This window comes from Tumidithrix elongata BACA0141, assembly GCF_036349135.1.
Lineage (GTDB): Bacteria > Cyanobacteriota > Cyanobacteriia > Pseudanabaenales > Pseudanabaenaceae > Tumidithrix > Tumidithrix elongata.
In genome coordinates this window covers 1-54340 of sequence record NZ_JAZBJZ010000023.1, presented here as the reverse complement: position 1 = coordinate 54340, position 54340 = coordinate 1, and the positions used below count along the sequence as shown (strand labels likewise).

Below are 54340 nucleotides of genomic sequence, written 5' to 3'. Positions count from 1 at the left end.
TTCTTCTCTCTTTTTATTTTCGTTTTTCGTCTCTGACTGATTTTTAGAGGTGCCCCTATGTTACTAAAGCAAATCACTATGATAATTCCATTGAAGTTTGAGATAATGCTCTAGCATAGAAATTAGATTTTGGAACTGTAAAGGTTTGTCGAGAAAATCATTGCATCCCACTTCAAAACTTTTCTGGCGATCGCTTTCTAAGACACTTGCCGACCATGCAATCATTGGAAGTGTTTTGAAATCAGGGTGCTGTCGCAGTTGAGCAACCATCTCAAATCCATCCATTTCGGGCATCCAAAGGTCTACCAAGATTAGATCGGGCTGTCTTTCTATGGCTTTGCTTAAACCTTCTTGACCGCTACTTGCCTCAATAACCTCAAAGCCAATAGGTTCTAAAAGTTGGGTGATGATGGAACGATTGTGCAGTTTATCGTCGATCGCTAAAATTATCTGTTTTTTGCCCAGATAACCTGTAATTTGTTTTTCTTGAGAAAGGAGGAAACCTTCTGTCCCTTTTACAACAGGGATTTCCAGATCCACCCAAAATGTACTCCCTTTACCAAACGTACTCTTGACCTCGATCGCACTGCCCATCACCTTGACGATTTCTTGACTAATCGTTAAGCCTAAACCTGTTCCTCCCGTACGATGGGTTGGAGCGCTTACCTGCTCAAAGGGCTGAAAAATTTTCTCCATCTGTTCTAGCGTCATGCCGATACCCGTATCTTGGCATTGAAAGCGCATCTTCACTGAAGATTCCTTTTGACTTAGAACATCAACTTTCAAGCAGACTGAGCCGCGATCGGTAAATTTAAAGGCATTACCAACCAGATTGAGTAACACCTGTCGTAGCCGCCGTTCGTCAAATCTCACAACTTCAGGTAGGGAAGGATCGAGCTGATAGATAAACTCAATCTGTTTTTCTTGCGATCGCATAAGACAAAACTCTTTGACACTATCCAAAAATGTCAGTAACTGCACATTTGTCGGCAGAAGTTCCATTTTGCGGGATTCAATTTTGGCAAGATCGAGCACGTCATTAATCAAGTCCAAGAGGTGATTGCCAGATTCCTTGATAATCCTGACGCTTTTACGATCGCGATCGTTTAATTTATTAGAGAATTCCAATAATTGCACGTAGCCCAAAACACCATTCAGGGGGGTGCGTAACTCGTGGCTCATATTGGCAAGAAATTCGCTTTTAGCAAGATTCGCGGCATCAGCTAGCTGCCTAGCGGTATCTAATTCACTCGTGCGTTCCGCTACTTTCGCCTCTAAGGAATTAGAATACTCAGCCAACAGTTGATTAGCTCTCTCTAGATTTTGAATTGAGAGCGCCAAGGCAGCATTGGCTTCCTGTAGTTGTGACACATAGACACAGGCAGTCATCATGAATACTGAGCCAGCCAGCGTCAGCAGGGGCGGGATAACGGGTATCCACCAAGCATTCAGAAAGAGGATGTAGGTGATGCCGATCGCGATCGCGCTTCCGATCGCTAAAATCAAGATCGCTTTTAATGAGAAGATGACAAGCGATCGCTTTGACTGAACTTTCCAAACCATGCCTGCACCCAGCAATGCCCAGCCCACAATCCACAGCATTTCTACTGGTTCGCTCCATGTCTTGAACAGAGGGCGGTTGTCTAAAACGGCACTAAGAATTTGGCTGGCAAGATTTGCTTGGAACTCCACTCCCGAAAGTTGGATGGGTGAGGCGGAAAAGTTACTGCTGTAAGGCGTGTAAAAAACGTCATTTAAACTAGGGGTTTGAGCCCCAATCAGAACGAGGCGATCGCGCATCAGATCGGCAGGAATGCGATTCTCTAGGACATCTTCCAATGAAATGCTGCGAAATTTGAGCGTCGAGCCGCGATAATTTGCCAAAATTTGATAACCGCCCGCATCCGTACGAACATAGCCCCCATCGTTTGCTTCAAGGGGTACGAGAACTGTGTTGCTGAGTTGTAGAAATCCATCCTTGGATGTTTTCGACGAGATACCCCGATCTTTGAGATAGGTCAATGCCAATGCCAAACCCATACTCGGTAGTTCTTCCTCACCCTCAGCCATGGGGTAAAGGAACCCACGCCGCAACTTCCCATCGGCATCAACTATTACGTCATTGGCGGCGACCTGTCCCTGCTGCTTTAAAATAGGTGGCGGTAAAATTTTAGGACTGTAGCGATCGCCAATACTTTTTTCAATACCTAGGAGATTGGGGGTCGTCCTAAAAACTTCAGCGAGTTCGCTATAGCCAGAACCAACGGGTACATCTCGATACAAGTCTAAGCCGATCGCTTTCGGCTTTTGAGCGCGGATTTGGCGTAACAATTGTGCCAAGGTCGCATCCGATAGGGGCCATTTACCCAGATAGCGAATATCCGACTCTTGGACACCAACGATCACAATCCGTTCGTCTGGCACTTCGGCTGGGCGCAAACGCATGTACACATCAAAGGCTGTCCACTCGCTCGGTTGCAACCACCCCAACCAGCGTACACCTAAGACGATTAATGAAACACTCGATACAGAGAGCGCTAGACCACTCCACTTTTTTAGCTGCTGTGTCAGCGTTGCCCTAAAGAATTTCAATGGTTTAATGGCGATCGCTACATCGACTTGCTGGCAACTGTTTCGTTGAGCCCAACTTGGTGGAGTAATGACTGGAGTAGTGCGGCTCCTTTGGCGCGATCGGGACTACTTGCAGATGTATCTAACAAAGCAGCGAGGGCATCGTACCAGAGTCCACTGCCTGCGTAGTCGGAAGCTTTTTGAACGGTAGATGTTGCCATAGCTAGGCATTCCTTGAGTTCTGTGCTAGGCGTAACGCGATCGATCCAGCCACGGGCATAAACCGATTGGGAAGGGTGTTCGGGATTGCAAATCAAAGAAACTGTCCAGCGATATTCTTTGCCAACTTGTAGCTCCGCAGCCTCAGGGGGCAAGGTAAATTGCATAATTCCCGCCTGTTTAACAGGTAGCTCCTTGACGAAAATAGGCTGGGCTGCACCTGTTTCAGTCAGGGCAAATTGCAACGGCATCGAGGGTACTGCAGAGAGATACCAAGCAAAGGTGGGACGGGCGGCGATCGTGCGAGCAGTATGATCGTTAGGAATTAGCAACTGTAGGCTGACAGGCTGAGCGTTGGGGCATCCTCTAGCGCCCCCTCCTTGAGTGCGCTGTGGGCGAGAGCGACCAGCAGGAGGCACATATCCCTGCTCAGTATTTGCAAACAAAATCCCCGGCTCACACAAACCGACCAGCAGAGCTCCCGCTAGACCCATTGAAGCCTGAAGATGTAATTTTTTTAGTATAGGAGTCATTACCCACCTCATAATTTTTAGATGTCTTAGCCCTAAACACATCCGATTGTCTGTTACTTTGGATGTTTATTGACCGATCGAACTGAACTACTAAGAACCTACAAAATTTTAGAATTTGAACTCAAAGATAAATTTTATGACTAAATTCTCAATAGAAAAACGATGAAAACCTGATTGAAAACCATAAACTGTGTAGGTTACAATCCCAGTCTACAATATATTTATCTCGGATTGAACTCTAAAGCAATCAAATCTTCTGTAGCAATTAATTGTCTAAATTTATTGCTACAGATATCTATGAAGATCCCATTGAATTCAACGATCTACTTGCGACCATATCGTTCCAAATTTCGTTCCAAAAATCATCCTAGCTCTCTATTTTGGTTGGGACTAGCGATCGCTTCGCTAAATGTTATTTTCATTTATCCAACCCTGCCAAATGCAAAAGCTTGGGCAGAAACTGAAGGTACGAGCCAACAGGCGGAGTCTTTTTATCAGAAAGGACAGTTTCGCGAAGCGATCGCCCTGTGGTTGCAAATACTGGAACAGGTGACAAGTCCTCCAACCAAAGCGGCACTTCATAGCAATTTGGGGATTGCCTATCGTCAAGTCGGGCAGATGTCTGAGGCGATCGCGCAATGGCAACAGGCGATTAAAATCTATCAAACCATTTATCAAGCCTCTAACGACCCGAGCGATCGCGCGAAACTAACCCAGGTAACGATCGACCAAGCACAGGTCTATACTGCGATCGGTCAACATCGACAGGCAATCGACTTACTGCGATCGGTAACAACCCTGTTAGCACAATCAGCTAAGAGTCCAGAATACCAACAACTAGCGATCGCCACCCAAGGAGCTTTTGGGAATGCCTACTTGGCTGCGGGTGACTACGATCGAGCCCTGACCTTCTATCAGGAGGGGATGAACCTCGCATCTACACTTACAGAAAATTCCAAATCCTTAGCGTTGGGATGGCTAAATGTCGGTAATACCTTAGCCAAACGGGCAGAGCGTTACAATATCCAGATCCAATCAGCAACAGATGAGGGAGAACGGATAGAGGTAGCACGCCTCAAAGAACTACGCGATCGCGATTTAGCAGAAGCTCGCAGTGCCTACGATCGCGGTCTCAACCAAAAGCTCCAACATCCCGATCCGCTGTTTAGGGTAAAAGTTCTGCTCAATCTTGCCCACCTTCTCAGAGATACTAAAAACGAAGAGTTTGCTAGCTATCAACAGGAAGCCGCCGCGATGCTTGCAGCAATCCCTCCTTCCCGCGACAAAGTCCAAGCCCTGATCGATCTGGCTTCTCTCTCTCCACCACTGAACCCTAAAACTCCATCTACCCAAGAGATGGCTGCCCTCGAAAACGCGATCGCGACTGCCCAAATCATTGGCGATCGCCGATCGGAATCCTTTGCCCTAGGTTCGCTAGGTCGAATTTACGAACTGCGCGGCGAACTGGCGCAAGCACTGACCTTTACCGATCGCGCTCAATGGATCGCGCAACAAATTAATGCGGGAGATAGCCTCTATCGCTGGCAGTGGCAAGCAGGCAGGATTTATAAAGCTCAAGGAAAACATCAAGATGCAATGGTCGCTTATCGACAAGCGATCGCATCCTTACAAAGCATTCGCAGCGATCTGATCGACGCCGATCGTAGTTTTCAATTTGACGTGCGCGATGAAGTCGAGCCAGTCTATCGTGAGTTGATGGAATTGCTGTTGGCAACGCCCGAATCGCCCACTCGCAATCGTCAGATCGAAGAAGCTCTGCAAGTTTCCGAACTGTTGCGTTTATCGGAATTACAAAACTTTTTTGGAGATGAATGCTTAGAAATTCAGGCAGTGCGTCAAGTCGAGCAAATTTTTGGGCAACAAAAAGCCGCCTTCGTCTATTCCATTATCCTCGAGCGCCAAACTTACATGGTTCTACGCTTACCCGATGGCACGCTCAAGACCTATCAGATCGAGCGATCGCAGGAGCAGTTGGTTAAAAAAATAAAGTCCTTTCGTTTTGCCTTAGAAAATATCGCCACTGACGAATATCCTTTGCCTTCTCAAGAAATTTATAATTTACTGATCCGTCCGATGGAGGCAGATTTAGCGCGATCGCAGATCGATTTACTGGTATTTATTAATGATGGGGCTTTGCGAAGCATTCCAATGGCAGCGTTACATGACGGCAAGCAATTCTTAATTCAAAAATATCCCATTGTTTCTCTGTTAGGCACAAATCTTTCCAGCGCATCCACAGATTCACCTCAGCTACGACTGATTTCCTTTGGACTCAGCGAAGCGATTTCGCCCTTTACAGCCTTGCCAAGTGTGCCTGCGGAACTTCAAGAAATTAACAACTTAATCGGCGGCGAGAAATTTCTAAATCGCGATTTTACCTTTGAAACCTTAGAACGCAAAATCAAAGAAGGCTTTACGGTTGTCCATATTGCATCCCATGCTAAGTTTGGGACTACACAAAACGCAACATTCGTTCAGGCATTCGATCGCCAAATTTCCCTAGAGCAATTGGAAACGCTATTACGTTCTAGTGCTAGTTCCATCGAACTATTGGTTTTAAGCGCCTGTCAGACCGCAGAGGGGGATAACCGCGCAACCTTAGGATTAGCAGGCATGGCACTGCGATCGGGTGTAAAAAGCGTGCTTGCACCGCTTTGGGCAGTGAATGATGAGGATGTAGTCCCTTTGATGGCAGATTTTTATCGTGAATTGCGTAAACCGGGCGTAACGAAAGCCGTGGCATTGCAACGCGCCCAAATCAAGAGTATTACCAGCTATAGCGGCCATCCTGCGATCTGGTCGCCATTTATTTTGGTAGGAAATTAGACTTGACTCTGTGAGATGGAAGTCTTTACTAAAATGTAAAGCTGCATGAAGTTTAAATCGATAGGAGAATGTGGCACTATGATGGTGTAGGGGGGAAGACACGAACATCACAAGATGCCGTGAAACATGCAAGCATGATTTTTTTGCGAATCTATTACTGTAAAAATTCAAATCTGGTCTCACAGGCGATCGCAAGTGGGATATTTGTTTTGGGTTTAAGCTTTGTTGGGAATTTATTATGCAAACCATCGATCGCTCTGGCGCAGCCCATATCCGATGGCACAACTGGGACGTTGGTTACACCCAATCTCACCATTAATGGAATTCCTAGCGATCGCATTGATGGTGGAACTCAGAGAGCGAATAATCTCTTCCATAGCTTTAGCCGCTTTGATGTGGTAGGCGGACGGGGTGTATATTTCAGCAATCCGTCTAGCGTTACGAATATTTTTGCCCGCGTGACGGGTGGTACGGCTTCTACGATCCTCGGGCGACTGGGTGTGTTAGGAGATGCCAATCTGTTTTTGCTCAATCCTCAGGGCATTCTTTTTGGATCTAATTCAAGTTTAGATTTGAGCGGCTCTCTATTTGTGACTTCAGCCGATCGTATCCACTTTGCGGATGGTACGACCTTTAGCGCCATCAATCCCGAACTGTGTTCGTTATTGACTTCTAGCATTCCGATCGGTCTTGGTTTTGGCTCCCATCCCGGACAGATTAGAGTCCAAGGCTTAGGGAATCAATTTGTAGCACAGTCAATCTTTAGTCCAATTAATACGACAAATTCTCCTGATGGTCTAAAAGTTAAGCCTGGACAGACCATTGCTCTAATTGGTGGCGATATTCTTTTGGATGGAGGCATTTTAACCGCTCCTAACGGCAAGATCGAGCTAGGTAGCGTGCGAGGAGGAATTGTCGGATTAAACAAAGACACGACGCTAAACTACAGTAATATCACAAGTTTTGGCACCATCGAAGCCAGATCTACCGCAGGGCTAAACGCCAGTGGATTGATTCAGTTACAAGCAGAAAATATGTACTTGCGCGGTTCAGATATTTTATCTCAAAATTTTAGCAATCTGCCCGCAGGGAATATTATCCTTAATGCCACAGGCTCTATTGAAGCTGGAAATATTAGAAGTGAAATTTTAGGCTCGGGTGCAGGTAGCTCTATCTTGATTTCGGCGAAACAACTGGCGATCGCTAATGGTACAGGCATTGCTACGCGTTCCTATAGCAATGCCAACGGTGGAAATATCAGTTTCAACATATCAGATTCTTTTTCTATCGATGGTTTTAGTGCGAGTGCGCTTGGCAATAATATTGTTACAAGTACAGTGAATTCCTTATCCTTCGCGAATGGAAAGTCAGGGGATTTAAGTGTTTCCACAAAGCAATTTCAAATATTAAACGGGGGAATCTTCACGACGACCGCAGTGGGAACGGGTAATGGTGGGAATATTAACATTCAAGCTGATTCCATCAAACTTCAAGGGTTTGTCCCGACGCTCTTTATCCCCAGTGCAATTTCTGCTTCAACGCTCACACTGGGCAATGCTGGTAACGTAACTATCAACACGCGTCTATTGTCTGTTTTAGATGGTGGTAGACTCGATGCTTCCACTGCCGCTGTTGGTTCGGCTGGCAGTTTGACGGTCAATGCTTCTGAACAAATTTTAGTCAGCGGTACTGTACCGAATTCCCGCAATCCCAGTTTGATTATTTCTTCAGCAAATGCGCTCGATCCCTCTTTACAGCAACTTATTGGTGTGACATTGCCTTTAGTCGGTAATTCTGGCGAGTTAACTATCAATACGCCCAAACTAGAAGTAACCAATGGTGCAAGGGTTTCTGTTAGCAATGATGGTATGGGTGTGGCTGGGAATTTAAGCGTGAATGCCAATACCATCTTAGTCAGCGATCGCGGTAGCATCACAGCTGCAACTGCTTTGGGGCGAGGCGGCAATATTAACTTACAGGTGCGCGACCTGCTTTTGTTGCGAGGCGGTCAAATTTTAGCCACTGCGGGGGGAACGGGAAATGGCGGCAACATTACAATCGATGCAGGGCTAATCGTGGGTGTAGAAGGAAGCCAAATTAATGCGAACGCATTTATGGGGACTGGTGGCAATATTTTTATTAGGACACAAGGCTTGTTTTTTGCGCCTGATAGTTCGATTACAGCCAGTTCTACACTGGGTATTAGCGGGATTGTATCTGTCTCGAACCTCGATCTAACTTCTAAAAATGCTTTTGTCTCGCCATCGCTCGAATTCGTCAAGGTCGATACCCTAGTCTCAAACAGTTGTTTGGCAAAGCGCAATGCCACCCAGGGTAGCTTTGTCGTAACGGGGGCAGGCGGATTGCCCGACAATCCTTACAATCGTTTTGTGGGGGGATATCCTGTGACACCGATTCAGCCAATTCCCGACTTGGCAAGTTCCCTTTCACCCTCCACAAATCCTAACTCTTTAAATCCTAATTCTTTAAGCCCTAGCTCCTTACCCCCTAACTCTTTAAAGAATCCACAGGATAACCGACAATGGCAACCAGGCGATCCAATTGTGGAGGTGCGAGGTTTAGCGAAGACAAGTAGCGGAGAAATTTTACCCGTGGTTTCCTATGCCGAGGCGATCGCGTTGCTATGTCCTCCAAATCCTAAAAACCCGTCACCTGCAACAAAAAATTAAGGCTTTGGGTTTGGGTTCCACTTCCGAGGTTGTTGACAGAAGTTAGCGGTGTTGCCCACTCTAACTTTACCCGCACATTGGGGTGAGGATTCCAATGTAGACCGATGCCCGCACTGGATAGCGTACTAGGAGGAATATCGCTATTGCGGCTACTCCAAACCCGACCAATATCGAAAAACGGAGCGATTTGTACCAAGCCTAGCGCGCGATCGCGTAACAAGGGTATGCGAAATTCGACCGTACCGAGCACTCCACTATCGCCAACACCCAGATTTTGGCGGTAGCCACGCACGGTTTCACTGCCGCCAATGCCAAACTGTTCGAGCGGTAAAAGCGAATTGTCGGTGAGTTGTGTCCCCAATCGGACGATTGAGATAAAGTCCTTTCCTAGTGCTTGTACCCACTGAAATTGTCCTTGCCAGCTAAAAAATCTGCCATCTGTTCCCGAGTCATTCACCGTTGCGCCAAAAATGCCAAGCCCAAAATTAAACTGCGATCGCGCGTCTAACACTCGATTGGTCGTACGTTCTGACCAAGATTGACTAAAGCGTAAAACACTCACCGCCGAACGCCCATTTTCCGAACCGACCGAAAAGGAGAAGGGAATATCATCGAGTAAAAATGTTTGGCTTTCCCTTAGGTCAAGCGCCAGACCTAAAGAAAGTTCGCTGTTGGGATCGCGCCATAAGAAATGGCGATAACCGATGGAAGCAGTTTGCGATCGGCTATTAATTCCGAGCGATGAAAAAGGCGGTTCGATAATTCGGCTCGAATCCCAGTCATAACGCAGTAACAAATCGGATTGTGCAGTTATGGGCAATTCGTAGCGCACGCCATATCTGCGGGTGCCTTCCGTACCCCCTAGATCGATTCTCAATAGATCGCCCAAGCCACTGAGATTTCGCGTTGCCACAGTGCCATATAGACCCGTATCCCCAACGCTAGGGGACTCAATATTAGCTAGTGTCAGCGAACCGATCCAAGGATTTGCTTCCGACAACTGCACGGTCAAAATATTACGACCGACGCTACTTCCTGCTTTTAGTTCAGCTTTTACAGAACTAAACAAGGGATTGATTTGTAAGAGCTGCAAACTTGATTCGAGGCTGCGGATATTGACTGGGCGCGTACCCGCTTGTGTTAGACGCGATCGCGCGTAGTCCTCCTGTAAATGGGATAGTCCGATAATATCAATGCGTTCCAATTCGCCCTCTACGACCTGAACGCGAACGATGCCCTTTGTAAAATCTTGGTTTTGTGCGGGTAGAAATGCTCCCGACGTTAGATAGCCATTACGGGTATAGAGATCGGTAATGGCAGCACGAATCGCCAATAAATCCTGCGTGGTGGATGACTTGCCTAAAAAAGAAGCGACTTCTTGCTGTAATTCCTGTTGGGAAAAGACTGTACTGCCCAGCACTTCAATCTTGCGAACAGTTACAGCTACCTCTGGGGCGATCGCGGGAGGATTTGGAGGAATGTTCTGAGCGCTAACTACAGTTGCGAAGTTTATTTGAGCGGCAAAGAACAAGAGCCATAACTTATCCAACTTCATAGGTCAAAAAGGCATATTACCCAAATACATAACTGGGGCTGCAAAAAATACGTAAACTAAGTCAGTTCGTCACAGAATGAGGATTCTGCTCGATAGTTAACTCATGGTTGGCGAACTCGATCTGGCAGGCATCCCAAAGCAGTTGCATCGGCATATGTAATGACAGGCAAAATCTGCCCACTTGCGGTCTTGGTTAATCCCCGCATTTCGACAATTGGATCGCCTACTTGCCATTGCCAACTAGATGAAGGCGATCGCGGGTCAGCATCTGGTTTTGGCGAGGGTTTGACTTGGATATGCGGCAAGCCTTGGATTGATGTTACATGATACTCACCCACAAATCGGTTGTAAGGATTATAGGGTAAACCACCCACTCCAGTAACGACAAAACTGCCCTGCGTGGCATTGCGCTTTGCCAAACAACTATTTGTAATAAGAATATTATCTTTCTGATAATTGCCTAATAACAATGCAAATTTAAGATAGTCTGCTAAATCCAAATATTCTGCTTCTCGAAATACAAGGATATTGGGCACCTCTAAAAATTCAAAATAATTGAGAATACAGACGAAGCATCAAGGCTTTCAGGTTCTTTTTATTGAGAATAAGCCAATTAATAGAGGTGCCCTATTGCTAATCAGATTGGTAATGGTTGTGGCTCCGGATCCACCTCCAGCATTTGATGCACTAAAGAGCAATGCAAATTGACCGCTAAAGAAAAGACGCAAGCCACTTGCCCCTAGTCCATTCAAAAAGATCGAACTGTTGTTGCTTGCTGTACTAGGAGTTTGCAGGATAATACCCACTGAACTATTCCCATTACCTTGCTGGATTTTTCCGCTAGGTGCCGTCAACAAACCATTGCTAACTAGAAAATCACCGCCATTTTTGGGAATGATCGTTAGTGGAGCAGCAAATTGGCTTTCTAAGGCATTGGATTGAACGTTTCTAGCGTTATTACCAAAGCCCAAGCCGATCGGGATGCTAGAAGTCAATAAGGACGTAGGCTCAGGGCTGACCGCACTAAAGGTTGTCCCATCGGCAAAGTAGATGCGATCGGCTGATGTCAGAACAAGAGAGCCAGTAACATCCAAACTCGCATTCGGGGATAAAATAATACCTTTGGGGTTGAGCAGAAACAAATTAGCACTACCCAGAACTCCCAATCGACCCAGAATATTGGAATTTGTCCCGCCAGTCACGCGGGCAAAAATATTGGTGACCCCAGATGGATTACTAAAATATACACCGCGATTATTGGCAACATCAAACTTCGTAAAGCTATGGTAGAGGTTGCCCCCCCGTTGCGTGCCCGCATCAATGCGATCGCTAGGAATTCCATTAATGGTAAGATTTGGGGTAACTTGCGTTCCAGTGATGCCATCCGATACGGGCTGGGTAAAAGCACTCAAGGGAAACACTAAACTGCCAACCAATCCACATGTAATTGATGTAATTGTCCGAAGGCTGCGCTTGGACTTTTGTAAGCACCATAAAATTTGTAAGCACCATAAAAAAGGATTGGTATTCAAGGGTGTTTCATTCATTTCGTAGGGCTTGAGCCAAGCTTTAGGAAAGGAGCTAAAAGCATAACTTTAATGGAAAGTTGTGGATATTTGCCCAAAATTTGGATCAGATGATAGATGAATTTATACAAAAGTGAAAGCGATCGCACGTAAAGAAACCAGTAAGTAGTAAATTCAATAGTTAGATCTAAACAATTCTTAGGAATTACGTAGGAGCTGTGTGAGCGATGCTATTGAAACTATTCTTGCTTGCCTTATTGAACACCTCTTCATTGGATGGTGCGGTCAAGAGTCCATCAGATTTTACTGTAAAGTTATCGCAACCATCCCAAGGTGCGACAACTTTCAAGACTCGTTCCGACGCCAACGTAATTGCTGAGACGAAACCTGCAACGAAACCTACAAGCTTTGTCAAGCCATTAACACCTAAAGCGGCTATCGAACGACTCTTTACAACCCCTAAATTGCAAGACAATTGGTTTACCGCTGAGTTTTTGGCACAGGTCTCAACAGCTCAGATTGAGGCATTAATTGCCAATCTCAAGCCCCTCTTAGGCACGTACAAACAGGTCAAGGAATCAGGGAAAAACTATGTTGTAATCGGCGATCGCGCCACAATTCCCGCCACAATCGCTCTAAATGATAAGGGGCAAATTTCTGGCTTATATTTTGGCAATCCAACCATTAACGATGTCAATGATGTGGTGAAAGGCTTTAAGGGCTTACCTGGCAAAGTCGGACTCTTGGTCATCGAAGGAAATTCTGCTCGGATCTCGATAAATAGCGATATGCCCCTTGCGGTTGGCTCGGCGTTTAAACTAGCGGTGCTAAAAGCGCTTAAATCACAGATCGCATCAGGTAAGCACACTTGGGGTGATGCGATCGCGCTTAAAGCCAAGTACAAAGTACTCCCTACAGGAATTTTACAAACTTGGCCAGAGGGATCTCTATTAACGATTCAAAGTGCGGCAAGTTTGATGATTTCCCTGAGCGATAACACGGCCACCGATATGCTGATCGATCTGGTTGGTAGAGAGAAGATCGAAGCGATCGCCTCCAGAAATCGTCCGCTTTTAACTTTAAGAGAATTCTTTGTACTCAAGAGTTCCCAAAATTCAGAGCTGTTAAAACGCTATCATGCTGGCAATGAAGCTGAACGAAAGAGCATATTGACAGAGTTAGCAAAACTCCCATTACCAAAAGCTGAGGAACTCTCATTAATCCCTAGTATTGAGCTAGAGGCGGAGTGGTTTCTGACCAATGGAGAACTCTGCGCTCTGATCGGAGATGTTGCAGATTTGCCATTAATGTCGATTAACCCTGGTATCGCAAATCCGACGAGTTGGGAGAAGATCGCTTTTAAGGGGGGATCGGATGTGGGAGTTCTCAATCTAACCACATGGCTTAAAGCCAAAAATGGGAAAACCTATTGCGTCTCTGCAACATGGAATAACACCACAGCCCTTGAAGAGTCTAAGTTCTTTAGTCTATACTCAGCCCTGCTCGAAAGCCTGAAATAGCATCATCACCGATATGAAAACCCTTGCTTTAATTGCTCACGATCGCAAAAAAGATAATATCGTTCAGTTTGCCCAAAAACATCGAGAAATATTTTCGCAATTTCACCTAATTGCTACAGGAACAACGGGACAGCGCATTCATGAGGCGACAGACTTAGATGTGGAATGCATGTTATCGGGTCCATTGGGCGGAGATGCTCAAATTGCCGCGCAAGTTGTCACGGGTAATATCTCTGCTGTCTTCTTTTTTATCGATCCCCTTTACTCTCAGCCACACGAGCCAGACATTTTAGCGCTTCTACGCGTTTGCGAACTATACGACGTTGCGATCGCAGTTAATCTAGCAACCGCTGAAGCCGTGATTGCAATGCTGTCAAAGTAAATATCTTGATAATTTTTGACCTGAAGTCAAGACTGAAACAGGATACCAAGGATGAATCCTCCTACTTTACAAAACGTACTCGGACTCGGTTCTATGCAGGCAAACAAAAATCTGCAATAGTAGAGCGGTTAATTTCTAACATTTTTAAATTATAGAGATGAGTGAACCTGTAGTATGGTCGGCTGAAGTTGAAGCCAAGTTAAAAGAAATTCCTTTTTTTGTCCGTCCTGCGGCTCGAAAAAAGATTGAAAAATACTGCCAAGATTTAAACGCCCCAGAGATTACCCTCGAAATCTACGAGCAGGCAAAAAAGAAGTTCAACACGAAATGAGCGTAAAGCCCAAATTGATTAAACCTTGAAGCGGGTATTTGAGGCTTTACATAAAACTTTACATAAAATTTATTTTCACAACCCCCTCCGTACAAGCATTTTGAGGAATTTCTGCATTTAATTGGCAAAAAGACTAGCTTTTTTTTAAACAATGGGTTATATTTCATTTGTGTGAGGAAGATCGAATTAATAAAAAAGAAGCCGAAGCGAAACATGGCAAGCTCGCGGCTTCTTTTTTATTTTTCGTTTTGGGTCTAAGAGGGGTGTTTTCGCCATAGTCCTCAATAAAGCTATATTCCTAAAGAATTCTAAAATTGCAATAAGAAAAATAACTTTAGTGGAAGCCCCAATACCTCTGATAATGGAATTGGAGGAATTATCTCTTCTATTTTAAAAAATTAATTTCAAAAGGAGGATGATCGATCGTGGCTACAACTGCTATGAAATCTACACTTCGTTACTCCATTGACGCGATTAAATGCGATGTTTGTCAGCTTGTAAAAGAAGGTTATCTCGATCGCTTGCAGCCAATTTACGCACTCTGCAATTTCTATGCCAATCGTGACTGGACATGTGTCGAGTGCGAGTTGGAGCGCCATGATTTTTTACTGCGCGATCGAATTATCGATCTGTTAGGTTGTGAAGAATGGAGAGAAGATTAACGGTTCGCAGGCAAGATAGCGCTTCAAAAGTAGTTACTTCGGGAAAATGATTGTAAAAGCTACTTACGCTTCCAAATAGCCTAGGCTCAGCAAGCAGAATAATTCTGTCCGCTCTCGTTAAAAGGAGAGTGGACATACCTATGGGAGCCACAGGGGCTGCAATCCAAATCGCTTGATAGGGCAGCATACGCATTTCAGCCGCGATCGCGGCGATCGTCGCACCCGTAGCAATTCCGTCATCCACAAGAATTGCCGTAGCGCCATTAATTTTAAGTTTAGGGCGAATTGGCTGAAAAGCTTGCAGCAATTCGCAGGCTTTTTTGTGGGCTCTTTGAACGGCATCTGTCCATTCTTGGCAATTTGATACTTCAGATCGATCCTGACGCAGTATGTGTCGATCGGGAGTGATTGCTCCCAAGGCAAGTTCTGAATTATGCGGAAGCGTTATTTTTTTGGCGATCGCAACATCTAGGGGACAGGCAAGTCTCTGTGCCACAGGTGCTGCCACCAATAGCCCGCCCCTAGGAACCCCATACACAATGGGATGAACGGGTTGTTCTTTCGCAATTAGTTCTGCTAGTTGCGCTCCTGCGGTTTGTCGGTCTTGGAATAGTTGACTTAGTTCCATGGGAATTTAGCCCTCCTAAGAAGCTCTACCATTCCTTCTCAATCCTATAAGGATTTTATCATTTTCTTCAGGGTCGATGAAATCAGCCGAAGACGAGATAACCTCTATAGTGACGCGATCGCTTTGTGAATTTATGTTGCCAAAATAGCACTTGTTTCTTAATTTTCTCGAAAGAAAGCGATCGCCAATCGCGAACAGCGCGAAAATAAATACGCTGTATTTCATTGTTAAAGATTGATTACTTCAAATCGGGGATCGATTCTCGTGATCGGCTATGGAAATTCGCTCAGGAGCGATGATGGGGCAGGCTGTCGAGTCGCTGAGGTTGTGGCTAGCTGGCAGTTGCCCTATGTGCGATCGCTAACGGTTCATCAACTTGCACCTGAACTTGCCGAACCGCTTGCCGAAGCAGATCTGGCAATCTTTATAGATGCTTATATCCAGCCAAATAAAACCAAACGAAAGCCGACAATTCAAGTACAGAGAATCTCGTCGAAAGAATGCCAGCCCATCAATACTGCCTTGGAAATCGGGCATTTGGCCGATCCGCGATCGTTGCTTTGTTTGGCTCAACAGGTTTATGGTAAAGCTCCTGCCGCCTATAGTCTCTTGTTGCCCGGCGTTGAATGGGAGTTTGGCGAACAGGTGTCAGCCTTAACTCGAAAAAGTATCGATCAAGCCGTTGATTTCCTCAGAACGCTATGTACAAGATTAGTCTCGTCGAATCCGCGCTAGTCAATCATGCACGAACATCTAGCAAACAAACACCTAGCAAACAAAGCGTAACAAAATTTTTCCGTTCATCCTCCGTTCATTCTTGGTACAGAGCTACAAAACTGTCAGTTCGGTAGACTCAAAAACGATCTTGGATATTTTCTCCTAGACACTGAAACAATCCTAGCGAAATTTAAAAAACTGGTATACATATTGACTGATATAGGTTGGTATACTCGGTGCGTCTCATTTTTTTTGACATCTCGTCATGCCATCCTAAAAGCTGCTTGGATGTATAACAATTTGTAACCATTCGCTAAGTTTGTATGTCTGACACAGTACCGATCGCTCAGATTGATTCCAATCCCGACCCACTCAAGGCTTACCCCGGACTCAGTGAAACTGAAGTATTAGATCGAGTCAAACGGGGAGACGTTAATGTTGTAGTTTTGCGCTCCAGTCGTACTTATAAGGATATTTTCAAAGAAAACGTCCTAACGCTGTTTAACATTTCCTTTGGGGTGGTGCTGGTGGTGCTGGCGGCATTAGGACAGGTGACAGATGCCATATTTTCAGGTTTCACTGTATTTAGCAACATTATTGTGGGTGTCGTTCAAGAAATCCAAGCAAAATTAATGCTGGACAAATTGGCGTTGCTCTCCGTACAACAAGTAACAGTCAGACGAGATGGCGTTTCCCTGATCGTGCCCCTAAATGAAGTGGTGCGGGATGATTTGATCGAGCTGAAACCAGGCGATCGCGCTCCTGTCGATGGTGGTGTGGTGTTCTCCCAGACCGTAGAAATGGATGAATCACTGCTCACGGGTGAATCTGATCCAGTTCCTAAGCAAATTGACGATGTGGTTCTCTCTGGTTCGTTTTGTTTAGCAGGCAGTTGCATTTTTAAAGCCGAAAAGATTGGCAATGAAAGCTATGCAGTCAAACTATCCCAGTCTTCTCGTGTTTACAAACGCGTGTTTACACCTCTGCAAAAAAAGATTGATACCATTGTTGAGGTACTGGTCTTAGGACTCGTCGTTGCCAGCTTTCTCCATCTAGCTTCTAGCCTCAATGGCGGATTATCCATGGTAGATACGCTGCGCTACTATTCTGTGATTATCAATAGTTTTGTGCCCGCAGGTTTAGTCCTATCGATCAGTGTAGCCTTTGCTTTAGGGGCAGTCGCGATCAGCCGTCGCCGCACCCTAATTCAAAAAATCAATGCAGTGGACTCAATGAATAGCGTGCGAGTCCTTTGCACCGATAAAACTGGAACTCTTACTCAAAATAAACTGATCGTGCAGGAAATTATTCCTCTGGGCGATACCGAAGAGTCAAGTTTAAGAGAACTAATTGCGCTCTATACCACCTTGATGGCTACCCAAAACAGCAGTGCCAGAGCCATGGCAGCGTTTGTAGGGTTCCCGCGATCGCAAGAGCGCAAAGCTGACGAAGTTGCATTTAGCTCTAGTCGAAAATGGGGAGCGATTTCTTTAGAATTAGGAACGACAATCCTGGTCGGCTCTCCCGAAATGTTGCTTACCGATCCAGAAGCGCAAGAGAGAGCTAGACAAATCAGTAGTGAAGGATTGCGCGTAATTGCTGTAGTCACGACAGAAAAAACAGAGATAGATGGCATGTTTGGAGATAGCGGGGGCAAGTCTTCATCGCCTGCGTTACCCAAAAATCTTAAAGATCGAGGATTAGTCATTCTTGAAGATGCACTGCGTCATGATGTCATCGACACGATCGCTTCTCTACAGGCAAAAGATATTGTCATTAAAGTAATTTCGGGTGACAGTGTGGAAACTGTTGCCTCGATCGCCCGTCAAGCTGGCATCTTGGTAGGGGATGGTACCACCTATTCCCAGAAACAATTAGATACGTTTGACACCCAAGCTTTTACCCGTGCAGCCCTTACAGGCAGCGTATTTGGACGTATTACCCCCGACACAAAGCGTCGCTTAATCAGTGCGATGGTCAAACGGGGAGCCTATGTCGCCATGGTCGGAGATGGGGTGAATGATGTACCTGCCTTTAAAGAAGCCCAGTTGGCGATCGCCATGAATGATGGCGCTCAAATTAGTAAAGATGTGGCTGATATTGTGTTGTTAGATAACAATCTTTCAGCATTGCCACAGGCTTTTGCCGCAGGTGATGATATCAAGCAAAAGATTCTCTCCTCAGCGAAGCTATACCTCACCAAAAATATCATGGTGATTTTGACGATCTCTTTTGTTGGGTTTGTGCAACTTCCGTTTCCGATTGAGCCTCGTCAAATGACAATCCTAACCATGGCAGTTGTAGGTATTCCCACAATTTTGATTGCCTTGGGGACGATCAAACCCAAACGCATCAACGATTTTTTGGGTGACGTGCTTGGCTACAGTTTCCTTGCTGGGGTGATTGGTGCATTAGCCATGACAGCGGGCTATGTACTCAGCTATTTTTTGGGTTCGGGGTTGACTGAAAATGTGGATGGACCTCCCGTATTACCTTTTAGCATGTTTGCTGAAATTGGTCAGCGCCACGCTCAAGCGGTTTCTACATTGATTGGAATGTTTTTTGTTCTCTTTGTATTTTGGGATATCACCAATATCTCAATCTGGAAACCTAAGACTCTATTAAAATATAAATCAATATCGCTGTTGGGAATTGGCATGGTACTTATCTCGATTGTGTTAATGATCGCCCTGCCCGATCTATTCCAAATTGAACGTCCCGATCGCATCGGCTGGACGATGGCTTTATTTTTACCTACATCTGCTCACTATCTTCTACGCATGCTGCAATCAAGTAACCTCATGCGAAACCTGTCGCGATCGCTCACCCAACCATAAATTCCCCACTCTATTCATTAACCCAATTTATGTCGGCTAAATCTAAAAAAAGACCCCTCGTTATTACTATTCTGTCAGCCCTCATGATCGGTTTGAGTTTGTGGCTGATTGCATTTCGTTCCTATCTTCTGCGTACCAGTCCTGTAATTAGTGATTTACCTGACACGGGAGAAGGTGTAATTAATCTAAAGTTGATCTCTGGGATATCGATCGTTGTTGGGATAGGGTTTATTCCCTTGTTATTGGGAATAGGTCTATGGCGATTACTTCCATGGGCAAGAGCCATTAGTATTTGTCTGTTTTCTTCCTTTCTGTTTCCCTGTTTGGCAGCAGCGATTGGTTTAGTCCAAGATCCCGTATTTAATCGCACCAATGATTTAGCCATTGCCACAGGATGTGCGGTCGTGTTGGCAATTTTGCTCAATCCTAAAATCTCTAAGACATTTGCTAGCAATAAATACGCTAAATCTATCGCAGAAGAATGAGTAAATCTCAAGAAGATTTGCGATCGCGTAACACCATTTCCGATCGTGCATCAACGAGAAAGTTCGTCGGTGGCGATCGCGTGAATTCCATTACAGCTATTTTTGCGCGATCGCTGGGCATGGGCATAACATGAGTGATGTAGTCTTGGGTAGATCGCTATGGTCTTAGAAGAAATCGATCGGTTGTTGGCTGACTGGAAAAACAAGCTCGACCTTATCAGCCAAAATCTGATCGATCTATGCGGACTCCTGACATACCAGAGATTGTCGGGAGCGGCAGGATTTAGCCCTGTCAAACTTACTGGTATCTCCAAAACAAAAATAGAGCCCGTGCTAGAGGCGTTGAACGAACTGTTTCAGCACTTTGACTTGCTAACCCAAACTATCGACAAAGCCAGAAGTCTGCGAGCTTCTATCCCTCGATTTTTAGGTTCAGAGCCAAAAGCCCAAGAAATTCTCCAAATTTTGACCGCCACATCGATTCAGTTGCCAGCAATTAGAACGCCTCTAGCCCAAAGAGAGCTGCTCTCAGCCGCAGAAACCATTCATGCGATTACCCCAACACAATTGCTGGTGGCTATGGCAAAAACTTTTGAGGTGGTCAAAGAGTCCGTGGTAGCAGTCGATTTGATCTGGTCTGACTTAGAGCCGCAGCTAGATCGAGCAGAAGCTGAAATTGCAACTATCCAGAGACAGGGTGAATCCTTAGGGGCGATCGACCTTAGAGAATTAGAAGCATCTAGGCAAGCGATCGCTGCTTTACGCGATCGAATCGAGACCGATCCACTGGGGACTCGCACGAGTTTCGAGGACATCGAACGGTTAACAGCCAAGATGCGAAGCGATCTCGACCAATTAGTACGCGCCCAAGCAAAGCTAAATGACGGATTTACCCATGCCAAGGTACTACTCAAACGATTAATCGCATTAAACCAAGAAGCGATCGCCGCCTTTGCCGAAAGCCAAGAAAAAATTACCGATTGTGCTGATCTTTTCCCTCCTTTACCTTTGGAGTACATTGAGGCAGTGGGGCAATGGTTGCAAAGATTGGAAAGCAAGCTCAAAGAAGGGCTGAGTAGACCCGTGCGCGTGGGCTTAGAGAATTGCACCACCAAGATTAGCGAATATATCGCGATCGAGACCAAAAACATCGCGGCAAATCGCCGATCGCTCCAGACTCGCCAAGAGTTGCGCGGACGACTTGATGCGCTGAAGGCCAAAGCGATCGCCAAGGGATATGCTGAGGATATGCAGTTAGCCAAGCTCGCCGACCAAGCGAAGCAACTCCTCTATACACGCCCCACACCGTTAAATCAAGCAGAAGAAACGGTCAAGCAATATGAGATTATGCTAAATTCTAAATCAAAAGCTTTTGGCTGAGCCTTATGCTCAAACAGATTTTTAAACGGGTTTTTAAACGGATTGTCAATCTGAAGTGGAGTCATTCTAATGGACGGTGAATCTTGCAATCGCAGTGGATGTACGGGCATTATTGAGGATGGATATTGCAATGTCTGCGGATTAGCTGCGACAAAATCTGCGGGTGCGGGACAATATAGCGCTGCGAGAATGACTTCGGGAACGAATTCTACAACTTCGCCTCAAGCAAGTGGAAAAGGAACTGGAAGGACTTCGCCAATTACAACGGGAACTGGTTCTTCGCCGCTCACCAATCGCTCTAAGGGGTCGCGGCGCACGAGTCCAACATCGGGTCGCAGTAGTCGCAAACAGTTAGGGGCAGGGTTGGTTTCCATTCCAGAACTACCTTCTACCGAGCCTGAAAAGGCAATCATGCTGGAAGCAAAAGTACCTGAAAACAAGCGCTACTGCGCCAACTGTAATAATCCTCTCAAGCGGGAAAAGGGATTTTGCAGTCAGTGCGGACAGAAGTTTTCCTTCATTCCTTCGCTTCAGCCCCACGATTTAATTCTCGATCAATATGAGGTTAAGGGGGCGATCGCCTATGGTGGACTGGGCTGGATTTATCTTGGCTTCGATAAGACGCTCTCTCGCTATGTCGTGCTCAAAGGGCTATTAAATACGGAAGATGCCGCCAGTGCCGCCGTTGCCGTTGCCGAACGTCAATTCCTTGCCTCGGTAAAGCACGCGAATATCGTAGGGATTTACAACTTTGTCAAGTATGGCTCGGAAGGCTTCATCGTCATGGAATATGTGGGCGGTAAAACGCTCAAGGAAATTCGCAAGAGTCGCGGAGCCTTGCCTATAACAGAAGCGATCGCCTATGTCCATCGCATTCTATTTGCCTTCTCCTATCTGCACCAACAGGGTTTGGTCTACTGCGATTTCAAACCCGATAATGTCATGGTGGAAGGCAATGATGTCAAATTGATTGACATGGGAGGCGTCAGACGCATTGACGATTTAACGGGAGATATTTACGGAACGGTTGGTTACAGCGCCCCTGAGGCAGGCGAAGGCCCAACCGTTGTTTCCGACCTCTATACGATTGGCAGAACGTTGGCAGTTTTGCTGACCGACATTCGTGGCTTTAGTAAAGAGCATCTCTACACATTGCCCAGTCCCGAAGAGGAACCTCTATTTAGAGAACAGGAATCTCTGTACAGATTCCTCTTAAAATCTACCGCAGAGAATCCCGACGATCGCTTCCAATCTGCCGACGAAATGGCGGATCAGCTCTTAGGTGTGTTGCGCGAAATCGTGGCAGTGGAGACCAAAATGCCCCGACCTGCCTCTAGTAGCCTATTTGGGGGCGATATGCTGGCGATCGCGGCGAGCAATGATTTTACCCCGATTTTGGCTGACTACCATCAACTCCCGATTCCCACGCTAGATGCGAGCGACGCGGCGTTTAACGCGGTGCTGAATGCGGGTGCGATCGCCAACCCTACCAGAAGGGCAGAGAACCTAAGACAGGTCGCCGAAAAAACACCCAAATCTGCGGAGGCGCTGCTGAGACTAGCCAATGCCCTGATTGATACGGCAACCTATGCGGAAGTGGAATCTGTCTTAGCAAAGGTAGAAGCACTCGATGCCTGGGACTGGCGTATTCTTTGGTACAGGGGGCGATCGCTGATGGCGCAGGGTAAATATAAAGACGCTCAAGCTGCCTTCGATCAGGTCTATTTCGATCTCCCTGGGGAGCTAGCACCCAAGTTAGCGCTTGCACTTGCGGCAGAGAGGGCGCAGCGCTATCCCTTCGCAATTAAAATGTACGAACTCGTCTGTCGCACCGATCCTAGTTACGTTACGGCTGCTTTTGGTTTGGCGCGTTGCCTTTTGGCGACTGGCGATCGCAATGGTGCAGTGTCTGCGTTAGAGCAGGTTCCGCAAACTTCGAGTCTTTTTGCGCGATCGCGGGTAGAGATTACCCGAACGTTAATTAATACAAAGATCTCTGCGCCGAGTAGCCAAGAGTTAAAAAATGCGAGTACGGCGATCGAAACCATTGCTCTCGAAGGCATGGAACGCTATCGACTCACCAAGCAGGTGTTAGAAACAGCACTCGATTTGGTCACTTCGCGATCGCTTACCCCCACAACCAGCTTGACCATTTTAGGAAGCCCCCTAGAGGAAATTCATTTGCGAGAGGGCTTAGAACGGTCGCTTAGAGCCATGGCGCATTTGGCAACGGGTGATGAAAAGATTCGCTTGGTAGATGAAGCCAACCGCGTCAGACCGAGAACGCTGTTTTAATAGGTTTCTGCGTTCTTCTATGGGTTTTGCCAAGGGCAAGATCGCAGGATAAAGAAAATGGGTATTCTAAGCTATTAGGTGAAATACTTATCTCAATTTTTTCTCAGTTTTTTGGAATTGACTTCTAGAGAATAACTGCGATTCTCTATTCTTTTTTACAACAAAATGGATAGTTCGTCGATATGAATTGCCCCAATTGCCAAATTGTCGTTTTTCCCACCGATCGCTTTTGTGAGGAATGCGGTATCCCACTGGTAGCAGATGTTCCCCCAGATCCCCCAAAAGCTGTTCAAGTACATGGCTGTAGCAAGTGCGGAGCCTCATCCACGGCGATTGATGCCGAGGGGTATTGTTCTAGCTGCGGCTTTCGTAATCCTATAACCGATCGCGATCGCTTTGAAGTGTTGCTATCAAAGGATCTTGCAGGGGTATGCGATCGGGGGCTAAAGCATCGCAGCAATGAAGATTTTCTCGCCTTAGAGTCCTTAGAAAATCCCCAAGCCCTGATTCTCGCTGTCTGCGACGGTGTTTCTAGTTCGCAAACTCCCGAATTGGCATCCCAAACCGCCGCAAAGACCACCGCTGAAGTTCTTCGTACTAGACTGAATCAGGGTGAGACGCCTGAGTTGGCAATGCGTGCAGCGATCGCAGCAGCTTTGCAAGCAGTATCGGCAATTCCTTATAAACCCCATGTCAGTGCCGACCCACCCTCTACCACACTTGTAGCAGCAGGCATTCACAAAAATCAGGAGCAGGGGTCTATCGCCACAATTGGCTGGCTGGGCGACAGTCGCGCCTACTGGATCGATCCCAATTCTGAGGCAAATTCTAAACAACTAACGGTAGATGACTCGTGGTTGAACGATATGGTATCGTCTGGCAAAATGTCGGAAGCCGAAGCCCTGCGATCGCCACAAGCTCACGCAATCACCAGTTGGTTAGGAGCCGATGTCAAAGATAGTGCCGAGCCTTCTATTATCAATTTCTCGCTCCCAGAGGCGGGTTATCTGTTGCTATGTACAGATGGTTTATGGAACTACGTACCAGAGGCTTCACAAATCTTTGCGTTAATCCAGCAAATCCCAGCACAACAGGTATCTAGTGGGGATGTCACCGCAATTAGCCGTCACTTGGTTGATTTTGCCCGATCGCAGGGCGGACACGATAACATCACCGTTGCAGTTCTATACTTAACCTAAAGATCGAAATAGTATCTTCTATGTCTATGCAGTTTAAAGCTGAAGTTTTTCAAAATCAATTTTTGCCGCAGGGAGCGAGAGAAGTTCATGCCATCATGACCGTTTCAGCCGAAGGGAGTGCGGCGACCTCTGCCCCTATCGGTACGACCAACGGTGAGAAATTGTTTGGCATTATTTGTGATGTCTCGGGTTCCATGGAGGGGAACAAGATTCATGCTGCCAAAAGTGCCATGATTCAGTTGGTAAATTTGTTGCCAGAGAATGTCTTCTTTTTTGTGGTTACGGGTTGCGATCGCGCCAATCTAACTGTTTCCCTAGCCAAAGCAACCCCTGACAACAAACAACGTGCGATCTCTGCGATTAAAGGCATTCAAGCTGGCGGAACCACAGCAATCTCGACTTGGCTCACCAAAGCCCTAGAACAGTTTCAGCGGATGCCCAATGCCCTGCGTCAAGCGCTGCTGCTCACAGACGGACAAAATGACAAGTTGGACGAACGTCCGCTCAATACCGCCCTCCTCGCCTGTGAAGGGATATTCCAATGCGATTGCCGTGGCGTGGGAACGGATTGGCAAGTTGCCCAACTTCAGAAAATTGCTGGCAAGCTTTTAGGAACGACCGATATTATTCCCAGCCCCGCCGCGATCGAAGCAGACTTCCGCAACATTCTCGACAAGGCCATGAGCAAGAGTATTAGCGATGTGGCAATGCGAATTTGGACGCCGCAGGGAGCTAAAATCCTCTTCTGCAAACAGGTAAGTCCTGAAATCGCCGAACTCAGCGATCGCGGCAGAGTTGTTAAGCCACAGGTCATGGAGTATCCCACAGGAGCATGGGGTAAAGCGGAATCGCGAGATTACCACTTTTGCATTGAGGTGAATGCAGGAAATGTCGGAGATGAAATGTTGGCAGGTCGCGCCAGCTTGATTTGTACCGTGGATGGTATCGAGGATAAAGTCGCTGAAGCTCGCATTCTGGCGATCTGGACAGATGATGATGCCAAATCGACCAAAATCGATCGCCGCGTCGCTCACTATACGGGACAGGCAGAACTAGCACAATCGATTCAAGAAGGATTGGAAGCACGCGCCAGAGGGGATATTGAAACCGCAACTGTCAAACTTGGTAAAGCGGTTAAACTTGCCCATAACTCAGGGAACGAAGCAACCGCAAAGCTGTTGAGAACTGTGGTGGATATTGAAGATGCTCCCACAGGCACGGTCAAACTAAAACGCGAAGTTGCCAAGGAAGATGCCATGGCATTAGAAACTCGCTCTACCAAAACGACTCGCATTCCTAAAGATCGCTAATTGTTTATGTCCATATAGTTTATGTCAACTTATCAATGTTCTAAAGGTCACGCATCGGTTGAGTCAGACTACTGCTCTGAATGTGGGGTTAAGATTGCTGGAAGTGTCGCATCTGCGATCGCAGATGCGATGGCAACTTCCAATTCGTCAAGTTCTCAAGTCTGCCCCGACTGTGCTACGCCCCATGAGATCGGTAGCGGTAAGTTTTGTGAAATTTGCGGCTATAACTTTCTCACGGGCGGGCATGGAGAGGTTCCTGTCGCCTTAACTTCTACGCCTCCTCCTTCAGTAGCGACAGTGAAACAAGCGGCGATCGCTTCAGATCCAACATCACTCACTCAAACTTCTTCGGTAAATAGCGAGGCTTCAAGTAGCGAGCCCAGCAAGATCTTGGCATGGGAACTGATCGTCTCTATCGATCCAACCCTCGCCTATGCCGACAGTCCACCCCCTCCCCGCGATCGCGCTCCTACGACCTTTCGCTTAGAAAAGCCCAGCAATCTGATCGGACGTACCAGTGAGTTACGCGCCATTCATCCCGAAATTCCCCTCGATTATGATGATGCCGTTTCCTCCCGCCATGCTTTAGTGAATCGTCAACCCGACGGTTCGTTCGTACTGCGCGATATTGGTTCTTCCAATGGCACAATTCTAAATGGGATAGAAATCAAGGCTTTGGTTGATATCCCCCTCAAAGATGGCGATCGCTTTACCCTCGGTCATTGGACTTGTATTGATGTAAAGGCAATTCGGTAATTATCGGTAATTAATTGATTTGAGAATCAGCCAATAACTGTTTCAGGCGTAAAATTTCTTGTTCAGCGAGATCGGCACGGTGTTTTTCGGCTTCGGCTCGCAGATTTTCAGCTTCAGCCTTTTGTTTCTCAGCTTCAGCGCGTTGCCTTTCGGCTTCGGCTCGCAGGTTTTCGGCTTCAGCGCGTTGCCTTTCGGTTTCAGCCTTTTGCTTTTCAGCCTCGAGGACTAGACGCTCTTGTTCTAATTTTTCCGATCCCCAGAGTAAAAGATTGCCCGAAGTATCCCACCATCTGAGCCAGTGAAACTGTTGATCGAGTCTTTTGCCATACCAAACGCCCAGATATAAATCTAGGGACTCGAAGAAATATCTGCCATTCTCATCTAGGGGTTGCAGCTCATATTTGCCCGATGGCTCTAGTTTGCGGATTTCAAATCTGCCGTCATCGGGATCGAAAATCAGATAGAGCGGAACTTGCAGAATTTGCTCGTAGAAGTACATTTTGCCGTAGGGGAAAATGGGGCGCATGGAATATTCGCCTGTTTCTTCTTCGGAGAGAAACTCCATCACGATCGCAGGTACTTCACCCTCGGTATGAGGCGTATAACTGCGCCTGATTAGGCCACCTGACAAGCGCATGGCTTTGGCTACATAAAACCAATCGGGAGCTTTGACGTTCGTTTTTTGATTGATTTTAACTGCGATCGCCATATTTGAAGCTATGAGCATTTCCGAAGTGATACGTCCAGACAGATCGAGGCTTTCGGTTAAAGCTGCGGCTAAAAGGGGCTGAGCAATGCTTTCCACAGGATCGTCAGGTAAAATAAAATTGGCAGGTAACTTTTCCCAGATGATTTCTGGTTTAGCGGGCAGTTTAGCAGCCACTGGTTGAGCTAAGGTTGGCGTTACTATTGGAGTCATCGTTTTAGATAAATGACCAGTTTACTATTCTCATTCTATCGTAACCACCTATTGTAACCACACTGTAGAAATGGGACATAATTCCATTTCATCTTTCTTTCTATAACTCCATCCTAGAGCACGCATACTTATGAACAGTCTCACCACTACCCAAAAAGCGATCGCCCGCTTAAATACGCCGCAGTTGCTCAAGGGTGGCTTATACCTGACTTGGGGAGCAAGCGTTCTGGTGCTGATTGCCACAATTGCGGCAGTACAGGGACAACGATATGCAATCAAAACGATTGGGAAAGATACGGCTCCGAGTATTATCGCTGCTCAGCAAATTAAATCAGGGCTTGCCGATCTCGATGCCAATGCTGCCAATAAATTGCTGGTTGAGGTAGGCAAAAATCCTGAGGCAGAGAAAGCCTATGACGACCGCCGTAAAGAAGTTGTTGAGGCTTCATTAAAGGCAGCAGAAAACATTACCTACGGCGATGCCGAACGCGTTCCTATTCGGAAGCTATTTGTGGCGTTGGGCGACTATCGCATCAAGATCCATGAAGCGCGCATCTTTCAAAAGCAAAAAAATGAAGGAGCGATTTTGGCGGCTTACCGTGCTGGTGCGGACATTATCGACAATACGCTCTTATCTGCTGCGGATGACCTAGATCGGGCAAATCGCGAAGCACTCGATCGCATTTATCGCGAGCAGAAGTTTGCTGCGGGTAAATATTTGTTTTTTGTCTTGATATCAGGGCTGGGACTGGTGGGGGTGCTAGTTGCCTTACAAATTTTCCTGAATGCGAGGATGCGCCGTCTGCTCAATCCTATGCTTTTGGCTGCCACTGCGATCGCAGTTCTATTTGTAGGCTACACAGTACGAGCTTTGTCTTCCGCTTCCTATGAGCTTAAAGTTGCCAAAGAGGATGCGTTTGAGTCGATTCACGCCCTCTGGCAAATCCGTGCTTTAGCCAATAGTGCCAACGGCGATGAAAGCCGATATCTCTTGGATGCAGCTAAGGCAACCGAACACGAACAAGCTTTTTCAACAAAACTGACAAAATTGGCTCAAATCCCTGATGTAGAGACGTTCAAAACGATTGTATCTGAACTAAAGAGGGCTGGAACGGATAGTAAAGCGGATGCTGGCTTTAAGGGCTTATTTGCTGACGAACTCAACAACATTACGTTTAAGGGCGAGCGGGAGGCAGCGATCGAGACACTGGAGGCTTTTGGCAAATATTTTGAGATCGATCGCCAAATTCGTCAGCTTCAAGAAAGTGGAAAGCATGATGCTGCTGTTGCGCTTTGTATTGGAAATAAACAAGGTGAATCGAACTGGGCATTCGATCGCTTCGATCGCGCGCTAGATAAAACCCTTGAGGTCAACCAACAAGCCTTCGATCGTGCCGTTGAAAAGGGCTTCAAAGAAATGGATGGGTTTGAAATTACAACGCCCATTGCCCTAGGTGCGATCGCCCTGCTCACCCTATTTGGTCTTCTGCCTCGCACCAAGGAATATACTAGCTAGAGCCTGACAGCGCTATAGCATTTAGCCATTACACATCCATCACCACGCGATCGCGTGGGAAGGCAATGCAAGTGAGAATGAATCCTGCCTCCTGTTCGCTCGGTTCTAGGGCTTCAGGGTCAAAGTCTTCCATTTTTACGGTTCCTTCCTTCTTGAGCTTTTTGCAAGTGCCACAGCTTCCCACGCGGCAACTGCTACGAATTTTCACGCCTGCCTGTTCCGCAATTTCCAAAATGGACTCTTCGCCGTCACAAGCGACTTCTTTATCTGCTTTAGCAAATACCACCGCTATTTTTGAGGCAGGTGGAGCGACAGCAACAGCAGCAGGTGTGGCAGCAAGCATAGGAGCATTGACCACAGGGGCTAGCATTGGTTGTAAGTTCTCTAAAAAAGCACCAATCCCAAATGCCTTGGGTACAGTCGCCTTAGGCATCTCAACTGGTTTCTCTACAGGCGTAGGTTCTGGAGCTGCCTTTTTCGATTTCTTCGCGCCACCAAAACTTTCTTCGTAGTAGTTTTGCATAGGGAATCCAATACTCTCTAGAAGGGCTTTTGTGCCTTGCATAAAGCTATCGGGACCGCATACATACACGGTGCGATCGCGAAAATCGGCAGCAACCATTTGCAACATGGACTCAGTAATCCGACCTCTTAATCCAGACCAACTTTGACCGACTTCATTCCTTGTGGTCGTAATTGCGAGGTGAAAGTTGGGCTGTCGCGCTGCCATCAATTCCAATTCATGGTGAAAAATAATATCTTGCTTGCTACGCGCACTATGCAAAAAGACAATGTTACAGTCTGAAACTGTGTCATAAACCCAACGGGACATGGACATCATTGGTGTAATACCACTGCCGGCCGAGATAAACAATAGTTTCTGCGATGGATTGGCAAAACAGGTAAATTTACCGAGAGGCCCGCTCAGTTTGATTTCGCTGCCGACAGTCAAATGGTCATGCAACCAATTTGATACTAAACCTCGTGGAACATTCGGTTCTTTCTCTGGAGCAGGTACGCGCTTAACCGTGATTTCTAAGGTGTGAGGACGCGAAGGGGTAGAAGAGATGGAATAGGAACGCAGTACTTGTTCGCCATCGATGTCTAGATCGAGGGTAACAAACTGTCCAGGCTTGTAGCTAAATAAGGTGGGTGGATCGGTGACAAAAGAAAAGGTCTTAGCATCATGGGTTTCGTCAATAATCCGCACGCACTTTACTGCTAACTCACCTTTTGTCCAGCGCGAGATCTGAGTGGGATCGACCAAGGCAACAGGCATATATTGCTTGGGTGTTAAAGGCTCAGGCAATGGTGGGGCAAGAATTGTACGACTAGGATCGATAATCGTGACATCTTCTTCTGAAACGAAGGCGATCGCTTCGATCTCCAAGATAAAGTCCGCAATTCGCAGGATATCCCCCACCTTCAATACAGAGGGCTGATTTGCCAGCATTGTCTGATTGTTTAATCTACTGCCATCTTTGCTAGCCAAGTCAGTGAAGTAATACTGTCCATTCTTCAGCTCGATTTTGCCATGCATGCGGCTGACTTCGGGACTATTGAGAACGATGCCACAGGTGCTGGATCTCCCTACGATACACTCACTTCCTGTCATTTGCTCTGGTGCTAGGTCAAGGCTTTTACGATCTTTAGGAGTTTGGGCGTTGTAGAGTTTAACTTTGAGCATGGATTCAATTCACAATTCAGTTGTTCAGTTGTTCGGTTGTCAGTCATCGGATAATTTCCCCAAAAACGAATAGCTACGAGCCCAAAGCTAATAGCTATTGGCCAATGACAATTTAAGCGATTGATGAAGATGTAAGCATCGTTTGCAGGCGATCGCTAACTTTCACCAATAAATTTTGGGCAAAAAGGGCATCTTGTCTAATCACCTCTTCAAATAGATCAGCCTTAATTGTCAGCCCAACAGCAGGCGTTACCGCTACAAATGAGGCACGATAGGCACGGTGGGTCAAGACTTCTAACTCACCAATCGTTTCACCAGGAGAAATCGTCGTTAAGACTGAGGAGCGATCGCCTTGAATGCCCAGCATCTGAATCGAACCACTCACCACAACTAATATTTCCTGTGCAACCTTACCCTGTTGATAGAGAAACTCGTCAGCTCTGTAGGTTTTAACCTCGGCTTGACGTGCTAACTCCACCAAAACGTCCGTCTTTAGTCCTTTAAAGAAACTACTTTCAAACAATAGCAGCAACTTTTGAAAAGTATCTAGGGATTTCGATACATTTTGGTTGTTTCGTGGAAGGACTTCCCATCGCACTGTAATACTCGGTTCGGGTGTGTTGCTAAAATAGACGACATCGCCCTGACTTAGCTGGACTTGCTCGTTTCTAAGTAGCCTGTTACCAATGCGAAGTCCATTGGCACTGCCTAAGTCTTGAACCTTCACACCGATTTCATCCATAAAAAAGACGGCATGCTGACGTGAAACGGGCTTATCTTGCAAGACCAAATCGTTATTTTCTTCTCGCCCTACGCGCAGACTAGGTTGTTGAAAAACATGCTCTTCGGTGCGCCCTGCATGTCTAACCTTAATTAACAGTGTATTGGCAACAGAAGCAGCCTTTGAGCCTTTTCCTGTAATCTCTTTTGCTGTTTCTTTGACTAGCTCATCTAAATGATGACCGCTACTGAGAAGCGTACGTGCTTGCTCGATCGCTTTAGTCGGTTCTAACAGATTTAAGGCGTAGAGACTGGCAGCTTGGGTCACAGGTTCTACTTCATGCAAGAGTTCTAGCAGAACCTCAATGGTTGCCGATAGATTGGGCGGGGTGATTCTAGCTTGGGTAGAGTTAGCGATCGCAATCAGCTTCTCGAAAACTTGAGGGCTAAGACGAGTTCCCCAATCTCCTCCTTCGCCTTTGCTATATAGTAAATTTTGCAGCACGCTCACCGCCAAATCCCTCAGAGAACTTACCAGTTTGAGTGCTTCTGGAATATCACCTAAAATCTCTAGAATCCCTAATAATTGCGTTAAAACCAATTGTTGCTTTTGCTCAATGGAACGTTGCAGTAGAATAGCCAGCTTATGTTCGACACTAACTAGTTGGTTTAAGGCACGACTGCGTCCACTTAAGATTTGTAGTTGGGAAACCAGAGATTCAGCCGCCCGAATCATTGTACTGCTGGCATGAAACATGGCTGCCAGTATATGCTCCTCTTCTTCGGCAGTGATGTTGTATTCTCGCTTTAGTGCCAAAATTTGTCTTTGCTTTAACTGTAACGCTGTCTGCATCGGTGTACCGCTTTCCACCAGTTCCAGCAAAATCATCTCTAACGCTTGGCGATAGCTCTCAATTCGCAATAGATGCTCTCTTGTGAGTTGGTGTTCGGGGTTTAAAAGACTGGGATCGGCAATTCCCAATTCCAACAGAACATTTTGATGCTCTTCATCGGTCATCCCGAGAGAAACTCGCATCGTTTTAAACACTTCCAAACTGCTAGAGGAACGCACATTGCCCGAGGCTAATGCCTCTTGCAGCACGCCCTTATACATTTGCATCCTTTTTTCGTGATTTAACCCCGGCAAGGTTTTGGCTAAAACATAGACTTCATCAGGTTTGAGGTTTTCCAGCGATCGCCCTTCTAAGAGTTTAGAAAAATCAATTCCTAACTTGTTCAACTGACGACGGAGGCTAGTGGTGATGCTCTCACGGTTATATAGCTCTGTGTTCCGCCCAAGGGTTCTATAGAGCCAAATCGTCACGGCAATAACAGCCAACCAACTCACGAGAGATTGCCCCATCGGAGTTAGCCAACCCAATGTGGGATACACGCCCAAAAAGAAGAGAAAATTAAACGCAAAAAAAGTGCTGAAGGAAAATGCCCAATGCTGAATTTGTTCGTGACTTAGGGGCACACTTCGCTTTTTATTGTAATGCTTATAGAGCCTTTCGAGCCACAGACCAAGCAGGTAGGTTGTGGCAGTTGTAACGCTTAAGGTTAAAGGAACTGCCAAAATCTTAGGAATAGGAATCGCTTGGTTGGCAATGTAAAACCCTGGGTTAAACAGCGCGGCAAACTGGTCAGTTTCATTCCACACGCCACCAGAGAGATAGCTCCAATTGCCTGAATAGAGCGAAAAATAAATATAGAATCCAATCACCAAACCGACATAGCCGTAATAGAGTAACTTGCGATCGCTTTGGGTAATCGTATCCCAGTAGGCCCGTTCGGCATCAATATCAAAACAAGGCGATTGACAACTGACACAGGCACTTTTTTCATTGCCTTCGCGATCGGCACTACGACACATCGACTGGGTGATCGTAGAAACCCCCTGATGTGCCTCACTGCCCAGCAGTCCGCGTGTCCCCGTGTAAACCATCTGTACGGGTGCCATCGGACAAAAATATTGACACCATGTTTTTCCCCCAAATAGGTAGCCCACTGTAATTGAGGTCAAAATGCTTGTTATTAAAAAAATACCCAAGAGTAGGCGATCCGAATTAACCAGTAACAACCGAATGTTTAGGCTGATAAATAACAGGGCAAACTGGACATTTAAGCCATTGCGCCCCAACCAAGAATCTTTGGCGATCGTCACCAATTCAAACCTTGTTGCCTTTGTGACAGGATTCACGACCTTGCGCCGTCTTTGAATTCCTAGGGCTCTGGGAATCTGGGACATAAATGATAAAGGACAGATGCGCCGCCAAGCCTCATGCCCCAAAACCAAGAGGATCAAAACTGAGGCAGGTACGACCATTCCCCAAAAAATACGCGCACCCATTGCATAATTGCTTAGTGCCAGACATTGTCCCTGAAACTGAAAACAGGCTTGCTTGCTTTGAATGTGAAAAGGACTAAAGGTTGTATCGGGATCGGTTAAATATGCTGAAAAGGGATCGTAAAATAGAGAGAGTATCAGTACTAGCCAACCAACTGTCAGCAGTAATCTGACATTGTGCATGTGCTTTTCTGAAACTGTATTTAGCAAGATTTCACCCCTTATATGCCTTATAACTGCCTGAATATGCCATAACTTGCCAATATTATTCCCAATTGTGATGGGTTAACAACAAGTCGGCAATGCATGGATTGTAGGAATAATTTATACTCCCTTCCATACGAGATCGTGTTATTAAGCTTACGTACCTACATTTGACCTACTTTTAGCCTTTCTTAGCCAACTAATGACGCAATATCACGGTAAAAAGTTCACTCTATCGATCGCTTCAGTACTCTTAACACTGATATTTACACCCATTTGTCTCAGCAATCACAAGGCTTGGGCTGAGGAAATTAAGGTAACTCCTAAGAAAGAAACGACGCTGACGATGTTTGAAAACATTAGTCTTGCCCCTCACTTCACACCCACGCTCAAGGTTTTGCACGGGATCAGCGGTGGCACAGTAGAAACGCAAAAAATGTCGGGTCGGGTTGAAACCGAAACAGGTGCCTGTATTGGCTTTATTGACGCTGTACCAGATCATACAATTACCCTAACTAAACCCTTTAAGTATTTAGAACTGCGGGTAAAAAGCTCTGGGGATACGGTGATGCTGATCCGAGGGCCTGGGGGCAGTTGGTGCAGTGATGATGTCAGCGATCGCAACCCTGTGATTGCTGGTGAATGGTTACCTGGCAAGTATGAGGTGTGGGTTGGCTCCTATGAAGCCAATATGTCTTTTCCTTACCTGCTGGAACTTTCGGAAGTGAAATAGCATTTAGCAGTTGGCTTTCCAGAGCTTTCTAGAAGTGTAGCTAACTACCAACGACTAAAGACCACCTAGCGTACTTTTCGTATCATGTTTGGTAAAGGGGTGCGAACCTTCGGCGATCGAGTACAAATAAGCTCTGGTTGCATCAGGGATATTTTTAGCACCTGTAAAATCTGCGTCAGTAATGGATTTAAGCCCTACAAACTTTGCACCTCTTAGGTTTGTCCCCCTGAGGTTGGCTCCTTTAAGATTTGCACGAGTAAAATCGGCATCAATCAGATTCGCACCGCTAAAGTTGGCAACACTGAGGTTACTTCTGATAAATTTTGCCTCTGTTAAATTTGCCCAAGTTAAGTTTGCCCAGCTTAGATCGGCATCTGAAAAGTTTGTGTTTCTGAGTATGGCTCCCCTAAAATTAGCCTCAATTAAATTAGCCCCACTCAGATCGGCATCAATCAGGTTGGCACTACTTAAGTCAACATTCTTGAGATTAGCTCCCCTCAGATCGACACCACTTAGCAGTGCGCCTCTTAATTTCAGCCCACCTAGATCGAGAATCGCAAAATCTCTGACCCCTTGACTATATTGCTCTATAACCCACTCAGCGCTCAATGATTTACCCTTATTAGAACTAGATCGTTAAAACCAATATCCCAACAGTTCCCTATAAAGCGCCCCTATAAATTGCTAGGCGTAATTGATTACTAATCCACTTAGAACTAACTTATACCCAAAGCTGCAATCTAGGAACTGGTTTAGTAATTTTTGCTTATCTCCTAATTCCCAGCTAACGGTGCCTGAACGAAGCCAAAGCCACCGTTAGCTAAGCAGAGCCTTTAGTATTTAGGCACAGAAGGATCGATCTCTTGGCTCCAAGCGTTAATGCCACCTTTGACATTAATGCCATCAATGCCAGCTTGCTTGAGAATACCCAATGCCTTTGCAGAACGTCCACCCATCTTGCAATGGGCAATGAGCTTATGCCCATTGAGCAGTGACTTCACTTTCTCCACACCCTTGCCATTCTCAATCTCAGGTAAGGGGATCAAGACTGTATTGGGGATTTTGCCAATTTCCCATTCGTTGGGGTTACGAACATCCACGATCAGATAGTCCTTGGCACCTGCATCGATAATCTGCTTGAGTTCGCGAACGGTCATCTCAGCAATGGGCTGTTGTGTCTCTGTGGCTGCTGCTTGGGGAATGCCGCAGAACTGCTCGTAATCAATTAGTTTCTCAATTACAGGTCGAGTTGGGTTGGGACGCAGCTTTAACTCGCGAAACTTCATATTGAGAGAATCGTAAAGCATCAAGCGCCCGCTCAAGGTTGTACCTTTCCCCAAAATAATCTTGACCGTTTCTGTGGCTTGAATGACGCCAATTAAACCGGGGAGAATCCCCAATACACCACCCTCAGCACAGGAAGGAACTAACCCAGGAGGCGGTGGCTCTGGATAGAGATCGCGATAGTTAGGCCCGCCCTCATAGTTAAATACGGTGGCTTGCCCTTCAAAGCGGAATATCGAGCCATAGACGTTGGGCTTGTTTAACAACACACAGGCATCGTTAACTAAATAACGGGTTGGGAAGTTGTCCGTACCATCGACCACAATGTCATAGGGTCTAATGATTTCCAAAGCATTTTCAGAGCTTAGACGAGTTGGGTAGAGATCGACTTGGCAGTAGGGATTAATTTCAAGAATGCGTTGCTTGGCAGACTCAATTTTGGGTTTGCCTACCCAACTCGTGCCATGAATGACTTGCCGTTGCAAATTAGAGGTATCGACAATATCAAAATCGACAATGCCAATGCGTCCAATGCCAGCTGCCGCAAGATACAACAGTAGGGGAGAGCCTAAGCCACCCGTACCGATACACAGCACACTGGCAGCCTTAAGGCGTTTTTGTCCTTCTACGCCCACCTCGGGCAAAATTAAATGACGCGAATAACGCTCGTAGTCATCTGGACTAAGTTGAATATTATTAAGGTCAGGGTCAAGCATAGGTTGAGTCAGAGTTACCTTTGTTAATCATGGAATGATTTGGCGATTTTTGGGGAATCAAAAACATTTCTTAGTCAGAGCTTAAGATTCTATGTCTGTCGAATCACATCTAACTGGTCTATATTTGATGAATAATTTGATTTGATGCATAAGCATGGATTGCGATCGCAGTCATTTTAGTTGCAGATGCTAGTCATGTGCTTATCTTCACCCACTTAATTTAAGTATAAAGTAATCGCTTATGGATACCCCATACATCTACTACATTCCCATCTATCCTGATGATGACTGCAGCGAAACCCTCATGCACTTATTTAGTGGAGAACCGGGGCTAGACAAGGAAATTTTTGCTCTGCTAGAACAACTTGATAAGCGAGAAAGCAAAGGAGAGGCTGTTGATTATATTAAAGAATTTGAAGTTAAGTTAAGACTTAAGCGGGTTTCTGTACGACAATTACCCCGTCATCAGTCCAGATTTGTTCCGATTACGACATAATCTAAACCCAAAGCTCCTCGAAATTTCTAGGCTTTAACTTTGTAATTTCAACTTGTAATTTCAACCTTTGCGATCGCAGCTTCCTCCAGATCTATTTAAATAGCACAGGTGATATCACCAACTTTTCGGGTAAATACCATATTCTCGCGATAGTCAACGGGGCAGTCAATTACGGTGGGTACTGACTGCTCCAGTGCTTCCTTTAAGGTAGGGATCAAATCGATCGCGGACTTCACCCGATAGCCGATTAGCCCCATACTCTCTGCCAACTTGACAAAATCAGGATTTCCAAACTTGACATGGGCAGATTTACCAAAGTGAATGTTTTGTTTCCATTCAATCAAGCCATAGCCACCGTCATTAAAGATTAAGGTGACAAAAGGCGTACCTATGCGCACGGCGGTTTCCAGTTCTTGCATATTCATCATAAAACCGCCATCGCCCGTAATCGCGATAATCTTGCGATTGGGATAGACCAGTTTGGCTGCTACTGCGCCAGGGATGGCGATCCCCATGGCGGCAAACCCATTAGAGATAATGCAGGTGTTAGGGCGATCGCAGTGATAATGCCTTGCCATCCAGATTTTGTGAGCCCCGACATCGGAAATCACGATATCTTCGGCTCCCATGACTTGGCGGACATCATAGACAACTTTTTGGGGCTTGACTGGAAACCCTTCGTCATCGGCATACTGCTCGTAGTCGGCAAGAATGCTAGGTCTGAGGTGTAAGGCATGAGGGTCGGGTTTCCCAGAGCGATCGACTCGGTGCATAATCTCATTGAGGGCATCAGAGATATCGCCCACAATTTCCACCCTAGGAATATAGCTGCTGTCAACTTCCGCCCGATTTTCGCCAATGTGAATAATCGGGATTGTGCCCAGAGCATTCCATTTTTTGGGCGAGTATTCGATCAGGTCGTAGCCTACGGCAATCACCAGATCGGTCTCATCAAAGGCACAGTTGATCAAATCTCGCTGTTGTAAACCAATCGTCCACATTGCCAGAGGATGGGTGTAGGGAATCACGCCCTTACCCATAAAGGTATTCACCACAGGAATATTGAGCCTTGTGGCAAAGTCTGTGAGCGCTTGACTAGCTTTGGATCGAATGGCACCATTGCCCACCAAAATCAGAGGATTTTTGGCTTTGGCAATCAGCATGGCAGCATCGCCTAAACTTCGGTAAGAGGCATACATTCTGCTGTTGTCATCTACGGTCAAAGGTTTCCCCGTTACCTCCATTGCCGCGATATTCTCAGGTAGGTCAATATGCACGGCTCCCGGCTTCTCTGTTTGTGCCAATTTAAAAGCTTTACGCACAATTTCGGGGGTAATGCTAGGACGCACGATCTGGGCATTCCATTTGGTTACGGGCTCAAACATTGCCACGAGATCGAGATATTGATGCGATTCGATATGCATGCGATCGGTGCCTACTTGTCCTGTGATCGCCACCAAGGGAGCGCAGTCAAGGTTGGCATCGGCGACACCTGTCATTAAATTGGTTGCCCCTGGACCTAAGGTTGATAGGCATACGCCCGGTTTCCCCGTGAGCCGCCCATAGACATCTGCCATAAACGCCGCCCCTTGTTCGTGGCGGGTGGTGATAAATTGAATGGAGGAATTCTCTAGGGCATTGATGACCTCTAAATTTTCCTCGCCAGGGAGTCCAAAGATATATTGAACCCCCTCATTTTCAAGACAACGGACTAATAGTTCGGCGGTATTCATAGGTTTCGTTTAACGATCGGTAAATTCTTGACTGCGAACCACAATTGCAAAGTTTATTTGACGTAGACAGTTTTGATGTTGACAAATTCTTGGATGCCTTGAATGCCCAGTTCTCTGCCATATCCAGATCGCTTAATTCCCCCAAAAGGCAATTTCGGATCGGATTTGACCATACTGTTAATAAACACGGCTCCAGCTTCAAGATCGTTAATCAGACGCTCTTGTTCCTGCGGATCGGTTGTCCATGCACTAGCACCTAAGCCGAAGGGAGTGCAATTGGCGAGGGCGATCGCTTCGTCAATATCTGCAACCCGAAACAGGGAAGCCACAGGCCCAAATAACTCATCGGCATAGGCTGGACAGCCCTTAGGAATGTCGCTCAAGATTGTGGGCGGATAGAAGTTTCCCTTGGCTAAAGGCGTATGGCTATAGATCTGCATATCACCCCCAATCAGCAGTTTTGCACCATGTTGCACAGATTTCTGGACTTGGAGATCGAGTTCTTGACGTATGCGATCGGTGGCTAAGGGACCAATATCGGTTTCAGGTAGCATCGGATCGCCTACCTTTAAGGCTTTGTATCCTTCAACGAGGCGTTGCTCAAATTCCGTTGCGATCGCAGTTTCGACAATAAAGCGCTTAGCAGCAATACAAGACTGACCGCTGTTGAGCATTCGCGCCGCGATCGCCGTAGAAACAGCTTCTTCAAGATTGGCGCTTTTGAGCACGATAAATGGATCGCTACCACCCAGTTCCAATACGGTTTTCTTGATTTCGTGCCCCGCGATCGCGGCGAGACTTTGACCTGCAGGTTCGCTACCCGTGAGCGTAGCAGCTTTAACCCGCACATCTTTTACAATTTCTGCAACGCGATTTGCCCCAACTAATAGGGTTTGAAATACTCCTGTAGGAAACCCAGCGGTTTGGAAGATCTCCTCTATTGCCAAAGCACACTGAGGTACGTTAGAGGCGTGTTTTAGCAAACCAATATTGCCTGCCATCAGCGCTGGCGCAGCAAACCGAAATACCTGCCAAAATGGAAAGTTCCAAGGCATCACGGCTAGAATAATCCCCAAGGGCTGATAGCGCACCAAAGAACGACTGGCAGCAGTTGGTATAGATACATCTCCTAGAAATTGTTCGGCATTCTCAGCATAAAAACGACAAACTAAAGCCGATTTCTCAACTTCAGCGATCGCGCTAAGCAATGGCTTCCCCATCTCTAAGGTCATTAACTTGGCAAATTCTAGCTTACGCGCTTCTAGAATGTCTGCGGCCTTATGTATCCAGCCTGCTTTTTGGGCAAAGCCAATGTGGCGATACGTTGTGAATGCTCGATTGGCAAGCGCTAACTTGGTATCAAGTTCAGAACTTGTCAGGGCGATAAAAGTCTGGACGACTTCCCCAGTCGTGGGATTTGTAGAGGCGATCGACATTTCCTCAGAACCTCCAGTTTGGTAATTTTTGAGGAGTAATAACGTAATGCTTCACCAAGAGCTTGTACCTTAGCCTAAAACACCAAGGACTTCAGTTCCTAACTCACTGTTTTAGATCGTTATCAATGGACATTAATAGACTAAAACCTAGTCTGGCTTTCCTGTTCAGAGGCTTTAGCATTTAGCTCTCAATTTATTGCAGGGCTATCTGGCTTATAAAAAGGTTGGGTACAAGATCTGGTGTCAACTACTTTGATACTTTGATCGATCTTATCAACAAATTCTAATTCTGTTATAAAGAATACATTCTATGAAATATTTTCTGGACTGAAGCTTAGCTAAAAATTCACGCTCCTGAATATTTATTTTCGCGGCACTCGCATCGATCCTTGTAAAAACAACCATGGCTTAGAAGAGTTATCGAGGTAAAATCTCATCCAAGCGAAGTTGAAAATCAAGCAAAAGAGGGGATACAAGCAGTTTACTAAGACGATATAGTTGTTAGTTGTAACCTTCAACAATCAATTGGCAAATCGTAAATGTGGGCTGTTTCGGTTTACCAATAAAAAAACACCCCCCAACCCCAAATAATCGCCAATCCAATATTCTGGAATTCCCAACAGAGCATATTCCTCAACCTTACGGGCATAATCGTTTTCCCAGTTAGTGCCTACAACTTCAACTACGAGTTTGATAGATTGCCCCAAAGTGATAAGGGGTTCCTTTTCCCATAAAGGTTCATGAAGCAACATCCTTTCATCCAGCACTACAATATCAGGACATAAATATCAGGACATAGGACAAGATCGGTTTCTGCAAACGGTCGGATCAAACAAGTACGAGGAATAAACCAAGGCTGTTCGGAAACAGTAAGAGCAATGCCTATTTTGGTTGCCAGTTTACCACTCACGGTTTCGTGGAGCCCAGTTTGTTCCATGCCGAGTCGGAATTTACTAAATTTTGAGTATTGTATTATACCGTTCTAACTAGGAGAAAAGTCATAAGGATTACGATCCTTAAAAATTTAGCCCGATTTCAGAAGGGCGCGATCGCATGAAAATCTTTGCGGCTAGCAAGATTTAAGGCTTGTCAAGAGCAACGCGATCGCTTCGACAAAGGGACGTAACTCACGGGTCGGCAAATTCCCATTGTTGATCAGAATGGCAAAGGCAATTTCATCGTAGCCACTGGGCTTCACATAGCCTGACAAGGCGATAACACCCGACATCGTGCCTGTTTTCCCTTGTAAAATCCCTGCGGCGGGCGTGTCCTTAAAACGGTTGACCAGCGTACCATCTACCCCAGCCACAGAGAGGGAATTGCGGAAATCGCGATCGCTTGCCATTACTTTTAGTAACAGAACCATCGCTCTCGGCGTAATCAGATTGCTACGCGATAAGCCCGACCCATCGACAAGAAGGAAACTGCGATCGCTCAAACCGATGGATTTGAGGAACCTCGTCGCGATCAGAATACCTGTGCTTAGATCGTCATTCTCGACTTCATGAGTGCGACTTCCTAGAATTCGCAGTAAGAGTTCGGCATAGAGATTATTGCTGTCTTTATTGGTGGTTTGGAGCAGCGATCGCAGGGGTGGCGATAGAACTCTTGCCAATTCCACATTGGGTTGTGAGCTATTCGGATTTAGGGAAGAATTGGAATTAGAATCAATCTGAATGCCTTGATTCGCTAACTCCGTTCGCAAAAGCATCAAAAACTGCGCTTCAGGATCGGGCACTGCGACGCCACCCAATTCAGGTTCGGCATCTTGAGCAAGCTGCCCTCGAATCATTAATCGCCTTTGTCCAAAAGGGCGTTCGACCTGTAACGAGCTTTCGCGATTGACGGAACCTGTGGTAGCTTGATTTTCTACGATCCAACCATTCGCTAACTGGGGTTGTTCCCATTGGAATTGTAGGGGTTTTCCAACCTGTGTGGTCGAAATTGTCCAGAGTAGCGCATTCTCATCAATCGTGGCAGCCGAAGCGATCGCACCGTAATATTCCTGTAGATCTTGCCATTCCCAACTATCTCCTATGCCAGAACCTTGGAGCGAAGATAGAGTTCTAATCTTGCCACGAATGCGCTTGATTCCTCTATCCGTTAACTGTTTGACTAGCAACTTTAAGCTCGTCTCAGAGCGAAAACTCGGATCGCCGCGACCGATCAGCCATAAGTCCCCCATAATTTCTCCCTTGGCATTGGGAGGTTGAGCGGACATCAGGGAAGTGGTAATGCGATAATCCCCTCCTAGTAACTTCAACGCTGCCGCAGTAGTTAGCAGTTTGGCATTTGAGGCGGGGATAAAGTAGCGATCGCCATCCAAATCGATCGGAACTTGCGAGGATGGTGTTAAAGTTTGGGCAAACACGCCTAAGCGTGAGAACTGTAGCTTGGGATCTTGAGCAATTTTATTCACCTCTGCTTTGAGTTGACTGGCACAAATCGCTGAAGTTGCGGCGTAAGATTTTTCCGCGATCGCTAGAACAGCGATCGGAATGACAAGGTAATGAATTATAGAGCGATAGGAACGAAGCATTCGCATAGTTTTGTTTTACATAAATCGTAGAAAGCATTTACTTAAATGCTTCGCCCTTACAGCTAAATAACTTAATTATGCGCTAAGTTTGTTGAGGGCTTTTCGGAAGACAATTTTATCGACACCATCTGCATAGAAATCACGAATTTTTGCTTCTTGTTCGTAACCGTTGCTTTGGTAAAACTTCCGAACGTATTCAAAGTCTTCCGTGCCTGATGTTTCGACGAGCAGCACGCGATCGCCACGTTCCGCCAAAATCTTCTCAACATGAAAGAGTAGAGCTTTGCCGCGTCCTTGTTTTTGGCGGGTAGGATGAATGGCAATCAAATACAAGTTCCATATCCCTTCAGTCATACGTTCTGGCGCGGTATACGCAACACCCACTGGTTCGCCATCATCATCAGTAAACCAGAGTTCAGGGCTATTCGATGTGCCAGTGAAGTGCTGGGCAAGCATCTGGGAAAGTTCTTCAGTCTGTTGCGGCTCAAACAGTCCTGATGCCTCAGCCAATGCAATCAGCGCCTTCGTATCATCGGGCGTGGTCGGTCGAATCATTGTAGTGCTTGAAATTAATTGAAGTAAGTGATAGTACCACCAGAATGTAAATTAAAACAAAAAGTATCGTTGTGCCATCGGTAAAACCGTTGCGGGTTCGCAGGTCAACAATTCACCATCAGCCCTCACCTCATAGGTTTCAGGATCGACTTCCATTCTAGGCATGGCATCGTTCAATTTCATATCTCGCTTCGAGATATTCCGCGTACCCGACACCGCGATCGCAGTCTTCTTCAAATTCAATTGTTGTGGAATTCCCTTCGCTAAAGCTGCTTGAGAAACAAACGTTAGAGAAGTGTGATTGATTGCTCCGCCATAACTGGCAAACATGGGGCGCATATGTACGGGCTGAGGAGTGGGAATACTGGCATTGGCATCCCCCATTTGCGCCCAAGCGATCGCGCCGCCTTTCAAAACAGTTTCAGGTTTAACACCAAAGAAGGCAGGTCGCCACAGGCACAGATCCGCCAGTTTCCCGACTTCAATAGAACCGACATGGGCAGAGATTCCATGCGCGATCGCGGGGTTAATCGTGTACTTGGCAATATAACGTTTAGCGCGAAAATTATCCGCTTTAGATTCCTGCGTGGAGGTCAGTACACCGCGCTGCACCTTCATTTTATGGGCGGTTTGCCAAGTACGAATAATCACCTCTCCGACTCTTCCCATCGCTTGAGAATCCGAAGAAATCATACTGAATGCGCCCAAATCGTGCAGGATATCTTCAGCCGCGATCGTTTCGCGCCGAATGCGAGACTCGGCAAAAGCAACATCTTCTGGAATGCTAGGATCGAGGTGGTGACAGACCATCAGCATATCGAGATGTTCGTCCAGCGTATTAAGCGTATAAGGACGTGTTGGATTGGTAGAAGAGGGAAGTACGTTGGCTTCACCGCAGACCTTGATGATGTCAGGAGCATGTCCGCCACCCGCACCTTCCGTATGATAGGTGTGAATGACGCGATTTTTAAAGGCGCGAATGGTATCTTCGACAAATCCAGCTTCGTTCAAGGTATCGGTATGGATGGCAACTTGAACATCGTAGTCATCGGCAACGCTAAGGCAGTTATCGATCGCGGCGGGAGTGGTTCCCCAATCTTCATGGAGCTTTAGTCCCATCGCTCCTGCTTCGACCTGCTCGACCAAACCTTCAGGTTTGCTGCTATTCCCTTTCCCTAAAAAGCCCAGATTCATCGGAAAGGCGTCGGCTGCTTGCAACATGCGGTACATATGCCAAGGACCGGGGGTGCAGGTGGTGGCATTCGTACCTGCGGCGGGGCCCGTGCCACCACCAATCATCGTCGTCACGCCAGAAGCGATCGCGACTTCGATCTGTTGCGGACAAATAAAGTGAATATGGGTGTCGATACCACCTGCGGTGAGAATCATGCCTTCGCCTGCGATCGCTTCCGTACCCGCGCCAATAATAATATTCACATTATCTTGAATGTAAGGATTTCCTGCTTTGCCGATCGCGGCGATTTTGCCATCTTTAATGCCGACATCGGCTTTGACAATTCCCCACCAGTCGAGAATGAGGGCGTTGGTAATCACGGTATCCACTGCACCATCAGCATTCGTAATTGGCGATTGTCCCATGCCATCCCGAATCACCTTCCCCCCGCCAAATTTCACTTCGTCGCCGTAGGTGGTGTAATCCTGTTCCACTTCGATGATAATTTCAGTATCGGCAAGACGAATGCGATCGCCTACGGTGGGGCCAAAGGTTTCTGCGTAAGCGCGGCGATTCATTCTATAACTCATGGGATTCTTCTCGATAAAGATTTAATAGATTTAATGACACCTAGGGGCAAGAATTTGGGCAGCTACGACGGGGGGGGATTGCCCCTACTTCTTTTTCTTGTTCTTCGATTTTTTGGTTTTCTCTTCCAATTCACCTTTCGGCCGATCGTCCAATTTACCTTCGATCAGGGCATTGAATCCGTACATTTCTCGACTACCGGCTAAGGCGACTAAGGTAACTTCACGATCGTCACCAGGTTCAAACCGCACCGCAGTTCCCGCAGGAATATCCAGCCGCATGCCGCGTGCCTGCGATCGCTCAAATGCCAAAGCTGCATTCACCTCAAAAAAATGGTAATGGGAACCAACTTGAATGGGGCGATCGCCTGTATTTGCCACCTTTAAGCTCACCGTAGGGCGATCGGCATTCAGTTCAATTTCTCCCTCTTGGATAAACATTTCACCCGGAATCATAGTTTTTTACCTTTTTAGATTTCTATCTGTTATTTCAATTAGGCTTTTAAAATCTGCTCGGCAGTCAGTTGTAGCTCTGGAAACGTACTTGACGCGATCGCATCATTCCCTCTAAACATCGAACGTTGATATTCACCCTTGTCATCTAATACATACACGAATATGGTTGGAAGCTTCGGTTTACCAAGATATTCTCTGCCTCCCAGGGCTAAGTAATCGACAATCCAATATTCATGGATGCCCATGCGCTGATATTCATCTAACTTATCGATGTAGTCATCATCCCAATTGGTTGAAACGACTTCCACGGCTAGCTGAATTGGCGATCGCAACGCCGCATAATCCGAACGATTGGCTCGCCAGTCATCGCGATCGATCACGCTGACATCGGGCATTCGTCCTTGCTCAGTTCCATCTTGACTTAAGGTTCTAAGCAGAACAGATTGTTTGATTACATAGCTCAGATCAGATCGTTTGACTTCATCATAAAAACATCGATCTAAAAAGTCCGCAATATCAATATGATTCCTTGTGATGGATCTCTCAACTAGCTCACCATCGACTAACTCATAATGTGAACAATTAGGAGAGAGTTCTAAGAATTCCTCGAAAGTCAGCTTAGGTTTTACGGTTGTAATCATAGCGAACCTCTAGCTAGAGAATAAGAGCTACTGAATTGGGTTATGGACTGTTACGAGTTTTGTACCATCGGGGAAAGTTGCTTCCACTTGGACATCATGGATCATTTCGGGGATTCCTTCCATGACATCGGCTCGTTTGAGTAGAGTCGTGCCATAGGACATCAGTTCCGCAACCGTGCGCCCTTCTCGAGCTCCTTCTAAAATTTCGGCGGTAATGAATGCGATCGCTTCGGGATAATTTAGCTTTAATCCCTTAGCTTTGCGTCTTTCTGCTAGCAGCGCTGCTGTAAAAATCAGTAATTTATCTTTTTCTTGGGGAGTTAGTTGCATGGATGATTCCTATTTCGATTTCTTAACATTAAAAACCTTGAGATTTGACCTCTCTCCAACCCCAATTACCCCTCCCTAGCCCTCCCCTTGTAAAGGGGAGGGAACAAGATCTCTTATCTTCCCCCTTTACAAGGGGGAATTAAAGGGGGTAAGTCCGACTTGTGTACATGGTAGCTTTTCACATCTGCCAAACTCTGGGTAAGCACGCCGATCGCTGCATATAGGATAGACGCAAAAGTTGCCACACATCTCTAAACCAGCTCCGCACTTCTGAGTTTGAGTTACCTCGATAGCGACAAAGCAAACCAGAGATGAGACGGCTCACGCCTGCTTCTCCATTATATTTTCCTGCGGATTGCCCCTCTGTCCACAATCTACGGATTTTTTCAACAATCTCAGGCGTGGCAGCTCGACCGACCAGTGCAAAACTACCGACAACAGCGCAGCCATTTAAACCGTGCGGACTATCGAGAATCGTCCGATCTCCTTCCAGCCATTGCCGATCGATCCATAGGGGTTTCCCCTGTTGCCAAACCTCTGTATGCGATCGCCAAGTTCCTTCTGTAAACCTTTCCCCGCTAGCACTGCGTCCAAACCTCGTAACCTCCCAGCCCAACCAAGTCGCACTAGGGGCTAATTCAATTCTCAAATTTTGCCGATAAATCGCTGATGCAAAGGCGATCGCTTCTTGGGGCAGCCACTCTAGGCAAGCCCCCTCACCGACAGAAATTTGGATGGTTTGCTCTGCTTCTTGACCGTTGGAGCGATAGATCTTGCTGGCTGCTGCCGTCGTAATCAACGCATGGGCTGAGGGCGCAACTTGAAGATCGATCCTCAGGCGATCGCCGCCAACAATGCCCCCTGCGGTATGTAAAATCACCCCATGACAGACTTCTGCACCTTCAGGATAAAACGGACGTTGAATCTTGAGTGGGGCAGTTCCTTGGCTGCGGGTCATGAGGGTTGTCCCATCCTGCAATGCGAAATCTAGCTGAAGTTTGCCGTGCCAACGAGAGGAATTCATGGCTGATGTGTTGACCTTACATGGAACAAAATCCCGTGATTATAGATGTCTACGGGGTAGGCACGGGGGCACTACCCCTACAAAATTCAAATTTTCTGGTAGGGGCAAGCCCCCCGTGGTTGCCCTTCTTGTAATTGCAGCAGGGGTAAATTCTAAACCGCTAAGAATTTCTGAATCACATCGTTACTGAGTTCGCTGGTCGCCCCAGATGCCACAATGCCACCCTTTTGCATAGCGTAGTACCAATCAGCTTGACGCACAAAATGTAAATGCTGCTCGACCAGAAGTACACCCACACCCGTTGTTTGCACGATCCGACGCACCGCTGCTTCAATTTCTAGAATGATCGAAGGCTGAATCCCTTCTGTGGGTTCGTCTAGAACGAGTAATTTAGGTTTTCCCATCAAAGCCCGCGCGATCGCGAGTTGTTGCTGCTGCCCACCGCTGAGATCGCCGCCCAAACGCCAGAGCATCGACTTGAGCACGGGAAATAGCTCGTAGACTTCCTCCAGATCGTCTTGCAGCGAAGCAACTGTCGGCTTCTGAGATTTATCTCTGGCTTCTAAGCCTAGGATCAGGTTCTCTTTCACCGTGAGGCGGGGAATCACTTCGCGTCCTTGGGGCACATAGCCAATTCCCATCCTAGCGCGGCGATCGGGGGACAGACCTGTCACATTCACCCCTGTAAATTTAACCTTGCCTTTGCGGGGTTTGAGTAGCCCCATAATCGTTTTGAGCATTGTGGTTTTGCCCACACCATTTCGACCAATCAGGCACACCATCTTACCCGCTGCCACACCCATATCGACGCTACGAAGAATGTGACTTTCTCCATAGTAAACATCGAGATCGGTAATCTCTAGTAACGGTTGTGCGCTGGTCAGATCCTGAGCGATCGCATCTTCCATTTGATTCATCTTACTTTGATGTTAAGGGTTTAATAGGCTTGAGGATTTTGGGGAATTATGCTGCCTCATGGACTTCTTCTTGCTGTTGGCCTAGATAGACCTCAATCACGCGAGGATCGTTCTGAACTTCTTCAATCGTGCCTTCGTACAAAACGCTACCCTCATGCAGTACCGTCACTTTACGCGAGATTTGCCGCACAAATTCCATGTCATGCTCGATCACGATAATCGAATGTTCTTGGGCTAGAGAAATCAGCAGTTCTCCTGTCTGTTCCGTTTCTTCGTCGGTCAGACCCGCAACGGGTTCATCCACCAGCAATAGATCGGGAGCCTGAGCGACAAGCATGCCAATTTCTAGCCACTGCTTTTCGCCATGGGAAAGGAGCCCAGCTTGAATGTCTGGCTTTGCTACCAAGCCGATAGTTTCCAGCAAACCTGAGACCGTGCGCCGTTCCGTCACCGAGGAACGACCGAGCAGGGTTGAAAAAACACCCTTATTGCGATTACAGGCAAGTTCTAGGTTTTCCCTTGGGGTGAGATTGAGATAGACTCTGGGAGTTTGAAACTTACGCCCCACGCCAAATCGTGCGATCTGGTGTTCTGACATCGATCGCAGATTTCTCCCTTTAAATCTCACCTGTCCGATCGTTGGCTTGACCTTCCCTGTAATGACATCTAAAAAGGTCGTTTTCCCTGCGCCATTCGGGCCGATAATTACCCGTAACTCGCCTTCATCCATACTGAAATTGAGGTTGTTGAGTGCTTTAAACCCGTCAAAACTAACGGTTAAATCCTCAATCTCCAAGATTCTTGCGTTCATACTGTACCTCTGGATCTTCTTCAAGACTAGGATAGGGAACTACTTTGCGACCAAAGAATAGGGTTTTAAAAATCTGTACGCCTTGCGTGCGCGCCCAACCGACCAAGCCATCGGGAAGCACCATAACCACAAGCAGAAACATCGCCCCCTGAAAGAATAGCCATATTTCTGAGAACTGTTCGCTCAAGATGCTCTTGGCAAAGTTGACAAGAACTGCACCAAGAATTGCCCCCGACAAACTCGCCCGACCGCCTACTGCCACCCAAATCACCATCTCAATCGAGAAAGCAATATTCATGGAGTTATTGGGCGAAATAATACCTGTTTGCGGTGTATAAAGCGCACCGCCAATCCCCGCTAGAGCAGCGGAAATCGCAAACACCAAAACCTTAAAACCTGTCGGATCGTAGCCCGTGAAACGCACGCGAGGTTCGTCATCGCGAATCGCAATCAGTAAGCGCCCAAACTTTCCACTCGTCAACCAACGACAGAGTGCATAGGCTAAGGCCAAAAATATAATCGTGAGAATGTAAAAAACCCGTCTCGTTTCTGGGGCATTTACGGTCGCACCAAAAATCGTCTGGAAATCGGTTAATCCATTCGTACCATTGATGAGCTTTTGCTGTCCGTTAAAGATGTTGTAAAAGATAATCGTAGTGGCTTGCGTCAAAATCGAGAAATAGACACCGCGAATGCGATTGCGAAACACCAAAAAGCCGAACAATGCTCCCACGATCGCAGGAATTAGAATAATCGCAACAATCGTAAATGGGAAAGAATTAAAGGGTTGCCAAATCCAAGGGAGTTCGGTAACGCCATAAAGGGGCATAAAAGAGGGAAGCTTTGAGGTAGCGTCGGGAGGAATTTGCAATTTTAGGTACATGGCAAAGGCATAGCCACCCAATCCGAAAAATACACCATGCCCCAAACTGAGCATACCTGTATAGCCCCAGATTAAATCGATGCCAAGTGCCACGATCGCTAGAGCCAAAAAACGCCCCAGTAGCTCGACGCGAAATCCCTGCCCGATCGCAACCAATAGGAGGGGGACAAGAAAGATCAGCAACAGCGCAATTCCAATTACGATGGCTGCCTCAATCAGAAGCGATCGCTTAATCTGTCCCTGTTTTTTCTGCACTTCAATTGCTGTCATTTCATTTATTCAGTTATCAGTTTTTGAGAAGCTGTTAGCAGTTCAAACATGTAGTGATTCACTAAGCATCAACCGTGCGTCCCTTTTGCGGAAACAGACCCGCAGGACGGAATTGCAAGAAAGCCACAATCAGGGCAAATAACATCACCCGTGCCATGCTGGTTGAAGAAAAGAAAGTGAAGAAATCGGCAAGGGGTTTGATCGGAGCGACTAACGCCACCAACGTGCCCGAACCCACCAAATAGTTGGTTGTGCCCAGAACTAGCGCCGCCACAATGGCACCGATCAGCTTGCCAACACCACCAACGACAACCACCATAAAGGTATCGACAATATAGTTTTGTCCCGTATTGGAACTGACCGAACCTAAGAAACTGACGGCACAACCTGCAATTCCTGCCAGACCTGAGCCGAGCGCAAACGTGAGCGAATCAACCGTCTGGGTGGGAATCCCCAAACAGGAACTCATGCTGCGGTTTTGGGTCACGGCACGAATGCGCAAACCCCAAGGCGATCGCTGCAAAAATAGATAAATGCCAATCACGCAGGCGATCGTCAGTACGATGATAAACAGGCGTGTATAGGGCAGTTGAATATTGCCAATCGGTAAGCCACCGCGCAACCATTTCGGTGCAGTCACATCCACACCCTGCGCGCCAAACCAAGGTTTTGTCGCAGTGAGTTTGTAGGTTTGAGCTAAAAATGCGCCAACGCTAAATGAGATTGCGGCAGATAGGGGTAATAATGCCGCGATCGCCCAATTCCGTATCACCTGCCAATTTGTGCGTTTTTGTAAAACCCACATACCCCCAAAAAACAGACCGCAAAATATAAGGATGCCTGCGAGAAACACCCAGTTCACACTACGGACAAATTGTTGCAAGATTAGGCTCACACCCCAAGTTGCTAACAGCGTTTCTAAAGGTCGTCCATAGAGAAACCGAATGACACCGCGCTCCAATAGAAACCCCACAAAAGCAGTGACAAGGAATGCCGCAATCAAAGCTGCGAAAACATAAAAATCCTGCCAAGGATCTCCCAAAAGCTTAAATCCATTTTGGACGAGATAGGTGGTGTATGCCCCTAGCATCATCAACTCGCCATGTGCCATGTTGATCACACCCATCAAGCCAAATACAATTGCCAGCCCTAAAGCTGCCAGCAATAAAACGGAGCCAGTACTGACTCCGTTAAATACGCCATCCAGTAATCTCAGCAATACGTCGAGCATTTACCTTTACTGATTAGTTATAGTCATCAAAAATTTTTATAGGGGCACTGCCCCTATGCCTACCCATCAAGTCTAGGGCAACCACGGGGGATTGCCCCTACATGTTGATTTGCTTCTACTTAGGCTTTTTTGTACTTACCGCCCTTTGCCTTATCAGACCAGTCACAGGCATAGCCCTTGGTATCAGCAACAAACTGGTTCCATGGCACTGGTACGACGGCTTCCTTGGTTTCAAACACAATCTTAAACAGACCGTCATCTGCAACTTCACCAATTCGGACAAACTTGGTGAGGTGATGATTGGAATTGAGTGTGTACTTACCACCGGGAGCATCAAAGGTTTGTCCGTAGGCAGCAGCGCGAACTGCTTCAATATCTGTAGTCTTCGCTTTCTCTACAGCTTGCTTCCACAGATAAACCATGACATAGGCGCATTCCATGGGGTCATTGACCACACGATCTGCACCGTACTTGGCTTTAAAGGCTTCCACAAATTTCTTACTAGCAGGAGAATCAACGGTTTGGAAATAGTTCCAAGCAGCATAGTGTCCCTTGAGGAACTCTTTTCCGATCGCTTTGATTTCTTCTTCCGCAATACTGACAGACATCGAAGGATATTTGTCAGGGGTCAAGCCTGCACCTTGCAATTGCTTAAAGAAAGCCACATTGGTGTCGCCGTTCATGGTGTTGTAAATTACGCCACCATTGGGAAGAGCCTGCTTGATCTTGGTGATGATTGGTGTAACTTCTGTGCTGCCAAGGGGAAGGTAATCTTCACCCACGACCTTACCACCCAAAGCTTCTAGTTGAGCCTTGATAATCGTATTGGCTGTACGAGGGAACACATAGTCGGAACCAACGAGGAAAAATTCTTTTCCTTTATTTTTTAACAGCCATTCTACGGAAGGCTCGATTTGTTGGTTAGGAGCAGCACCCGTGTAGAAGACGTTCAGAGAACATTCTTGTCCTTCATACTGAACGGGATACCAGAGTTGGTGTTTTTTGGACTCAAATACAGGCAGTACCGCTTTACGGCTGGCGGAAGTCCAGCAACCGAATACTGTCACAACCTTATCTTGATCGATCAACTTGGTTGCTTTTTCAGCAAAAGTAGGCCAATCAGAAGCACCATCTTCCTGAACGGCAACGATTTGCTTACCTAAAACACCACCCGCTTTGTTGATTTCTTCGATCGCTAGATTTTCAGCATCTACGACACTCTTTTCACTGATTGCCATCGTGCCGCTCAGGGAGTGTAAAATCCCCACTTTGATCGAGCCACCAGAAGGCGCAGTGGTTGCCGCAGCCGTAGTTGGTGCTGTAGTTGCTGGAGCAGAAGTTGCGGAGGCTGTTGGAGTTGGGGTCGAAGGCGCACAAGCCTTGATCAGCATACTGCTGCCCATTGCTGCCGATCCGTACAGCAGAAATTTGCGACGATTAAATTTACTGTTCATTAAAGGTTAGCGCCTCCATAAGACTGATTGAGAATATAGGTTCTGAGCATGGGTTTAAAATGCCAAAAAGAACGAATTCTCGTGCGATCGCTTTGCATGACGTATCATCACTCCTCACGAGAAAAATACTGACTTAACTTTGACTTAACACAGCTAAATCCACACTAATCCTGATATAGGCTTACTTGGTCAGTGGTATCACAGGATACAATCCTTTGTAAAAGCACCTTAATAAGGGTGAGTTATTACTGGAACTATGGGTATTATTTACAAATTTGCTGAGTTCATCACATATTGCGGCTAATAAACTGGGTGACCTCAGGCAAACCAACCTGTGTTTTTAGGTTTGTAAAAACAAACGGTTTTTCACCCCGCATCTTTTTTGTGTCTCTTTCCATTACCCCTAAATCAGCACCGACATAGGGAGCCAAATCGATTTTATTGATCACCAATAGATCGGATTTTGTAATTCCAGGCCCACCCTTACGCGGAATCTTATCGCCTGCAGCAACATCTATCACATAAATTGTCAAGTCCACGAGTTCGGGACTGAAGGTAGAAGCAAGATTATCTCCCCCACTTTCTACAAACACCAGATCGAGATCTTGCCAGCGATGCTCTAGTTGGTCGATCGCCGCTAAATTCATCGAAGCATCTTCTCTGATTGCCGTATGCGGACAACCACCCGTCTCAACTCCGACAATGCGATCGCGCTCTAATGCCTGACTGCGCACTAAAAATTGGGCGTCTTCTTGGGTATAAATATCGTTGGTAACTACAGCAAGATTAAAATGTTGCCGCATGGTTTTACAAAGGGCGTCAACGAGGGCGGTTTTTCCCGAACCCACAGGACCTGCAATGCCGACACGAAAAGCAGTCATAGACGTTGTTAGGTTGTTGTAGAGAGTTTTATCCTGTAAGTCTAGCAATGAGTCGGTTCGTAAGATCTTAGCGATCGCTAAAAAATGTACTAGTCCATGGTTAAGCTCTTATAAAATCTACTTAACCCGCTAAGGTTTGCTGCAAATTTCTAGGCATTTCTCAATGACCAATCAAAATAACGAGCGATCGGTGGATAGTTCTGATGGTTCAGTTACGAACTTCCACCATTCTAAATCAATTAGTAGTAGGATTGAGCTTAAGAAAACTGATACCGTTTTAACAGTTTATATATATCCAGTACCTTAGTACAGGACAAAACCTTGCAATAAAGACAGAAGAGGGGTTTCATAGG

Annotated in this window: 44 protein-coding genes and 1 pseudogene; 18 read left to right on the top strand and 27 right to left on the bottom strand. The window is 46.5% G+C overall.

Going from position 1 to position 54340, the window contains the following annotated elements; all coding sequences use genetic code 11:
* Positions 1 to 63: 63 nt before the first annotated feature.
* Entirely contained in the window at positions 64 to 2592 is a 2529-nt protein-coding gene (locus V2H45_RS08095; RefSeq protein ID WP_330483124.1) for a CHASE2 domain-containing protein, read from the bottom strand.
* A gap of 17 nt (positions 2593 to 2609) precedes the next feature.
* Positions 2610 to 3323: a DUF928 domain-containing protein gene (locus tag V2H45_RS08090; RefSeq protein ID WP_330483123.1), complete on the bottom strand. Its 714-nt coding sequence runs from the start codon at positions 3321 to 3323 to the stop codon at positions 2610 to 2612.
* Between the two features lie 297 nt (positions 3324 to 3620).
* Between V2H45_RS08090 and V2H45_RS08085 the strand changes: the two genes are divergently transcribed.
* Both V2H45_RS08085 and V2H45_RS08080 read left to right on the top strand, forming a co-directional pair.
* On the top strand, positions 3621 to 6170 hold the full coding sequence (locus V2H45_RS08085; RefSeq protein ID WP_330483122.1) for a CHAT domain-containing protein: 2550 nt from the start codon (positions 3621 to 3623) through the stop codon (positions 6168 to 6170).
* Positions 6171 to 6304: 134 nt separating this feature from the next.
* Positions 6305 to 8860: a two-partner secretion domain-containing protein gene (locus V2H45_RS08080; protein ID WP_330483121.1), complete on the top strand. Its 2556-nt coding sequence runs from the start codon at positions 6305 to 6307 to the stop codon at positions 8858 to 8860.
* On the opposite strand, the gene V2H45_RS08075 is transcribed toward V2H45_RS08080, so the two are convergent.
* The 3 genes from V2H45_RS08075 to V2H45_RS08065 form a co-directional block, all read right to left on the bottom strand.
* Positions 8829 to 10415, bottom strand: coding sequence for a ShlB/FhaC/HecB family hemolysin secretion/activation protein (locus tag V2H45_RS08075; protein ID WP_330483120.1), 1587 nt, complete (start codon positions 10413 to 10415; stop codon positions 8829 to 8831). The two genes, V2H45_RS08080 and V2H45_RS08075, sit on opposite strands and share 32 nt — an antisense overlap.
* Positions 10416 to 10516: 101 nt before the next feature.
* Positions 10517 to 10951, bottom strand: a complete 435-nt coding sequence (locus tag V2H45_RS08070) for a hypothetical protein (RefSeq protein ID WP_330483119.1) — start codon at positions 10949 to 10951, stop codon at positions 10517 to 10519.
* A 48-nt stretch (positions 10952 to 10999) separates the two neighbouring features.
* Entirely contained in the window at positions 11000 to 11962 is a 963-nt protein-coding gene (locus tag V2H45_RS08065; protein ID WP_330483118.1) for a filamentous hemagglutinin N-terminal domain-containing protein, read from the bottom strand.
* 206 nt (positions 11963 to 12168) lie between these two features.
* On the opposite strand from V2H45_RS08065, the gene V2H45_RS08060 reads away from it, so the two are divergent.
* From V2H45_RS08060 to V2H45_RS08045, 4 genes are all read left to right on the top strand, one after another.
* The gene (locus tag V2H45_RS08060) at positions 12169 to 13461 is read left to right on the top strand and encodes a serine hydrolase (RefSeq protein ID WP_330483117.1); all 1293 of its coding nucleotides are present in this window, start codon (positions 12169 to 12171) and stop codon (positions 13459 to 13461) included.
* A gap of 13 nt (positions 13462 to 13474) precedes the next feature.
* Positions 13475 to 13843: a methylglyoxal synthase gene (gene mgsA, locus V2H45_RS08055; RefSeq protein WP_330483116.1), complete on the top strand. Its 369-nt coding sequence runs from the start codon at positions 13475 to 13477 to the stop codon at positions 13841 to 13843.
* A gap of 157 nt (positions 13844 to 14000) precedes the next feature.
* Entirely contained in the window at positions 14001 to 14174 is a 174-nt protein-coding gene (locus V2H45_RS08050) for a PCP reductase family protein (protein WP_330483115.1), read from the top strand.
* Positions 14175 to 14614: 440 nt separating this feature from the next.
* Positions 14615 to 14836 carry a DUF4327 family protein gene (locus tag V2H45_RS08045; protein ID WP_408648754.1) on the top strand — a complete coding sequence of 74 codons (222 nt, stop codon included), beginning with the start codon at positions 14615 to 14617 and terminating at the stop codon, positions 14834 to 14836.
* Here the strand turns inward: V2H45_RS08045 and V2H45_RS08040 are convergent.
* Positions 14796 to 15464, bottom strand: coding sequence for a phosphoribosyltransferase (locus tag V2H45_RS08040; protein WP_330483113.1), 669 nt, complete (start codon positions 15462 to 15464; stop codon positions 14796 to 14798). The genes V2H45_RS08045 and V2H45_RS08040 overlap by 41 nt on opposite strands.
* A gap of 234 nt (positions 15465 to 15698) precedes the next feature.
* Here V2H45_RS08040 and V2H45_RS08035 point away from each other — a divergent pair, with 234 nt between their 5' ends.
* The 9 genes from V2H45_RS08035 to V2H45_RS07995 all read left to right on the top strand — a co-directional run bounded on the left by V2H45_RS08035 (position 15699) and on the right by V2H45_RS07995 (position 26443).
* A complete protein-coding gene (locus V2H45_RS08035) occupies positions 15699 to 16199 on the top strand; it encodes a hydrogenase maturation protease (protein WP_330483112.1) in 501 nt (166 codons plus the stop codon).
* Positions 16200 to 16504: 305 nt separating this feature from the next.
* A complete protein-coding gene (locus V2H45_RS08030; protein ID WP_330483111.1) occupies positions 16505 to 19018 on the top strand; it encodes an HAD-IC family P-type ATPase in 2514 nt (837 codons plus the stop codon).
* Between the two features lie 29 nt (positions 19019 to 19047).
* Entirely contained in the window at positions 19048 to 19503 is a 456-nt protein-coding gene (locus V2H45_RS08025; RefSeq protein WP_330483110.1) for a hypothetical protein, read from the top strand.
* A complete protein-coding gene (locus V2H45_RS08020; RefSeq protein WP_330483109.1) occupies positions 19500 to 19637 on the top strand; it encodes a hypothetical protein in 138 nt (45 codons plus the stop codon). Before V2H45_RS08025 ends, V2H45_RS08020 begins: the two co-directional genes overlap by 4 nt.
* A gap of 25 nt (positions 19638 to 19662) precedes the next feature.
* Positions 19663 to 20883: a hypothetical protein gene (locus V2H45_RS08015; protein WP_330483108.1), complete on the top strand. Its 1221-nt coding sequence runs from the start codon at positions 19663 to 19665 to the stop codon at positions 20881 to 20883.
* Positions 20884 to 20952: 69 nt separating this feature from the next.
* On the top strand, positions 20953 to 23178 hold the full coding sequence (locus V2H45_RS08010; protein ID WP_330483107.1) for a tetratricopeptide repeat protein: 2226 nt from the start codon (positions 20953 to 20955) through the stop codon (positions 23176 to 23178).
* A gap of 182 nt (positions 23179 to 23360) precedes the next feature.
* On the top strand, positions 23361 to 24377 hold the full coding sequence (locus tag V2H45_RS08005; protein ID WP_330483106.1) for a PP2C family serine/threonine-protein phosphatase: 1017 nt from the start codon (positions 23361 to 23363) through the stop codon (positions 24375 to 24377).
* Between the two features lie 26 nt (positions 24378 to 24403).
* Positions 24404 to 25687: a vWA domain-containing protein gene (locus V2H45_RS08000; RefSeq protein WP_330483105.1), complete on the top strand. Its 1284-nt coding sequence runs from the start codon at positions 24404 to 24406 to the stop codon at positions 25685 to 25687.
* Positions 25688 to 25708: 21 nt separating this feature from the next.
* The gene (locus tag V2H45_RS07995) at positions 25709 to 26443 is read left to right on the top strand and encodes an FHA domain-containing protein (protein WP_330483104.1); all 735 of its coding nucleotides are present in this window, start codon (positions 25709 to 25711) and stop codon (positions 26441 to 26443) included.
* A 10-nt stretch (positions 26444 to 26453) separates the two neighbouring features.
* Here the strand turns inward: V2H45_RS07995 and V2H45_RS07990 are convergent, their stop codons facing one another.
* A complete protein-coding gene (locus V2H45_RS07990; RefSeq protein WP_330483103.1) occupies positions 26454 to 27362 on the bottom strand; it encodes a Uma2 family endonuclease in 909 nt (302 codons plus the stop codon).
* 130 nt (positions 27363 to 27492) lie between these two features.
* Between V2H45_RS07990 and V2H45_RS07985 the strand changes: the two genes are divergently transcribed.
* Positions 27493 to 28878 (top strand): hypothetical protein, encoded by a 1386-nt coding sequence (locus V2H45_RS07985; protein WP_330483102.1) that lies wholly within the window; start codon positions 27493 to 27495, stop codon positions 28876 to 28878.
* A gap of 28 nt (positions 28879 to 28906) precedes the next feature.
* Here V2H45_RS07985 and V2H45_RS07980 read toward each other — a convergent pair whose 3' ends face one another.
* On the bottom strand, positions 28907 to 30565 hold the full coding sequence (locus V2H45_RS07980) for an FAD-binding oxidoreductase (protein WP_330483101.1): 1659 nt from the start codon (positions 30563 to 30565) through the stop codon (positions 28907 to 28909).
* 112 nt (positions 30566 to 30677) lie between these two features.
* Positions 30678 to 33842 (bottom strand): cyclic nucleotide-binding domain-containing protein, encoded by a 3165-nt coding sequence (locus V2H45_RS07975; protein WP_330483100.1) that lies wholly within the window; start codon positions 33840 to 33842, stop codon positions 30678 to 30680.
* Positions 33843 to 34038: 196 nt separating this feature from the next.
* On the opposite strand from V2H45_RS07975, the gene V2H45_RS07970 reads away from it, so the two are divergent.
* On the top strand, positions 34039 to 34569 hold the full coding sequence (locus tag V2H45_RS07970) for a hypothetical protein (RefSeq protein ID WP_330483099.1): 531 nt from the start codon (positions 34039 to 34041) through the stop codon (positions 34567 to 34569).
* A 54-nt stretch (positions 34570 to 34623) separates the two neighbouring features.
* Here the strand turns inward: V2H45_RS07970 and V2H45_RS07965 are convergent, their stop codons facing one another.
* A complete protein-coding gene (locus tag V2H45_RS07965) occupies positions 34624 to 35178 on the bottom strand; it encodes a pentapeptide repeat-containing protein (RefSeq protein ID WP_330483098.1) in 555 nt (184 codons plus the stop codon).
* 224 nt (positions 35179 to 35402) lie between these two features.
* Positions 35403 to 36569, bottom strand: a complete 1167-nt coding sequence (gene moeB, locus V2H45_RS07960) for a molybdopterin-synthase adenylyltransferase MoeB (protein ID WP_330483097.1) — start codon at positions 36567 to 36569, stop codon at positions 35403 to 35405.
* Positions 36570 to 36810: 241 nt separating this feature from the next.
* Here moeB and V2H45_RS07955 point away from each other — a divergent pair, with 241 nt between their 5' ends.
* Complete coding sequence (locus V2H45_RS07955; RefSeq protein ID WP_330483096.1) at positions 36811 to 37065, top strand: hypothetical protein; 255 nt, start codon at positions 36811 to 36813, stop codon at positions 37063 to 37065.
* 95 nt (positions 37066 to 37160) lie between these two features.
* On the opposite strand, the gene V2H45_RS07950 is transcribed toward V2H45_RS07955, so the two are convergent.
* From V2H45_RS07950 to ureG, 16 genes and pseudogenes are all read right to left on the bottom strand, one after another.
* Positions 37161 to 38798 (bottom strand): acetolactate synthase large subunit, encoded by a 1638-nt coding sequence (locus V2H45_RS07950; protein WP_330483095.1) that lies wholly within the window; start codon positions 38796 to 38798, stop codon positions 37161 to 37163.
* 53 nt (positions 38799 to 38851) lie between these two features.
* A complete protein-coding gene (locus V2H45_RS07945; protein WP_330483094.1) occupies positions 38852 to 40234 on the bottom strand; it encodes an NAD-dependent succinate-semialdehyde dehydrogenase in 1383 nt (460 codons plus the stop codon).
* A 417-nt stretch (positions 40235 to 40651) separates the two neighbouring features.
* Positions 40652 to 41171 (bottom strand): annotated as a pseudogene (locus V2H45_RS25565) (Uma2 family endonuclease).
* A gap of 132 nt (positions 41172 to 41303) precedes the next feature.
* The gene (gene dacB, locus V2H45_RS07930) at positions 41304 to 42779 is read right to left on the bottom strand and encodes a D-alanyl-D-alanine carboxypeptidase/D-alanyl-D-alanine endopeptidase (protein ID WP_330483091.1); all 1476 of its coding nucleotides are present in this window, start codon (positions 42777 to 42779) and stop codon (positions 41304 to 41306) included.
* 69 nt (positions 42780 to 42848) lie between these two features.
* The gene (locus tag V2H45_RS07925; RefSeq protein WP_330483090.1) at positions 42849 to 43328 is read right to left on the bottom strand and encodes a GNAT family N-acetyltransferase; all 480 of its coding nucleotides are present in this window, start codon (positions 43326 to 43328) and stop codon (positions 42849 to 42851) included.
* A gap of 51 nt (positions 43329 to 43379) precedes the next feature.
* Positions 43380 to 45092, bottom strand: a complete 1713-nt coding sequence (gene ureC, locus V2H45_RS07920; protein ID WP_330483089.1) for an urease subunit alpha — start codon at positions 45090 to 45092, stop codon at positions 43380 to 43382.
* A gap of 84 nt (positions 45093 to 45176) precedes the next feature.
* Positions 45177 to 45545 (bottom strand): urease subunit beta, encoded by a 369-nt coding sequence (locus V2H45_RS07915; protein ID WP_330483088.1) that lies wholly within the window; start codon positions 45543 to 45545, stop codon positions 45177 to 45179.
* Between the two features lie 38 nt (positions 45546 to 45583).
* Positions 45584 to 46186 carry a Uma2 family endonuclease gene (locus V2H45_RS07910; protein WP_330483087.1) on the bottom strand — a complete coding sequence of 201 codons (603 nt, stop codon included), beginning with the start codon at positions 46184 to 46186 and terminating at the stop codon, positions 45584 to 45586.
* Positions 46187 to 46213: 27 nt separating this feature from the next.
* The gene (gene ureA, locus V2H45_RS07905) at positions 46214 to 46516 is read right to left on the bottom strand and encodes an urease subunit gamma (RefSeq protein ID WP_330483086.1); all 303 of its coding nucleotides are present in this window, start codon (positions 46514 to 46516) and stop codon (positions 46214 to 46216) included.
* A 178-nt stretch (positions 46517 to 46694) separates the two neighbouring features.
* On the bottom strand, positions 46695 to 47540 hold the full coding sequence (locus tag V2H45_RS07900) for an urease accessory protein UreD (RefSeq protein WP_330483085.1): 846 nt from the start codon (positions 47538 to 47540) through the stop codon (positions 46695 to 46697).
* A gap of 152 nt (positions 47541 to 47692) precedes the next feature.
* The gene (urtE, locus tag V2H45_RS07895; RefSeq protein WP_330483084.1) at positions 47693 to 48457 is read right to left on the bottom strand and encodes an urea ABC transporter ATP-binding subunit UrtE; all 765 of its coding nucleotides are present in this window, start codon (positions 48455 to 48457) and stop codon (positions 47693 to 47695) included.
* A gap of 46 nt (positions 48458 to 48503) precedes the next feature.
* Positions 48504 to 49268 (bottom strand): urea ABC transporter ATP-binding protein UrtD, encoded by a 765-nt coding sequence (urtD, locus tag V2H45_RS07890; protein WP_330483083.1) that lies wholly within the window; start codon positions 49266 to 49268, stop codon positions 48504 to 48506.
* Positions 49243 to 50421, bottom strand: coding sequence for an urea ABC transporter permease subunit UrtC (urtC, locus tag V2H45_RS07885; RefSeq protein WP_330483082.1), 1179 nt, complete (start codon positions 50419 to 50421; stop codon positions 49243 to 49245). Before urtC ends, urtD begins: the two co-directional genes overlap by 26 nt.
* Before the next feature lie 61 nt (positions 50422 to 50482).
* Positions 50483 to 51652, bottom strand: a complete 1170-nt coding sequence (urtB, locus tag V2H45_RS07880; protein WP_330483081.1) for an urea ABC transporter permease subunit UrtB — start codon at positions 51650 to 51652, stop codon at positions 50483 to 50485.
* A gap of 119 nt (positions 51653 to 51771) precedes the next feature.
* Positions 51772 to 53106, bottom strand: coding sequence for an urea ABC transporter substrate-binding protein (gene urtA / locus V2H45_RS07875; protein ID WP_330483080.1), 1335 nt, complete (start codon positions 53104 to 53106; stop codon positions 51772 to 51774).
* 287 nt (positions 53107 to 53393) lie between these two features.
* Entirely contained in the window at positions 53394 to 53987 is a 594-nt protein-coding gene (gene ureG, locus V2H45_RS07870) for an urease accessory protein UreG (RefSeq protein ID WP_330483079.1), read from the bottom strand.
* Positions 53988 to 54340 lie beyond the last annotated feature (353 nt).

Coding starts and splice junctions, on each gene's coding strand:
- V2H45_RS08090 (WP_330483123.1), bottom strand. CDS start 3,323: ATGACTCCTATACTAAAAAAATTACATCTTCAGGCTTCAATGGGTCTA.
- V2H45_RS08085 (WP_330483122.1), top strand. CDS start 3,621: ATGAAGATCCCATTGAATTCAACGATCTACTTGCGACCATATCGTTCC.
- V2H45_RS08080 (WP_330483121.1), top strand. CDS start 6,305: ATGATTTTTTTGCGAATCTATTACTGTAAAAATTCAAATCTGGTCTCA.
- V2H45_RS08075 (WP_330483120.1), bottom strand. CDS start 10,415: ATGAAGTTGGATAAGTTATGGCTCTTGTTCTTTGCCGCTCAAATAAAC.
- V2H45_RS08065 (WP_330483118.1), bottom strand. CDS start 11,962: ATGAATGAAACACCCTTGAATACCAATCCTTTTTTATGGTGCTTACAA.
- V2H45_RS08060 (WP_330483117.1), top strand. CDS start 12,169: ATGCTATTGAAACTATTCTTGCTTGCCTTATTGAACACCTCTTCATTG.
- mgsA (WP_330483116.1), top strand. CDS start 13,475: ATGAAAACCCTTGCTTTAATTGCTCACGATCGCAAAAAAGATAATATC.
- V2H45_RS08050 (WP_330483115.1), top strand. CDS start 14,001: ATGAGTGAACCTGTAGTATGGTCGGCTGAAGTTGAAGCCAAGTTAAAA.
- V2H45_RS08045 (WP_408648754.1), top strand. CDS start 14,615: ATGAAATCTACACTTCGTTACTCCATTGACGCGATTAAATGCGATGTT.
- V2H45_RS08040 (WP_330483113.1), bottom strand. CDS start 15,464: ATGGAACTAAGTCAACTATTCCAAGACCGACAAACCGCAGGAGCGCAA.
- V2H45_RS08030 (WP_330483111.1), top strand. CDS start 16,505: ATGTCTGACACAGTACCGATCGCTCAGATTGATTCCAATCCCGACCCA.
- V2H45_RS08025 (WP_330483110.1), top strand. CDS start 19,048: ATGTCGGCTAAATCTAAAAAAAGACCCCTCGTTATTACTATTCTGTCA.
- V2H45_RS08020 (WP_330483109.1), top strand. CDS start 19,500: ATGAGTAAATCTCAAGAAGATTTGCGATCGCGTAACACCATTTCCGAT.
- V2H45_RS08015 (WP_330483108.1), top strand. CDS start 19,663: ATGGTCTTAGAAGAAATCGATCGGTTGTTGGCTGACTGGAAAAACAAG.
- V2H45_RS08010 (WP_330483107.1), top strand. CDS start 20,953: ATGGACGGTGAATCTTGCAATCGCAGTGGATGTACGGGCATTATTGAG.
- V2H45_RS08005 (WP_330483106.1), top strand. CDS start 23,361: ATGAATTGCCCCAATTGCCAAATTGTCGTTTTTCCCACCGATCGCTTT.
- V2H45_RS08000 (WP_330483105.1), top strand. CDS start 24,404: ATGCAGTTTAAAGCTGAAGTTTTTCAAAATCAATTTTTGCCGCAGGGA.
- V2H45_RS07995 (WP_330483104.1), top strand. CDS start 25,709: ATGTCAACTTATCAATGTTCTAAAGGTCACGCATCGGTTGAGTCAGAC.
- V2H45_RS07990 (WP_330483103.1), bottom strand. CDS start 27,362: ATGACTCCAATAGTAACGCCAACCTTAGCTCAACCAGTGGCTGCTAAA.
- V2H45_RS07985 (WP_330483102.1), top strand. CDS start 27,493: ATGAACAGTCTCACCACTACCCAAAAAGCGATCGCCCGCTTAAATACG.
- V2H45_RS07980 (WP_330483101.1), bottom strand. CDS start 30,565: ATGCTCAAAGTTAAACTCTACAACGCCCAAACTCCTAAAGATCGTAAA.
- V2H45_RS07970 (WP_330483099.1), top strand. CDS start 34,039: ATGACGCAATATCACGGTAAAAAGTTCACTCTATCGATCGCTTCAGTA.
- moeB (WP_330483097.1), bottom strand. CDS start 36,569: ATGCTTGACCCTGACCTTAATAATATTCAACTTAGTCCAGATGACTAC.
- V2H45_RS07955 (WP_330483096.1), top strand. CDS start 36,811: ATGGATACCCCATACATCTACTACATTCCCATCTATCCTGATGATGAC.
- V2H45_RS07950 (WP_330483095.1), bottom strand. CDS start 38,798: ATGAATACCGCCGAACTATTAGTCCGTTGTCTTGAAAATGAGGGGGTT.
- V2H45_RS07945 (WP_330483094.1), bottom strand. CDS start 40,234: ATGTCGATCGCCTCTACAAATCCCACGACTGGGGAAGTCGTCCAGACT.
- dacB (WP_330483091.1), bottom strand. CDS start 42,779: ATGCGAATGCTTCGTTCCTATCGCTCTATAATTCATTACCTTGTCATT.
- V2H45_RS07925 (WP_330483090.1), bottom strand. CDS start 43,328: ATGATTCGACCGACCACGCCCGATGATACGAAGGCGCTGATTGCATTG.
- ureC (WP_330483089.1), bottom strand. CDS start 45,092: ATGAGTTATAGAATGAATCGCCGCGCTTACGCAGAAACCTTTGGCCCC.
- V2H45_RS07915 (WP_330483088.1), bottom strand. CDS start 45,545: ATGATTCCGGGTGAAATGTTTATCCAAGAGGGAGAAATTGAACTGAAT.
- V2H45_RS07910 (WP_330483087.1), bottom strand. CDS start 46,186: ATGATTACAACCGTAAAACCTAAGCTGACTTTCGAGGAATTCTTAGAA.
- ureA (WP_330483086.1), bottom strand. CDS start 46,516: ATGCAACTAACTCCCCAAGAAAAAGATAAATTACTGATTTTTACAGCA.
- V2H45_RS07900 (WP_330483085.1), bottom strand. CDS start 47,540: ATGAATTCCTCTCGTTGGCACGGCAAACTTCAGCTAGATTTCGCATTG.
- urtE (WP_330483084.1), bottom strand. CDS start 48,457: ATGAATCAAATGGAAGATGCGATCGCTCAGGATCTGACCAGCGCACAA.
- urtD (WP_330483083.1), bottom strand. CDS start 49,268: ATGAACGCAAGAATCTTGGAGATTGAGGATTTAACCGTTAGTTTTGAC.
- urtC (WP_330483082.1), bottom strand. CDS start 50,421: ATGACAGCAATTGAAGTGCAGAAAAAACAGGGACAGATTAAGCGATCG.
- urtB (WP_330483081.1), bottom strand. CDS start 51,652: ATGCTCGACGTATTGCTGAGATTACTGGATGGCGTATTTAACGGAGTC.
- urtA (WP_330483080.1), bottom strand. CDS start 53,106: ATGAACAGTAAATTTAATCGTCGCAAATTTCTGCTGTACGGATCGGCA.
- ureG (WP_330483079.1), bottom strand. CDS start 53,987: ATGACTGCTTTTCGTGTCGGCATTGCAGGTCCTGTGGGTTCGGGAAAA.